Origin of the sequence: Gordonia asplenii (assembly GCF_012933505.1) — a bacterium.
Taxonomy (GTDB): Bacteria; Actinomycetota; Actinomycetes; order Mycobacteriales; family Mycobacteriaceae; genus Gordonia; species Gordonia asplenii.
Map to the genome: position 1 here is coordinate 57672 of NZ_JABBNB010000024.1, position 50671 is coordinate 108342.

Sequence of the window (50671 nt, forward strand, 5' to 3'; positions counted from 1 at the left end):
ACGACGGGGAGATCATTCCGCACAGCGACGCATTCTCTTCCGGTGGATTCTTCTTCCTCGATCCCGACGGCGTGCGCCTGGAGGTCTGCGCCCCCGACGGCGTGCCGACCGAGGCCGCCGTCGCCGGTGCCACCCCGTCCTGCGGCTTCTTCGATTGAGATGGGCCCGTTCCACGACGGCGAATGCCTCGTCCAGCAGCGGGCGGGAGTCGTCGACGACGCCGCGCGGTACGCGGGCATGCTCCGGCGGGACGCCTTCACGTCCGCGATGGCCGGGTTCGTCGCGGACCGACGCACGGTGTTCATCACCGCCCGCGATTCGACAGGCACCCTGTGGACGTCGCCGATCTCGGGTGCGCCCGGCTTCTGCGACGCGGCCGGCTCCGCGCTGCGGATCCGGGAAGTCGGCCGGGTAGGTGATCCGTTGCATGGCGTCGCCCGCGGACAGCGGGCCGGTTTCCTGTTGATCGATTTCGCGAAGCGCCGACGACTGCGGGTGAACGGCATGCTCGTCGGAGCGGACGACGGTGGGCTCGAGGTCGCGGTCGAGCAGGTCTACGGCAACTGTCCGAAATACATCAATCCCCACGTCCACGAAGCACCGGTCGGACCCGCGGGACTGACGTCCGCATCGTCGAGTCTCGGCGCCGCGGCGCGGGAGGTGGTGGCACGTGCCAACACTTTCATCCTGGGTACGACGCACCCGACGTGCGGCCCGGACACCTCGCATCGCGGCGGTTCGCCAGGATTCGTGGGTATCGACGGAAATGAACTGTGGTGGCCGGACTATGCGGGCAACAACCTCTTCAACAGCCTGGGCAATCTCGTGGTGGATCCAGAGGCGTCGATGCTGATCGTCGACGACGCCGCGACCGTGCAGATCTCGGGGACCGCGAGGATCGAGTGGAGTTGCCCCCAACTGCGCGACGACGAGCCCGGCACCGGCAAATGCGTGCGACTCGACGTGGCCTCGGTGGTGGAGACCACCGCGATCAGTTGAGCAGAACCCGACCGGTATCGGAGCCCTACTTCCTCCCCAAGCGCAACACCGAGATCAGCTCCGCGTACGGCCCGATCACATAGGCCACATCCCCGGAATGAAACCGACTGTGCCGCCGCGGATTCCGTTCCAACTGCCCGGTCTCCGCGTGGGCGATCGCAACCACTCGCGTCGCCGGCGAGAGATCTCGCATCGCGATCCCATCCAGTCCGCCGCCCGGCTCGATGGTCACCGCCCCGACCATGAACGATTCCTCCCACACGCTGAACGTACCGAGCACCCGCAGCCCCAGCGCTGCCGAGATGAACCACGGGGCAGCCAGTTCGACGGTCGAGCGCACGTTGCGAAAACCGAAGCGCGCAGCCACAACTCGGCCGAGGGGCAGGTCGAAGACGCGCAATACCACCGGCACCGACGGGTGGTGCAGGCCGTCGTCCCAGCGTTCCCCGAGCAACTCCTTGACCACCAACCCGACCTCGATGTTGGCCATCTCGTTCGACGTCAGGATCGCCACCGCCGACGCCCGGGTCAGTCCCGCCGCGAGCAGCGTTTCGCGTTGTGTCCCGTCGCCGAAAACGACTGCGACGCCGAGCTTCTCCGCGGCGGGCAGATTGCGGTGCTGGCGGTCGAGTTCGATGGCGACCACTGAATGTCCTTGTGCGATAAGGTCCGCGGCCACCCGGATACCTACCTCACCGAGTCCGACGAGCAGTACGTGCCCGCTCATCATCCGCGCACTGCGCCGCCCGGCCGACTGCGTCAGTCGACGACTCACCAGCATCTCCGATACGAACGCCACCAGGATCGCGGTGTTCGTCACGCCGCACACCATCAGGAAGATCGCATAGAACCGCAGCATCGGCGGCTGTCCCAGAAAACTGAAGTCGCCGTACCCGACCGTCGCGATCGTCTCCGCCGAAAAATACAGGGCGTCAAGGAAACTCATTCCAGGCCGACTGTAGGTGTAGCGCAGGAGGAACATCGATGTCACCACCAGCACCGTCATCACACCGAGGGCGCGGAAGAAGTTGGGGTCGATGTCTTCGCGTAGATCCGACGCCGCGAGGCGCAGCCGCACGAGCGGATTACGACGTCGGGCCCGACGTTCCTCTGGAGCCGTGGTACCGCCCAATCCGTGGGCCGCGAGCTCCGACGACGTTCCGATCAGCGCCGCCCAGTCACCCGCGGCCACCGGGGTGTCTCGCGGCGGGCACGGCGTCGGCGCGGCGGCATAGGGATTGTCGACGCCGCGTACGACGGCGATCGGTCCGAGGTCGCCGTAGAGCGATCGAAGCGTTCCGTCGTGGTCGATCGCATCGATCGCGACGGTCAGGTCGACGCCGGCGACGTCGAGATGATGCGTCGTTCGTTGCAGACAGTCTTCGACGACGGACGGAGCAGCCAGATCGGCGACGGCGAGTACCGCGCCGGGACCGTTGTCGGCGACCATCGCGTCACGCACCACGACGTTGGCGATCCGCACCACCACCCGGACGTCGGCGCGCAATCTCCGTGCCAGAAGCGCGGTTTCGAGGTTGACCACGTCGGCCGGGTCGGTGCATACGACGGCGTCGGCGGATTCGATGCCCGCTTCTCGCAGCGCCTGGGCGCCACTCGCTCCGCGTACGAGGTAGGGGATGTCCCAGCCTTCGAGCACCGCTTCGACTCGCGGTTCGTGCGCGTAGAGCACGACGGCGACCGGTTCGTCGAAAGCGTGCAGCTGCTCGACGATCCTGATCCCGAGTAGCTCCAGCCCGCACACAATCGTGTGTCCTTGCAGGGGAATTGCCGAGGCCATGTGCACATCGTCGCACCCGGGGCGGCATGTCGCCGTGTCTACACTCGAACCTATGGGTGTGTTGTCACGCGAGGGGCCGTTCTGGGACGCCATGGCGGGGCGCACGCCGCAGCCGCCCGCCGCGCGGACGCTGGGTTTGCAATTCGTCGACGCCGACCCCGGCGCGGGCACCATCGACCTCGCTTTCACAGCTCGCGAGGAGTGGACCAACCCGTTCGGCAACGTGCTCGGGGCATTCATCGCCGCCATGCTTTACGACACCGTGGGACCGGCGCTGCTGGCGACGCTGGAACCCGACCAGTTCCAGTCGACCGAGGACATCGCCGTCGAATTCATCAGGCCGTTGCGGCCCGGTCGGGTCACCGCGCGTGGACGCGTCGTCGAACGAGTCGATGACACGGCGAAACTCGAAGCAACCCTGTTCGACGCCGACGGGCCGATTGCGACGTGCACGGCGTCGGCGCGAGTGGTCGGGATCGCGGCGGCGCAGCGCTCGGTTTAGTGGCGTGTCGCGGCTAATGGTATTGATGTCGTGCGCGCACCCTGCTTCGCCGCATCCTGCTGGTGAGCGAGGCGAAGCCGAGTCGAAACCACTGTGACGCTGCGGGTTTCGTGATTATCCGGCCGGTGGGGGTTTCGACTCGCTCCGCTCGCTCAACCGGCAGCGGAACGCAACGGTCATACAACTCTTCAAACGCGACACTCCCACCAATTCTCACTCGTGCACGTGCAGACCCTTCCCAGCGAGCGCCAGCATCGCTTCGCCGAGTGCTTCGTTCTGGGTCGGGTGCGCATGAACGAACGGTGCGACGTCCGACGGCAAGGCCTCCCACGCGACAGTCAGCTGTGCTTCGCCGATCAGTTCGCCCACCCGGTCCCCGACCATGTGCACGCCGAGAACCGGCCCGCCCACCGCGCGCACGACCTTGACCCCGCCGCTCGTCCCGAGAATCCTGCTGCGTCCATTTCCGGCGAGATCGTAGACGATCGATTCGACGTCGCCGAAACGTTCCCGAGCCGATTCTTCGGAATATCCCACCGAAGCGACCTCCGGATGCGAATAGGTGATTCGGGGAATCAGATGATCAGCGACAGGTATCGGTGATAATCCGGCAATATGCTCGGCGATGAAGATGCCGTGCGCGAAACCCCGATGCGCCAATTGCGGACCTGCCACAATATCGCCGGCCGCATATACATCGGAAAGATTCGTGCGCAAATGATCGTCCGTCACCACGAACCCGCGGTCCAGCACGATTCCGTTCTCGGCGTAGCCGGATTCGTCGGTCCGCGGCTCCCGGCCGACGGCGACCAGAAGCACATCGGCGGAGAGGAACGACCCGTCGGACAACGTGATCCGGACACCGTCATCGGTCTCCGCCGCCGCCGACACCGGCGTCGATGTCCGTACCGAGATTCCCCGACGCCGCAGGGCGCGTTCGAGCTGCGTCGACGCCCAGTTGTCTTCGCCGGCGACCAACCGGGGCAACGCTTCGACGATAGTCACCTGGGCGTCGAAAGATCGCCAGGCGCTGGCGAATTCGACGCCGATCACGCCGCCGCCCAACACAATCACGGAGTCTGGGATGTGGTTCAGAGTCAGCGCCTCGGCACTGGTCAGAATGCGCGGCCCGGCGTCGAATCCCGGCAGCGTACGTGACCGCGACCCGCTGGCGAGTACCACCGAATCACCGGTGTATCGCCGCCCGTCGACGACAATGGTCCGGTCGCCGACGAATGTCCCGAAACCCTCGACCGTCCGCACCCCGCGCTGCGCCAGCAGTCCGCGCAATCCGGTGTACAGCTTGTCGATGGTGCCGTCTCGGTACTCGTGCAGCGACTCGATATCGACGCCGTCGAATACCGATCGAACCCCGAATCGGGTCCCGGCACGCGTCATGTCGGCGATCTCCGCCGCGTGGAGAATGGCTTTGGTCGGAATGCAGCCGTTGTGCAGACACGTCCCGCCGACTTTCCGTGCTTCGATCAGCGTCACCGACTTGTCGAGCTGAGCCGCGCGCAGCGCGCACGCATAGCCGGCGGATCCGCCACCCAGAATCAGCACATCACTCTGGTCGGTCTCCACCTAAAGCCTCCCCAGCGCGATCACCGGATTCTCCAGGTAATCTGCGACCGCGCGCAGGAAACCGCCTGCGATGCCGCCGTCGCACACCCGATGGTCGAAGGTGAGCGATATCTGCGTGACCTTCCGGACGGTGAGTTGCCCGTCGACCACCCACGGGCGGTCGATGATCCGCCCCACTCCGAGAATCGCCGCCTCGGGATGATTGATGATCGGTGTCGAGCCGTCGACGCCGAACACCCCGTAGTTGTTGAGCGTGAATGTGCCGCCGGAAAGCTCTGTGGGAGAGAGTTTTCCGTCCCGCGCCGACGCGGTGACCGCCGCCAGCCGCGCCGACAGTTCGACGGCGGAGAGGTCCTCGGCCCGGTCGATGACCGGTACCACCAGCCCGCGCGGTGTCTGCGCGGCGATGCCCAGATGTAGATGCCCATGTTGGGTGATTTCGCCGCGCGCTGTGTCGACTGTGGCGTTGAGCTCGGGAAAGCGGCTCAGCGCCGCGACTGTCAGCCGTGCGATCAGCGCCAGCAGCGACACACGCTCCGACTCGGGCAGCGCGGCATTGATCGTCCGGCGGGCATCCACCAGCGCCGTCGCGTCGACGTCGACCCACGTGGTGGCGTCGGGGATTTCCCGGCGGCTCGTCGACAACTTGTCGGCGATCGTCTTCCGGAGGCCCCGCAGGGGGATCACCTGATCAACGTGGTCAACCGATGAAACCGAAACCGGCACAACCGATCCCGGAGTAGCACTTTCCATACCGACAGAACCGGCGGCCCGCTCGACGTCGGCGCGCCGGATCACCCCACCCGCTCCGGTCGGCGTCACCTGATGCAGGTCAACGCCGGAGCGCCGAGCCAGGTCACGGACGATCGGGGAGATCACTCGGGGACTGGCAGTGGAGGCAACCGCGGCGAGTGGCGCAACCGACGCGACCCGACGACGGCGTCGCCGCGTGTCCTCGCTGGTGCCGTAGCCGATGAGCACATTGCCCGAACCGGCCCGTTCCTCCTCCCGATACCGTTGCGCCGCAGGGGAATCAGATGTCTCGACGGTTCTGACCGTGATCAGCGGCGCCTCGACCGCGAGCACCTCGCCCGGTGCGCCGTGCAGTTCGGCGACCACGCCGGCGAATGGGATGGGTACTTCCACGGCGGCTTTGGCCGTCTCCACCTCGACGACGAGCTGATCGATCGTCACCGTGTCTCCGACGGCCACCTTCCACTCCAGGATGGTCGCCTCGGTCAACCCCTCGCCCAGATCGGGGAGGCGGAATACGTTGTCGCTCATGCTGACACGTCCCAACGGGTATCCGGGGTGTCATTCCACTGCAGGCGCTCGACGGTATCGAGGATACGGTCGACGCCGGGCAGGTACGTGCGCTCGAGTTTCGGCGCGGGATAGGGGATGTCGAAGCCGCTGACTCGCAGTACCGGCGCCTGCAGGTGGTGAAAGCAACGTTCCTGTACCCGTGCGGCGATCTCGGCACCGACGCCCGCGAAGCCCTGTGCTTCTTGAATCACGATGCAGCGACCGGTCTTTCGCACCGACGCGGTGACCGTCTCGTCGTCGAACGGCACGATGGTGCGCAGATCGATCACCTCGATGTCGTGACCATCAGCCGAAGCGGCATCGGCGGCGGTCAGCGCCACCGAAACCGACGGCCCATAGGCGACCAGTGTGGCGTCGCGGCCCGGCCGTGCGACGGCGGCGCGTCCGGCGGGTTCGCCGATCGTCAACTCGGTGTCCGAGCGCGCGAAGTACATTCGCTTGGGCTCCAGGAATATCACCGGATCGGGGTCGGCGATCGCTTGGCGCAGAAGGGAATAGGCGTCGGCGACGGTCGCCGGGGCAAACACCTTGAGCCCGGGGGTGTGCGCGTAATAGGCCTCGCTGGAATCGCAGTGATGTTCGACGCCGCCGATGCCGCCCGCGAAGGGAACGCGTATCACCATCGGCACCGACAACGCACCTTTCGTACGATTGCGGATCTTCGCCACGTGCGACACGATCTGCTCGAACGCTGGGTAGGCGAAGGCGTCGAACTGCATCTCGACGACGGGTCGAAAACCGGTGAGCGCCATACCGATCGCGAAGCCGACGATGCCGGACTCGGCCAGCGGGGTGTCGAAGCACCGGTCGGCGCCGAAATCACGGGTGAGTCCGTCGGTCACTCGAAACACGCCGCCGAGCGGGCCGACGTCTTCGCCGAAGACGACCACGTCGGGGTCGTCGGTCATCGCGTCCCGCAGCGCGGTATTCAGTGCCTGAGCCATGGTGATTGCCATGTCAGTTCTCCTCGGCGTCGGCGCGCAGCTCGGCCTCGACCAGAGCTTGCTGTTCCCGCAGTTGTGTTGTGGGATTTGCGAATACATACCGGAACAGGTCCAGCGGATCGCTCGGCCGATCGACGTTCATGCCGGCCCGCAAGTCGGCGGCGCGCTGCTCGCCTTCCTCGTGCAGGGCATCGAGGAACGCATCGTCGACGGCTCCGACCTCGCGCAGGTACTTCTCCAGCCGATCGAGTGGATCTTTGGCGGTCCATTCCTGGACTTCGGCGTCGTCGCGGTATCGCGTGGCGTCGTCGGCGTTGGTGTGGGCTTCGAGCCGGTAGGTGTGCGCTTCGACGATGACCGGGCCGTTACCCTCCCGGACGAATTCGGCGGCCGCGTCCATGACGGCGAGCATGGCCACCGGATCGTTGCCGTCGACCTGCTCGGATCCGATGCCGTATCCGACGCCCTTGTGCGCGAGGCTCGGTGCGACGCTCTGCCGCGAGAACGGAACGCTGATCGCGAATCCGTTGTTCTGCACCAGGAAAACCACGGGTGCTCGGAAGACCGCGGCGAAATTGAGGGCTTCGTGGAAGTCGCCCTCGCTGGTGGCGCCGTCGCCGCAGAACGCGAGGGCGATGGCGTCCGAACCGCGCCGGTGTTCGCCGTATGCGGCGCCGGTGGCGTGCAGCAACTGCGTGGCCAGCGGCGTGCTCTGGGGAGCCGTGCGATGAGCCGTCGGGTCGTATCCGCAATGCCAGTCACCGGCGAGCATGGCGAGAATCTCCACCGGCTCGATGCCGCGGGCAGCCAGCGCCATCGAGTCCCGGTAGGTCGGGAACATCCAGTCCCGGGGGCGCAGGCTCATCGCCGCCGAGATCTGGCACGCCTCTTGACCGTGCGATGACGGGTACACCGCGAGGCGGCCCTGCTTGGTCAGCGCGGTGGCCTGCAGATCGAAACGCCGGCCGAGGTACATCCCGCGAAACATCTCGACGAGCCGGTCGTCGCTGGGGTGGGCGTAGCGTGCTTCGCTCGCCGTGGGAACGCCGTCCGGGGTCAGGTACTGCACAGGTGAGTCGGCTGGCAGAAACTTCCGGTACGACGCCGTGTCGGGTGCTGTCACAGTGGACACCGTCGCCTCCTGAGTAGTGAAAGTATGGTATTCCCAGTGTGTGACCGGGGCGACAAAGAGAAAACAGCGAGCGATGATGTCAAGACAAAATGATCTCAACCCAAGGAACGTGCGGTGATATGTCCACTGTCGATCCGGCTGGCGAGGGCTGGGCAGACAGATGGCAGCTGACGGAACGGCGGAGTCGCGCTACGTCCTCGACGACGTCGATCGGCGGATACTCGACGAGCTGACCAGAGACGCGCGAATATCGGTGCGGGCACTGGCCGAACGGACCCACATCTCCCGCGCGCACGCCTATGTGCGCATCGATCGGCTCCTCGCCGAGGGAATCATCCGGGGTTTCACCGCGCGCATCGACCATGAGAAGGCGGGGCTGACGACGTCGGCGTTGGTTGCGATGTCGATCAGGCAGGACTCGTGGCGTGGCATCGCCGAGGCTCTGCGCGAACTCCCGTTCGTCGATCACTTCGCGCTGCTCGGTGGGGCGTTCGACGTCCTGGTGACGGTGCGCGTGCCGGACAACCGAACGCTCCGACATCTTGTTCTCGAACGGCTGCAGGGCATCGACGGTGTGCGCTCGACGACGACCTGGATGGTGTTCGAAGAGGAGCACGGCCAAGGGGCGCAATGGGTCTGACCGGTGTGCCGACGAACGTCGACGCCGACGTGGCAGCGCGGCTGCGCGCAATGTATACGTTGACCGATGGACTCGCGTAACAGTCGAACCGCCGGCCGCCCGGGTATACAGAACAACGCCGAGGTGGCCTATCGGCGTCTGCGCGAGAAGCTCGTCGCCGGCGACTATGAGGCGGGGCAACGCCTCACCGAGCTGGGTTTGTGCGACGACCTCGGAATGAGCCGAACCCCGGTGCGCGAGGCGCTGCGCAGGTTGCAGAGCGACGGTCTGGTCGCGGCGACCGGGCGGGGGGTGGTGGTCAACTCACTCTCGGCCGACGACATTCGCTACGCACTGGAGCTGCACGGAGCGTTGGACATGCTCGCCGCGCGGTTGAGCGCACAGGCTCAGCACGACGGTCGTCTCGCCCCCGCACAACTGGCGGAACTTCAGACGGCCGCCGAGCAGGTCGCGGTCAGCGCCGAGCGCGGGGACCCGGCTGCGGTCTGGGCGGCCAACCTGGAATTCCACCGCTGCCTCACCCGGCTCTCGGGAAATCCGCTGCTTGAAGAGGCGAGTGACCGGATCTGGGACCGGTTCGCGATCGTCAGCAAATCCAACATCTCCCATCGTGGTGACCTGACGCCCCGGGCGCATTCCGGAATCGTCGAAGCGATCGTCGCCGGCGACGTCGTCGCCGCGGAGCGTGCGGCAGCGGAGCACGTCCGTGAGGCAGCCGCTCGGTACGCGACGGAGTAGTCCGGACACCGAGATCTATTGCCTCTTGCCAACTCGTCGTCCGCAACGCATACTTTGTATACATTGCATGCGAGTGACGCGGCACACATAGTGGTCGGCACTCACGTCGTCGCTCAGATCCCGCACTCGAAGTCACCAGGAGCACCATGGAGCACACCGAATTGTTGGTCGTCGGCGGTGGGCCGGTCGGGCTCAGCGCGGCGCTGTGGGCGGCGAAGTACGGACTGAAGTGCGTGCTCGTCGAGCGACACGAGAACCCCTACCACCATCCCAAGGCCCGCGGGGTACGGACCCGTGCGATGGAACTGTTCGGTCTGCTCGGCGTCGGTGAGGAGCTGCGCGCGCTGGCCCCGGCCGACCCGGAATACGGATTCGTCTACTGCGAGACTCTGGCCGGCGCAGAATACGGGCGCACTCCCGCGGGCGGCGCGAGCTTCGATCAGAGCCCGACGAGTGACACGCGGATCGCCCAAGATCAGCTCGAAACCGTTCTGCGCCGGACCGTCGCCGAACGCGGCGGCGTCGTTACGCGATATGGCACAGCGGTCGAGGACATCGAGCAGGACGACTCGGGTGTGAGCGTCACCGTCGTCGACACGTCGACCGGCGCGCGGAACGTGATCACGGCCGATTACGTCATCGCTGCCGACGGCGCGAACAGCGCCACCCGAAAGGCGCTGGGCATCGACTGCGACGGTGTCGACATCGGCTTCTGGCAGAGCGTCTACTGGCATGGCGATCTCGCCGGCGCGATCGACGGACGTGCGGCGATTCAATACCTCACCGCCGATCCGGAGGGCGGATTCGTGACGGTGGCACCCGTCGACGGTCATTCCCGCTGGGTCACCTTCCGGATGCGTGGCCGCGATGGACACCATCCCGGGCAGTTGACGCCCGAGGAGTCCCGAGCGCTCATCGCCCGGGCGGTCGGTCGTGATGTGAACCCTGAAATCATCAGTACCGCAACATATCTCGTGTCGGCGACGGTCGCTCGGCAGTATCGCAGCGGCCGCGTCTTCCTCGCCGGCGACGCGGCCCACACGTTCCCGCCGACCGGGGGATTCGGCCTGAACACCGGCGTCGGGGATGTCCACAACCTCCTGTGGAAGATCGCTCTGACAGCGTCGGGCGCGGCGAGTGATGCGCTGCTCGACACCTACGAGGCCGAACGTCGCCCCATTGCCCAATCGAACGCGTCGTGGAGTGCGGACAACGCCGCGCGGTTCGACGCGGTGTGGGAGAACATCGCCTCCGGCGAATCGCCCGGCGATCCGATCACCCGGCAGAAGGCCCACCTGCTGGCAATCCAACGCGACCTCGGATTCCGCTACGGTGTCGCCGACGATTACCGCGAGTTGGATCTGACCGCGAAGGTCGGGCGGCGGGCGCCGTACCTGCGGGTCACGAGCTATGGCGAACCGACGTCGAGCCTGCACCTCTTCGACGGACGAATCACCTTGTTGCACAGACGCGACGGCGGCGCCTGGACCGACGCCGCGCGACTGCTCAACGAACGCCTCAAATTCCCGATAGAGGTAGTCGAGGTCGGGGCCCGCGAATTCGAGGTCGATGAGCAGGCCTTTGCCGATTCGTACTCGCTGGCGAATGAGTCGGCGCTCCTCATCCGACCCGACGGTCACATCGCATGGCGCAGCGACGACCAGGCAGGCGTCGAACTCAACGACGCGGTCGCGGCACTCCTCGTGCTGTAGCGAGCAATCGAAGGAAATCATGTCTCAAGAAGGAATCGTCCGCAGCGGTGGTGAACTGTTCGCCGACCGCGGCCCGGACGGCCTCATCACCCGCGGATTTCTGCGCGGCGCCGGGAGATCATCCGCCGCCGTCGGCGCCGCACCGGTCATCGGCATCGCCAACACCTGGAGCGAACTCAACCCGTGCAACGGTGGACTGCGCGAACTCGCCGAACAGGTTAAGCGCGGCGTCATCGCCGCGGGCGGGCTGCCGCTGGAGTTCCCGACCATATCGCTCGCCGAGGCCTTTGTGCGGCCGTCGAGCATGTATCTGCGCAACCTGCTGGCCATGGACACCGAGGAGATGATCGTCGGCAGTCCGATCGACGGCGTGGTCTTGCTCGGCGGATGCGACAAGACCATCCCCGCACAGCTCATGGGCGCGCTGAGCGCGGGCAAACCCGCACTCGCATTGGCGGCCGGGCCGCGTCCGCTGTCCCGCTGGCGTGGCGAGGAGATGGCCGTGGAACAACTGTGGCCGCTCATCGACGAGCGCCGCGCCGGACGGCTCTCCGACGACGACTGGTCGGCCCTGGAAGCATGCCTCAGCTGCGGCGTCGGAACCTGCAATGTGATGGGCACCGCGACGACGATGGCCGTCGTCGCAGAAGTCCTCGGCATGGCGCTGCCGGGCACCGCGCTGCTGCCGGCCTCGTCGGCGGCCCGCGCCGCAGCCGCGGAGGAGACCGGTAGGGCAATCGTCGAGCGCGCCCGCGCCGGTCTCGTCCCCGCCGACGTCGTGACCGAGAGCGCGCTCCACAACGCGTTCCGGGCGATCTGTGCGGTCGGCGGCTCCACGAACGCCGTGCTCCACCTCACCGCGATGGCCGGTCGGCTCGGACTCTCGCTTCCCGCCGAGCGGCTGCAAAACCTCAGTGACACAACGCCATTGGTCGCCGACGTGAAACCGTCCGGCACCAGATTCCTGCACGATTTCCAGTCCGACGGCGCCGTCCCCGCACTTATGGGCGCACTGGCCGGCCTCGCCGACCTCGATCAGCTCAGCGGCGCGGACCGGCCGTGGCGAGATGACGTCGTCGCCCGACCCGACACCGCTCGATGCCTGCGCTCACCCGACGACCCCGCCGGCCCGGCGTCGTCGCTGACGATGCTGCGCGGCTCTCTGGCCCCGTCCGGGGCGCTCCTCAAACGCTCCGCCGCGTCGAAACATCTTCTGGCGCACCGCGGCCCGGCCGTCGTGTTCGACGGTGTCGAGGACCTGCATCGCCGGATCGACGACCCGACGCTGGGAATCGGCGAGAGCTCGGTCCTGGTGCTGCGGGGCGTCGGTCCCGTCGGCGGACCGGGGATGCCGGAGGTGGGGCATCTGCCGATTCCGACTGCGTTGCTCAACCGTGGAGTCACCGACATGGTCCGGGTCTCGGATGCGCGGATGAGCGGAACGGCAACCGGCACAGTCGTTCTGCATGTCGCCCCGGAGTCGGCGGTCGGCGGGCCGCTCGGCGTGGTCCGCGACGGCGATCTGATCGAGCTCGACGTTGCCGCCAACCGGATCGACCTGTTGGTTGATGCTCGCGAGCTGCATTCTCGTACAACAACTTTCACCGCGAAGGCAGCGGCGCGCGGATACGAGCGGCTGTATCTGGCGCACGTCGGGCAGGCCGATACCGGCTGCGACTTCGACTTCTTGAGAGGAGTACCGCAATGACCGCAACCGTGGGCTTCGTCGGTACCGGAGCGATGGGGACGGCGATGGTCGAGCGCCTCATCGATCAGGGCTACGACGTCGTCGTGCACAACCGAACTCGCGATCACGCTCAACGGGTCCTCGACGCCGGCGCGCACTGGTCCGCGACGCCTGCCGGTGTCGCCGAAGCGGAAATCGTATTGACTTGTCTCCGTGACACTTCCGCGGTTCGGACGACCTACCTCGGGCCGGTCGGTCTGCTCCGGAGCGGTCGTCCCGGCCAGATCTTCGTCGAACACGGGACCTTCGCGCCTGCGGCAGCAGCGGAGATCGCCGCGCAGGCGCAGCGCGGCGGAGCGCATTTCCTTGCGGCGCCGGTCAGCGGCGGCGTCGAGGGCGCCCGATCGGGATCCCTCGCGATCATGGTGGGCGGCAGCCGGGAGGGTTACAACACCGCGCGAAACATATTGGCGGCGTTGTCGAGTGAACCGACACTAGTCGGCGGGCCGACGGCCGGATTGGGACTCAAGTTGGTGAACCAGCTACTCACGAGCGCACACATGGCGGTCGCCGCCGAGGCCGCCGCACTGGTCGAAGACCTCGACATCGAGCTCGACCTAGCGAGCGGAATCCTTCGCCGCAGCTGGGGATCCAGCGCGATGATGGAGCGAACCTTCGGGCTGCTCGACGCCGGACGGACCGAAGACACCGGCGCCACCGTTCGGGGCATGCGTGAAGTCCTCGACCTCGTCGCGGACCTGGTGCGGGACAAGGGAATCGATGCCGCCGTCTTCGACGCCGGCCGATCCAGGTTCGCCGCCGCCGACGCCGACGGGCTCGGCGCGGCCGATCCGGCCGCGCTCGTCCGACTCGCCCGGGCAGTTCGGTGAGCCCGACCATCGGCGGCGTGCGGGTCGGCAACGCCGCCGCCAATCTCTCCATCCTCTACCCGGACCGTCCGATCGGCGAGCGGATATCTGCTGCTGCCGCAGCCGGATTCGAGTTCGTCGAAATGTGGTGGCCGTTCGACAATCCCGTCGCGACGACGCGACAGATCAATGACCTCGTCGGGCATCTCCGCAGGGCGGGAGTCACGCTGACCGCTATCAACCTCGACGCGGGCGACGTCGCCGCCGGTGATCGCGGACTGCTCTCCATCCCCGCTCGTCAAGACCGAGTTCGCCGCAATCTCAACTCGGTCATCGAGATCGTCGACCGCACCGGGTGCGCGGTCGTCAACGCCCTCTACGGCAATCGGATCACCGGACTCGACGCAACGATTCAGGACGAGACCGCCCGCCGCAACCTGATTCTCGTCGCGGACTCGCTCGCCGACGTCGGGGCGAGCGTCGTGGTCGAGACTCTCAACAATGTTGACAGCCCCGACTTCCCATTCGTCGATATCGCGCGCACGGCGGAATTCGTGACTGAGGCAGCGTCGCTCACCCGACACGGGAACATACGTCTGCTGATCGATGTCTATCACCTCGCGGTGATGGGAATAGGCCCGATCGCCGCGATCAATTCCTATTCCGACTTACTCGGACATGTTCAATTCGCCGACCATCCGGGCCGCGGAATGCCCGGTACCGGGCAGATCGATTTCTCCGCGATCATCGCAACTCTCGACGCTGTCGGCTACCGCGGTCACATCGGCTTCGAATACCACCCCGACTATCGAAAAGAGTCACTATGAAAATCGTCAGCTTCGGACCGAAACGGTCCGAACGGCCCGGCGTCTACGTTCCGGGCAAGGGCGTCGCGCCGCTGGACACCCTGCTCCGATCCGCGGGTCTCGTCGCCCTGGACACCAACGCCGTCCTCGCCCTACTCGACCAACTCGTTCCAATCATCGAGGCAGGCCTGCAAGCTCCCGACGTCGACTGGATCAACCCGGCGACCACACGGCTCGGACCACCGGTTCCCTTCCCGGAGAAGATCATTGTGGCGGGCGGCAACTATCAGTCGCACGTCGATGAGGCCGCGGGTATGAAGAACGCGCCGTCGCCGTCGGAGCCGATCATCATCTTCAAACCATCGAATACCGTGATCGGCCCGACCGATGATCTCGTCGTACCGCGCCAGACCGAGCAGTTCGACTACGAGACCGAGATCGGTGTGGTCATCGGCCGGGGCGGTCGCTACATATCGGTCGACGACGCCTACGATCACGTCGCCGGATATGTCATCGCCAATGATGTGACCGCCCGCGATCTCGCATTCAAAGACGTCCATCTCAATGCGATGTTCGCCCAGATGACCCGCGCAAAGGGAATTCCGACCGGTGCGCCACTCGGACCGTGGTTGGTGACCAAAGACGAGATCCCCGATCCGCATGATCTGACTCTGCGATGCTGGGTCAACGGTGAACTCCGACAGGAGGGAAACAGCGACGAAATGATCGTCGACATTCCGCATCTGATCGAAGATTTCAGCAAAGTCATCGAACTATCGCCCGGCGACGTCATCATGACGGGAACCACGACCGGCTGCGGTGCCTTCCAGAGTCCGCCCGTCTACCTGCGTGGCGGAGACGTCGTTCGAATGGAGATCAGCGGACTCGGCGTCATGGAGACGCCGGTGGTGGAGGAACTCCGATGACCATGAGTGACTCCACGCGAGCATCGGTCGACGACCTCGTCGGAGCCGTCGCGGGGGCGGACATCCGGTGGACCCCCGACGACGATGGCCGGATCGCCAACACCGAAGTCGTCGACGCCGCGGCGGGCACGGTGACCTGCGCCGACACGAGCAACTGGCCGCGGATCGTCGGCGGCCTGTACGAACGCGGGGTTCGGTTGGCAGTACGTGGCGGCGGTTGGTCGCCGGGTGGCCGGTCAACACGGGCAGGCGCCGTCGTGCTGTCGACGTCGGCGAACCGCGACACGACCATCACGGATACCGGCGATCTGCGGGTAGAGGCGGGAACGCTGACCGGCGCCGCCAGCGCTCGCTTGGACGCCGCATCGCGGGCGATGACGCTGCCGGTGCCCAGCGAGCCCGGACTGATCGGAGCGAGCCTCGCCGGAGGCGTCGGATTCACCTTCCGCCGAGACGGATTCATCTGCGACGCACTGCAATCGATCACCATGGTGACCGCTGCCGGCGATGTGATCGACGCCGACGACACCACCCACCCCGAACTCATGCGGGCGGTGCGCGGCGCTGGGTACGCGCCCGGTCTCATCACCTCGGCCGTCTTCACCACCCGGCCGTTGTCCGCGATCCGTGTGCAGCAGCAGATCATCGACATCGACCACGCCGTGGACGCACTGATGTTCTACGACGCCTGGACGCGCGACCTGAGCGCCGACGTCACCTCGGTCGTGATGATCCGGCATGCTCCGCCGGTGCCGGGGATCGACACCGCCGCGGTCGGCCGTCCGGCGCTAGTACTGACGACGGTCCACTCCGGCGACCTGAGTGCCGCCGACGCCGACCTCGTGCCGCTCGACTCGTTGGCCGGAGTGCTGTTCGCCCGACGTTTCGACACCACGCTGCACCAACTGCGCGCCGTCACCGACGCCGGCTTCACGCGGCAGCGGTTCGGTATTCGCACCGCGTCGGGATGGTCGGCGGGACTCTCCGCCGCCGACGTCGAAGCCGTTGTCGCGTTGAGTGATTCGATCCCGACGTCGGACACGGTGATCGAGGTGGCCGCGCTCGGCGGCGCGATTGCCGGCCCCGCGCGGCCCAGTTGCGCGGCCGGTCGCGACCAGCGCCACCTGCTCAACGTGATGACGATCTGGAACGAGAACACCGACCGCGAGCGTGCGCTGGAGTTCCTCGCCACCTCTCGTGAGGTCATTCGACGGATCCGGGTCGGCACCGACGTCGCCGCCAGTTTCGCCGACGTCGAGGACCTGTCGACGATGAAGCCCGATGAGCAGACCTTCGACATTTTCCGCCAGTTCGACCCCGATCACCTCTTCACCTCAGCCCTGACAGTCAAGGAGAACGTCCATGTCCGTTGAATCGACCCACGAAGTAGTCATCGTCGGAGCGGGACCGGTGGGCTTGAGTGCCGCTCTGCTGCTTGCCAGGCAGGGAGTCGACGTCGAAGTGCTCGAGCGCCGCACCACGCCGTCGGATCAACCGCGTGCCCACGTCATCAACGCCCGGACGATGGAACTCTTCGACCAGTGGGGCATTGCGGATCGCATCCGCGAGGCGGCCCTGCCCGCCGAGTTGGCCACCGCGTTCGTGTGGGCCGACGCGATCAACGGGACCGAGTACGCGACGCTCGACTACCTCGATGAGCAAAGCGCGGAACAGAATTCACCGCAGAGACTGTGTTCCTGCGCGCAAGACTTGATCGAACGGGAACTTCTCGCGGCGGTCGGCGCCGAGGCGACGGCGACTGTCACCTTCGGATCTGAGGTCACCGGCTACACGGCGAGCGAAGACGGCGCGGTGCTGACCGTCGTCCGCGGCGGGGCGAGCCGCGAGATCGCCGCGAGATACGTCATCGGGGCCGACGGTGCTCGCAGCACGATGCGGGAGCTCGGTGCGATCGACGTCGAACGCTCCCTGCCACTCGGGCGTCGGGCCAATATCTACTTCCACGCCGACCTGCGGGAGCAGACCAGGCAGCGGCCGTACATTCTGTGGACCATCATGTCGTCGTCGACGCAGGGGATCTTCATCGCACTCGACGGTGGAACCCGCTGGGTGTACAGCGTCGAACTGGCCCCCGACGAGACTGTCGACGACTATTCGTCGGAACGCATCCTGACGCACCTGCGCGACGCCACCGGGGTAGCGGATCTGGATCCCGATGTTCGGTCGGTTCTGCAGTGGAATATCGACATGGCCATCGCGGACCGGTTCGCGGCGGCGCCGCTGTTCCTGGTCGGCGATGCTGCTCACCAGTTTCCGCCGATGGGTGGCTTCGGCATGAACAGCGGTATCCAGGACGCGCACAATCTCGCGTGGAAACTTGCCGCGGTGTTGCGCGGGCAGGCGGGTGCGCGGCTGCTCGACACCTACGAAAGCGAGCGTCGCCCGGTCGCGGTTTACAACGCGGATCAGTGCATGGCGAACGCCGCGGCGCAGCAGGAAGCCGCCAAGCTGATGTCGGATCCGCAGGTCCTCGCGATGATGGCCGCCGAGTCGGGCGGCGAGATGCGTGCCCAGTTCGCGGCGGGAGTGGACTTACAGAAGCCCGAATTCCATTCGCAGGGACAGCAATTCGGATACGTCTACCGAAGCGAGGCCATTGTGCCCGACGGTGCCGAGGTACCGGAGTCGACGATCGCGATCTACCGCCCCACTGCGGCGCCCGGCGCGCGGCTGCCACATCTGCGGCTGCGTCGCCTCGACGGATCCACTCCGTCGACGGTCGAACTCGCCGGCGGCACATGGTCACTGCTCGTGGCGAGTCAAGGCGGCAAATGGGTCGACGCGGCGGGTCTACTCGGTGAGTCGGGCCCGACGATCGCGACGCACGTCGTCGGGTCCGTCGAACTCGCGGAGGCGGTTGCGGGCTCGTTCACCGACGTCTACGGGCTGACCGACACCGGCGCGGTGCTCGTTCGTCCGGACGGGCATGTCGCCGCACGGTGGCCCGCCTTCGTCGACGATCCCGAGCGGGCGCTGAGTGACGCCGCGGCGGCGATATTGCAGCGGTAGCCGTACCGACGGATGAATGACACCCCTTGGCCTACTCGGGCGAGGGGTGGCACGCTCGACACATGCCGTCGCCAATCCTGTTTCGCCGCACGCTGATCGTAGCGGCTTTGCTCGCCTCAGCCGCGCTGCCGACCGCGGCTACCGCGTCGGCCCAGCCGGGCGACTCCTACTTCTTCACGACACCGTCGGGCCAATGGCATTGCGGGATAGTCGTTTCCGACGGTCCGGCGTGGGCCGGCTGTCGGGGACCGGTCCCGGCGTCGGCTCCGAATGTCCAAGGTGGTGGTGTTGCGTCCATACACCCCAACGGCGTAGCCGTGACGTCAGGACAGCACGCGGTACTTCGGTTCTACAGCGACGTCAGCGTCGATCCGCCCGGCGCGCACGTCCTGCCCTACGGCCGCACGGTGTCCGCGGCCGGAATCGACTGTCGAGTAGACCCGACGTCGGGTGTGACCTGCAGAGTTGGTGACCACGGCTTCACGATCTCGGCAGCGTCGTACCAGCTGCGGTAGCCCACAGGGCTCCCCGAGTGCCGAAGCGAGGAACGAGCTTCGCAACCTCCCGCTCCCCGAGTGCCGAAGCGAGGAACGAGCTTCGGTGTAACGAGGGGCTGGTGAGACGACGTACCCAGGCCGTTACGGAACATCGTGGGGGAGCGAGCTTTTCGGTTCCGTCCCTGACGTCGGCTTACGACATCTCGTTACACCGACGCTCGCTGCGCTCGCGTCGGCACTCGATGAGCGGAGGGGCCGGGCTTCGACCGTAGCTTCGGTCATCCACGCCCAGCCCCCCGAACGTCGCAACCCCTCCGGTCCCCGAGTGCCGAAGCGAGGAACGAGCTTCGGTGTAACGAGGGGTTTGGTGAGATGACGTACCCAGGCCATTGCGGAACATCGTGCGAGAGCGAGCTTTTCGGTTCTGTCTCTGACGTCGGCTTGCGGCATCTCGTTACACCGCGGCTCGCTGCGCTCGCGTCGGCACTCGATGAGCGGGGGTCGGGCTTCGGCTGTAGCTTCGGTCATCCACGCCCAGCCCCCCGAGTGGCGCAACCCCTCCGCTCCCCCGAGTGCCGAAGCGAGGAACGAGCTTCGGTGTAACGAGGGGTTTGGTGAGACGACGTACCCAGGCCGCTATGGAACATCTTGCGAGAGCGAGCTTTTCGGTTCTGTCTCTCACGTCGGCTCGCCGCATCTCGATACACCGACGCTCGCTGCGCTCGCGTCGGCACTCGATGAGCGGGAGGTGGCGTCGTTTTGGTATCCGCTGCGCTCGCGTCGGCACTCGACGAGCGGGGCGCCGACTTACTAGCAGCCCTGATCGTTCGAACGTCTCCCCTCATACCAACGCGGCGGCCCGCAACTCCCGCTTGAGGATCTTGCCTGCCCCCGACATCGGCAGTGCCGCAACGAATTCGAAGGTTCGCGGCACCTTGTACGGAGCGATCATCGCCCGACAATGCGCGTCGAGTAGTTCGGTGAAGTCAGCCGGAACGTCGCCAGCGGCGACAACCACCGCGTGCACGCGCTCACCCCATGTCTCGTCGGGCAGCCCGACGACGGCCACCGACGCGACGCCGGGGTGGGCGGCCAGCGCATTCTCCACCTCGACGGAGTACACGTTCTCCCCACCGGTGATGATCATGTCCTTGAGCCGATCGACGACGTACACGTAGCCGTCGGAGTCCATCGACCCGAGATCGCCGGTGTGCATCCACCCGCGCCGCACAGCGTCGGCCGTCGCGTCTGAGCGATTCCAGTAGCCCGCCATCACATGGTCGCCGCGGGCCACGATCTCGCCGACGTCACCGCGCGGCACCTCGTCTCCGTCGGCGTCGACGATCCGTACCTCGGCGTGCGGCGCCGCCCGGCCGGCGGACCGACTGCGGATCGGATCATCGTGGTCGGCCGGCGTGAGGATGGTTGTGATCGGGGAGAGCTCGGTCATCCCGTACAGCTGCGCGAACTGAGCCGACGGAAACAGTGAACGTGCTTGGGCCAGAAGGGTTGACGAGATTGGCGACGCGCCATATTGCGAAGTGCGCCATCGACGACAGATCGGCGTCGACGCCAGACGCGTACTCGACGAGCATCGCGATCATCGTCGGGACGAGCAACGCGTCGGTGACACTGTGCGAGACTATCGCGTCGACGACGCCGGCCGGCGTGAACGACGGAATCATCACATGCATTGCGCCGGTGAGGTTTGCGGTAGCCCACATCGCGATGTCGGCCATGTGGAACATCGGTGCGGCGTGCAACAGAATCCCGCCGTGCGACGCCACCGCGCCGCTGGCCAGTGCGCCGGTCCCCGACGTGACCAGGTTGGTATGGGTGATCATCACGCCCTTCGGGCGTCCCGTGGTGCCGCCGGTATAGAAGAGCCCGAATAGGGAAGAACCGCCAGTTCGACTGTCCGGCACAGCATTCGACGCAGTAAGCATCTCCTCGTAGTCGATGACGCCCGGCGGTGCCTCGACGTCGCCGCTGTAGACCACCGCGCGCAGGTCGGGGCAGTCCGCGAGCAAATGGGGCACCATCGACACGAAAGCGTCGTCGACGAACAGTACGACGCTGCCAGAGTCGTTGAGCGAGAACGTGATTTCGTTGACGCTCCACCGCGTGTTGACCGGATTGACGACCGCCCCGATCCACGCGCAACCGAACAGATACTCGTGATACCGGTCGGAATTGAGACCCAGATAGGCGATCCGGTCGCCGGCCCGGATTCCGGCGTCGATCAGCGCGCCGCCGAGCCGTGCGATGCGGTCGACGGACTCGGCGTAGGTGCGGACGCGATCACCGCAGATCGTCGCGATGCGGTCGGGGTGCGCCTGGACGGCACGATGCAGAGACTGAGTGAGGTACATGAGGATTCTCCAAAGGTGTTGACGGTCAGGCGATTCCGCACCAGTCGGCGGCGAGGAGAGCAAACGACTTCGCGGCGGTGACGACCTCGTCGATGGCGCAGAACTCGTCGTCTGCGTGCGCGACCCGAAGATCGCCAGGCCCATAGCTGATAGCCGGGATGCCGCTGTTGGTGAAGAACGAGCAGTCTTCGACGGCGCAGAATCCGGCGACTGTCGGCGGACCCGCGTACGGAGTCTGTCCCGCGGCGGCGGTGTGCGCCTTCGACATCGCCGCGGTGATCGGATCGGCGGCCAGCCCGGGATCGTTGGCCGGCCACGCCAGCTTCCACTCGACGACGGGGCGGTGCTCGCGCAGCCAGCTGTCGGCGTCGGCGATCAACCCGATGTGCCTCTCGATCTCGGCCTGCACATCCTCCGGCCGTTCCTGCGGCGGATACCAGACGCAGTACTCGATGGTCGTGTACTCCGACAGCATGAACGGCACCAAGACGCCGTGCGGTCCGCCGGTAATCACCCCGGGATGGATGCTGAAGTGGCCGGGCGCGAACAGCGGGTGACGCTTGGAGAACGCCCACTCCTCTTCGAGACGTCGCAGTCCCTCATAGACGAGCATGCCCTTGTCGATGGCGTTCACCCCGACCGTGGCGCCCCCGCCGCCGGCGCGAATGGTCTGGCCGCGCATCGACGAATGTGTCGTCTTACCGGTCACGGTCACCGAGAACCAAAGCAGGCCGGGCGACACCGGAATCACGCCCAGCGTCGTCGGACCGCTCGGTTCGGCGACGACAGCGGCGTCGGCACGGTAGCCGCGGTCGATCGCCGACGTCACGCCGCACTCGTGGTCCATCACCTCCTCGCCGACGACGGCCTGGATGATCAGATCGCCGCCGAGCCGAATTCCCGCGCGCTGCAACGCCTTCACGGCGAACGCCTGGGCTACCAGTCCCGCCTTCATGTCGCTGGCGCCGCGTCCCCAGACGCGGTCGTCGTCGATTCGCCCGGAGAACGCCCCGCCGGTCAGCCAGCGCGCCTCGTTGCCCGGCGGTACCACGTCGACGTGTCCGTTGAAGATCAGCGACCGGCCGCCACCCGAACCGGCGATTGTCCCGACCGCGTTGGTGCGCTTGCTTTCGACCGCCCAACGATCGAGTTCCGCGCCGGCGTCGACATAGATCTCACCGAGGATGTCGCTGACTCGACCTTCGTGCCCGACGACGGCGTCGTAGGTCTGCCCCGGATACTTCGGGTTCACGCTGGGTACCGAGATCAGCTCCGACAAGGTCTGGATCATGTCGGTCTGCAGTGCATCGACGGCGCCGATGATGACGGCTGCGTCGACATCGGACACGGCTGGCGGATTGGGGGCGGACTGAATCGTCATGGCGGCTCCTCACAGTCGACGACTCTGCTCAGCGTCGTCGGACATGATCGCGAGCACATCCGTCAAAGAGCGGAGATGTTGACGGATTCGCCACTACGCCATTTTCGTGTGCGTGTCGGCTTACTGAAACCAGCGGAAGGGACCGCTCGCTCACTGAAACCAGCGGAAAGGACCGCTCGCTTACTGAAACCAGCGGAAGGGACAGCTCGCTTACTGAAACCAGCGGAAGGGACCGCTCGCTCAACCGAGGTACCTACGCCTGCCCGGCGTTCAAAGATCCGTATGTGTACCGATGCGGTGTACCTCGGGAGTCTGCGAGATTTCAATGACCAACCCATACCGAGTCCAGGAGGCCCGAGATGCAGCAACTTCACCGGCCGTTCGATCAACGATCACTGCGATCGTTCTACGGTCAGATGCCCAGCAGCGTGCTTGCGCTGGGAGCGCTCGTCGACGGTGCGCCGGTCGGCATGGCGGTCAGCTCGTTCACCAACGTGTCACTGGAACCGCCACTGGTCGTCGTATCCATCCGCCGCGACTCGGCCACCTGGCCGCAGCTGGCGTCGGCCGACGTCATCGGCGCCTCGATGCTCGCCGAACCGCAGCGCGACCACGGCAAGGCGCTGTCCGCGGGCGACGCCGACCGTCGCTTCGACGACGTCTCGCACACGGTCACCGAGTCCGGAGCCGTCGTCGTCGACGGCGCGGCCGCCTGGTTCGAGGCGATCCCCGGCGAGCCGATCGATGCGGGCGACCACTATCTGATCCTGCTCGAACTACGCAGTATCAGCGACCACGCCGACGTCGCGCCGCTGGTGTTCCACCGGAGCCGGTTCGCCGGGGTGCGTCATGACTGAGCTGTTCCCGGCGGTGACCGTCACCCTTGCCGACTACGACGCAACCTTCGTCCCGACCTTCCCGCGCACATCGGTCCGCCCGGTAGCTCTCGACGCCGACAATCTCTCCGACGCCCAGCGGCACAGCCTGCGGCTGCGGGTCGACGCCGATCACGGCCGTCCCCTCCCGCTGCTGCGCATCGACGTCGCGCCGGATGCCGATTTCGGCACCGACGCCATCCCGTTCGCTCAGCCCGCGCGTCGGGTCGCCGGACTGATCGCCGACGCCGCGCGCATCGGAATCGCTTTCGGCGCAGTGATTGTCGGGGCCGAGGCGGGCTTCGACGCCGACGTCGCCGAGCACCTGCGGGAATCGGGCTTTCGCGTCCAGCACGACGTTCCCGGCTGGTCTCTCGACGCTTGCCTTTTGGCCGCGACCAGTTGATGTGCCGCAACGGCTCTCGCGTCGTGACACGATGGTTTGCGCGGGCCGTCTGACACGGTCGGCCGAGTGGGTCAGCGGAAGGAGACCGCGATAGCCGCGCAGCCACGACACAATCTCACCGCCGAGGTCACCAGCCTCGTCGGCCGCATCGACGATCAAGCACAGGTGCGCGCCCGACTCGGCCAGGCGCGGCTGGTCACGCTGCTCGGTCCGGGCGGCGTCGGTAAGAGCCGGCTCGCGCGGGCCGTCGGCATGCGACTGGCGCGGGCATTCGACGACGGCGTGTGGCTCGTCGATCTGGCCTCGGTGCCCGCTCCCGAATTCGTCGCCCGCGCGATCGCCGACGCCGTGCCCGAGCCCGGCGGCGCGCTGTCGTTGGTCGAACAACTCGCCGGCCGTCGTGCGCTGCTCATCCTCGACAACTGTGATCACCTGCATGAGGCCGTCGGCGACGTCGCCGCGGACCTGCTTGCCGGTTGTCCGTCGATCGTGCTGCTCGCGACCTCGCGCGTACCGCTCGACATCAGCGCCGAACACATCTACAGCGTCGAGCCGCTACCCGTCGTCGCTGACGTCGACGCCGTGCCCGACGCCGTTGTATTGTTCCGTAATCGGGCCCTGGCGGCCAGCGGATGGGACTGCTCCGACGTCCCGGTCGCCGAAATCGCCGCTCTCTGTGCGCATCTGGACGGTCTGCCACTCGCCATCGAACTCGCGGCGCTGCACACGAGGACACTGACGATCGCGGAAATCGAAGCGCGCCTTGACCATCCGTTCGATCTGCTGCGCGACGGGCCGCGTGATCTTCACCCGCGTCATCGCAGTCTGTGGACGCTGCTGGAATGGACCTGGCTGGCCTGCTCGCCCGACGAACGGTCGTTGTGGACGCAACTGTCGGTGTTCGCGGGCCCGGCGACGGCCGCCACGATCCGTTCGGTATGCGCACTCGGCTCCTCGCGCAGCGTGGACGACGCGCTCAATGGCCTTGTCGCACAGTCAGTTCTGAGTCGACGCCGCGCCGGATCGGCGCCGCGCTTCGCGATGCTGGTCAGTTTCCGCGAGTTCGGTCGGGTCAAGCTCGACGCCGAGGGAGCGTCGCTGCCCGGCGGACCCACCTACGAGGCCGTGCGCGCGGCTCACCTCGACCACTATCTGCGGCTCGCCGTCGACTCCGAAGCTCGCTGGTTCGGGCCGACGCAGGTACCGGCGAGTCAGGCCGTCGCGGCCGAGATCGCTGATCTGCGTGCGGCTTTCGAATACGCGCTCGACGCCGACGTGACCGTCGGGTCGGCCGAGCGGATGTTCGCGACGCTGTGGTTTCGCTGGCTCGGCTGCGGGCGCCTGAGCGAGGGACTGCAATGGGCGGCGCTGCTCACGCGGCGGTCCGTCGTAGACGATCCCGCCGCGCTCTGGACCCTCGGCTGGCTTAATTTGATCACCGGCGACCTCGACCGAGCTGAACTGTACCTGCGCGCGTGCGTGGAACGCGCCGAGATCGTCGACGCCGGGCGGGCCGGCGGGTTCGGTCAGGCGCTGCTGGGTGCGGTCGCGATCTTCCGGGGCGAGTTCGACGCCGGGCAGGAACAGTATCGTGACGCGATCGCCGGCGCGCGCGTGCGCGGCGACGACCTCTCTGAAGCGATGTTCCTCTACCAGCTCGCAGAGGCACATTGTCTGAGTCGCGACCTCGACATCACGCTTGAGCTGTGCGCTCAAGGGCTTGTGCTGTGTGAACGCAACGGAGACCGTTGGTGCGCTTCATATCTGCAGTGGGTACAGGGGTTGGCCGCGTATCAGGCGGGCGATGATGATCATGCGCGAGAATTGATCGCCGTCGCGGTCGGCCCGATGCGTGAGCTCGGCGATCATCTCGGGCTGGCACTGGTCAACGAACTCGGCGCATGGATCGCGGCGCGAACGGGGATGCCGCGGGAGGCGATGACCGTCCTGGGTGCGACGGCCAAGTACTGGACGATCAGCGGCAGCATGATGATGGGCGTCGGCGAACTGCGCGGCCTGCGCGCCGGTGCGGAGCGGGAGATCGCGCGACAGTTGTCGGCGTCGGACATCAGCGCGGCGAGCGGGGCCGGCGGCCAGCTGAGCCTGGAACGCGTCTCGGAGCGAGTGCCGCTGCAGCCGGGGGAGCCGACATCGTCTCCCGCGGCGAAGGGTATCCCGGGCATCGACTTGACGCGGCGCGAAGAAGAGATAGCGGCACTGGTGGCAGAGGGCCTGACGAACCGCGAGATAGCCGAGCGCCTGGTCATAGGGAAGCGAACCGTAGACACCCATGTGGCGCACATTCTGGCGAAGTGGGGCCTGCGTCGGCGATCGGAAATCGTTGCGTTGATCGCAGGGCGAGCGGAGAAGTAGTCTGCGGCAGCAGTTTTCGGCTCGTACCCATCCGCTCGCCGAGTGCCCGACCGCACTGTCGTGACGCACCCCACCGCTCCCCGAGTGCCGACGCCAGCTTGGTGCGAGTTAATCCCGCTCCCCGAGTGCGGCAACCCCGCAGTCTTCGCGACGCACCCCACCCGCTCCCCGAGTGAGGCAACCCCGCCGTTGCAGCGACGCACCCCACCCGCTCCCCGAGTGTGGCAACCCCGCAGTCTTGGTGACGCACGCCACCCGCTCCCCGAGTGAGGCAACCCCGCCGTTGCAGCGACGCACCCCACCGTTCCCCGAGTGTGGCAACCCCTGCAGTTGCAGCGACGCACCCCACCCGCTCCCCGAGTGCCGAAGCGAGGAACGAGCTTCGGTGTAACGAGGGGTTTGGTGAGTCGAAGTACCCAGGCCGGTGCGAAAGGTGTCGGGAGTGTTCGTCGTTGGCTGTGGTCGTCTTGCGAGTTCGGCTTGCGGCATCTCTACTTCGTTACAACCGCTCGTTCCTCGCGGTCACTCAGCACGGCGGCTACACCGACGGCTCGCTGCGCTCGCTTCAGCACTCGATGAGCGGAGGGTCGCGTCCTACGCCTACCGGTTTTCCCAATAAGAGCAGCACACAAAGAACCGGCGCGATCGTCGTTGCGCCGGGTCTTCGACCACGCCTACCGACTCATACTCCAGCGGTCTCCCGCACGCTCACGTGTAGAGCGGGCCGGCGTTCCGACCACGGGTGCGCCTGCTCCCACTGCGCCGCGAGCGCCAGCAGCACATCTTCGCCGAACTGGTCCGCGCCGAACTGCAGTCCGATCGGCAGCCCGTCCGACGACAGACCGACCGGCACGCTCATCGCCGGTGCACCGGTCACGTTGTACAGCGCGCAGGTCGGGTGGGGCGCGATCACCTTGTGCACCCACTCCGACGCCGACAGTGACTCGTCGTCGGAGTTGAAATGCCCCAGGCCGACCGGGGGATGCAGTGACGTCGGCGTCACCAAGACGTCGTAGTCGGCCATGAACGCCGCGACCGTCCTCGACACCTTGTTGTTGATGGCGACGGCCTGTGCGAGGTCCATCGGCGTCATCGACGCCCCGGCCAGCGCGACCGCGACGGTCGTCGCTTCGAAATGCTCGCGATCGACCTCGATGCCCAATGCCGCGGCCAGCGGCAGCACATCGGCCGCGGTGCCCGCGCAGAAGGTCGTGGTCATCGCAACCATGAACTCTTCCCAGTCGTACATCGGTGCGACGATTTCGATGTGATGTCCCAACCCCGACAACGCGTCGGCGGTGAACCGCAACGCTGCGGCGACATCGGCGTGCAGTCCCTGCCCGGACCAGTCGTCGAGGCAGACCGCGATGCGCAGTGGCCGGTCGGGGCCGGCCAGTGCGTCGACGTACGGCCGCGCCGGCGTCGGAGCCGCATACCGTTCGCCGGGCATCGGACCGTGCACGGCGTCGAGTAGCGCAGCGGCGTCGCGCACCGAGCGGGTGATCGCGAACTCGACGACGTTGCCGTAGAAGGCTTCTGCGAAGTCGGGGCCGAACGGCACCCGACCGCGGCTCGGCTTGAGACCGAATGTTCCGGTGTGGCAGGCGGGAATCCGGATGGATCCGGCGCCGTCGTTTGCGTGGGCGATCGGTACGGCGCCCGCGGCGACCAGTGCGGCCGAGCCGCCGCTCGACCCGCCCGGGCTCTTCGTCGGATCCCATGGGTTGAGCGTCGGCCCGCCCAGCAGCGGCTCGGTGGTCGCGTTGAGCGCGAATTCCGGGATCTTCACCGATCCGTAGGTCGCCAACCCCGCACGTCGGAACCGAGCCATCAACTCGGAGTCGTGATCCTTGGTGATGCCCGCGGCGAGCGCGCGGCTGCCCAGATACTGCGGGACGCCTGCGGCGTTGCAGGCGAGATCCTTGAGGACGAACGGCACACCGGCGAACGGTCCGTCGGGCGCGGCGTCGAGCGGTTCGTCGAACGGTCCGGCCGCGAACGGGTCGAGCCGCTGCGCCGCGATGCCGAGGGCCGTGCGGGCGGCGTCGTCGACCTCGGCCCGACTTACCTGCCCGGACCGGATCAGCTCGGCGAGCCCGGTCGCGTCTTGAGCGGCGTATTCCTCGACGTTCACGACGCCTTCTCTTCCTTGGCGTCGTCCTTGAGGTAGCTGGGGCGCTGACGGGGATCGCCGGGGAGCATGCCGACCGGTCCGCTGCGCACCACGCCGGCCGGGTTGGTGAAATACGGGAAGACGTAGCGGCCGAGGTTCTCGATGGTCTCCATCCGCTCGTTGTGCGTGCCGCCCTCGATACGCAGCACCATTTCGTCGGCGCCGATGTCCTGGGTGCGCTGGATCTGCTCGATGCAGTAGTCGGGATCGCCGACGAGGATGGTCGGGCCGCAGTTGCGCAGCCACTCGGCGTCGTCGACGTGCTTGCGGAGTTGCCCGATTCGGGAGAATTCGCCGTACTGTTCCGGCGACCGCTCGGCGAGCTGCACGTAGACGTCGTTGATGATCATTCCGGCGAAACGCAGCAGGTCTTCCTGGGCGAGTTCGAGGGCCTTGTCATTGGTCGACGCGCAACGCACCGACATCACGCTGCTAGCCGCGGACTTCACCGCGTACCGGCCGACGGGCCGCACTTCGGATTCGTCGACGTCGAGGTAGGCGGCGATGTTGGCTTCGAGGACCTCCCAGCCCAGGTAGGCGTCGGAGGTGATCATGCCCAGGCCGTTGCGTCGGGCGTCGGCCGACGATTCGGCGCTCTGCACGATCTTGTACAGCGGCGGGTGCGGTGCCTGCAACGACTTGGGGCTGAGCCGGCGCTCGGGGATCTGGCCCCACCATTTGCCGTCGTGGCTGAAGGTGTCGTCGGAGAGGGCACGGACGATCAAGTCGAGTGCTTCTTCAGACCGTTCACGGGTGTCTTCGAGCGAGACGCCGAACGCGTCGAGCTGCAGCAGAGTGTTTCCGCGCGCGGTGGTCAGTTCGACGCGGCCGTCCGACAGCAGGTCGACGGTGGCGAGTTGCTCGGCGACCAGGATCGGGTGGATGACCGAGGTCAGTCGGCTCATGTGGCGCAGCCGAAGATTGTTGGTACGCATCGCGACCGCGGTGAAGAGGCATTCCGGCGAGGGCGTGACGCAGAGATCGTTGAAGAAGTGGTGCTCGGAGGTGCCCCATCCGTAGAAGCCCATCTCCTCGGCGAAGACGGCCTCTTCGATCATGTCCTTGTACCGGCGGTGCTGGGTGGTGCCGGGGTTGGTGGCTGCCTCGCTCATCAGGATGAATCGCATTGTGGGTCCTTCGCTTGAGGTGTGATCGGGCTGCATCACACTCTGCTGCGACGCCGCCGCCGGGAAATCCGTCGTTGTACGGAGGACGAATGCGGATCTTTGCCGGGTCGGTATGGTCCTCAGCGCACACTCAGATGGCCGGGGGCACGATGGGGCGATGGGGTTCACACGCGTCACCGTCGCGCCGCAGTCGAAGTTGTGGTCCGCGTTCGGAGTCGCTTTCGGACTGGCGGTGGCATCGTTGGGGCTGGTGGCCGTCGGATTCGGCGCGCCGAAGACGGTGGCGTGGTTGTTCATCGGGGTGGCCGGCGTCGGCATCATCTCGGCGCTGCCGGGCCGTCCGCGGTTCGACGACGTCCCCGGCGGCGTCCGCCTTCGTCGAATCTGGCGCCGAACGCTGATCCCGCTCGCGATGCTGGCCGGATTCGCCGTATCGACCGCATGGGACGCCATCACCTACGACAAGTCATGGCTGTTCGTCGTGTCCGGTGCTGTGGTTCTGTTCACCGGCTGGGCAGGCATACGGATGATGCGCAACGAGTTGTCGGTGACGTTCTCACCCGAATCGCTTCGTCTGGCCAATGCCCGTTTCGACTGCGAGCTCCCGTGGGCTCACCTCTCCGACGTCGCCGCCACGCGCAGCGGACGTGTCCGCCAGATCACCTTCACCTGCCCGCCCGACGGCGCCGTGATGCATCGCGGTGCCCCGCACGCACCGCGGTGGGTCCTTGTCCCGCAGACGTGGAATCTCAATTCCGATGCACTGGCCGCGACGATGTCGTATCTCAGCGCCGCAGAACGGACTTCGGTTGTGCCGCAGGAGTTTCCCGCGATGCTGACGGTCGAGACAGGACCCGAGGAACTGAGCCCGACAACTTCGATCGCCGGGTGGATCGCGCGCGGCGTCGGTGCTCTGGCACTGCTCGGGTTCAGCGCCGACGTCGCCGTCGACCGGCTCGTCGCGACGCTGGCCGCATCGGGTCTGATCGGCCTACCCGCGCGCTTCGTCGTCACCGGATGCGACGTCGTAGGCCGTGGTCGCAGTCAACACATCAGCTGCGCCGGAACGATCGTGCCCGTCGAAAATCCTGCTGCCGCACATCAGATTTCGATCGACGACGCCGTGTGGCATCGACCCTTCACGACGCTTCCGGCCCGGCTCTGGGATGGATCGGCGGTGCTGACCGGCGTTGCACATGTGGCGTCGGGCATCGCGTTTCTGGGCTTCGCGGCAGTAGTCGCGGCCGGTGGGTTCGGCGTCCTGGTGGCAGGTCTGCGGGCTGGGCGGATCAGGAGGATTGCGCGAAATATCTTGTTACTTCTCGCAATTGCGGGTCTGTCCGTTTTCGCCATCGGAGTAGCGGTCGCCGCGCTGTGGAACCGTGCGGGCTGACACGATGGATGTCATGACCTCTTCCACGATCGATGTCTCCACCGCTGACGGCACCGCCGATTGCTACCTGACCAGGCCCGACGACGCCGCGCCGCACCCCGGCGTGCTGCTGTTCATGGACGCGATCGGGATGCGCCCGCAGATCCACCGGATGGCCGACCGGATCGCTGAGCAGGGGTACGTCGTGCTCGCGCCGAACGTCTTCTACCGGGCCGGGCGCGCGCCGATATGGCCGACCCCGGCGCTTCACGACCCGGCCGCCCGCGCCGAATTCTTCGCGACGATCGCGCCGCTGATGGGCGAGATCTCCGCAGACGGATGCCGACTCGCTGTCCGCGACGCGGATGCCTACCTTGCCGAACTGGGCAAACACACCGACGGGCTGATCGGTATCAGCGGCTACTGTCTGGGTGGCCGACTCGGCTGGGCGAGTGCCGCGGCATACCCCACTCGTGTTGCGGCACTGGGAGGTTTCCACACCGGTCGGATGGTGACCGACGCCCCCGACTCGCCGCACCTGCTTGCGCCGCAAGTCGCGGCGGAGATCTACTGGGGCCACGCAGGCGTCGACGACAGCATGACGCCGAACAACGTCGCCGACCTGAATGCCGCAATGGACGCTGCCGGTCTCACCTACACCACCGAGGTGTATCAAGGCGCGCATCACGGCTACACGATGGCCGACATGGGTGCCTACAACGAGCAGGCCGCCGAGCGACACTATGCGGCATTGTTCGAGCTATTGGCGCGGACGCTTTCCTAGCGGGGCCGAAGCGAGGAACGTGTGGCCTCTGCTCGCCGAGCCTGGATCCACCGATGGTGGACTCATTTCGCTGGTTGAGCCGTGAGGAGCGTTAGCGACGAGCGTGTCGAAACCACGGTGAGACAACGAATTTCGGTGAGTCGATGCAAACTAGGACAGCCCAACCGTCGAATGCACCTGTTGGGTGCACGACTGGAGATGATCACCACGGTCGGAACGCGAGATGAGCCGTCGCGCGTAATCTGTTGTGTCACCGTGGTTTCGACACGGACCTCGGCTAGCGCCTCGGACCGGCTCAACCAGCGGAGGGGGTGTCTTCGGTGGATCCAGGCCGAGTGCCGAAGCGAGGAACGAGCTTCGGTGTAACGAGGGGGCTGGTGAGACGAAGAATCCAACTGTCCGAAACACGTTGGTGGCGTTCTGGCTTCGCGATCTGGGCGAGGCCCGCTGGTTGAGCGGTGACCAGCGTGTCGAACCCGTCCCCGCGGAGCTTTCGAGACACGCAAACCCCACCCGACACCGCAGCCGAAATCATTGCGGCACAGTCGGGTACAGATGCGTTGAGCCCGACGCACCCGAGAGCCGAGCCATCGATGCCGGCGCTCGATCAGCCGGTCGTCGCAGCCGCCAATGGCACCGCCGTAAACATCTCCGGCTCGTCCTGGGGATCCACGGCGGTGACGCTGTAGAGCCAGTCGACGAACGAATAGTCGTAGACGTCGCGTACCCGCAGCAGCGCGTTGCGCTGCTCCCGCGGCTCGCCGCCGAGGTGCCACAATTCACCCCAAGCACGAGACGTCGTCAACACTCGTCGGCAGTGCGCCGGCCGGACGGCGTTGTAGCCGGCGAGCGCACCGTCCCAGTCGACGCCGCCGTCGCCCCGACGTCGGGCGACATGCTCGCCGAGCACCCATCCGTCTTCGATCGCCATGATCGCGCCCTGTGCGATGTACTGCAGCGGCGGGTGCGCGGCGTCGCCGAGCAGAGCGATCCGACCATGGATCCAATTGTCGAGCGGCTCACGGTCGAACATGCGCCACCATTTGTCGCGCCACATGTGGGGGAGTCCGTCGCGGACGAACTCGGTGGTGCCGGCGAATGCCGCATCGAGCTCGTCGGGTGTGCCCCAATCATCCTCACCCGCAAGCGCTTTCGGTGATTCGAAGACGTATACCTGGTTGAGCATCTCGCCGCCGCGTAGTCCATAGTGCACAAAATGGCAGCCCGGGCCCACATGAACGGTCACCTCCGACAGGTCGACGTCGCACGCCCGCGGATGATCGGCGGGCACGGTACCGCGATACGCGACATACGCCGAGCTCACCGGATTGTCATCGACAAGCAGCTTGCGCGCCACCGAATGCAGACCATCGGCCGCGATCACGACCCCCGCGTCTTCGGTCCGCCCATCGGAAAGTTCCACGCGCGCAGCAGTTTCCGTCGTCGAATATCCGACGACGTGCTGTTCGGTGAGAAGTTCGACGCCGACGCGCCGACAGGCGCGCAGGAACATCGCGTGCAGGTCGGAGCGATGAATCACCAGGTACGGGTAACCGTAGCGGCGTCGCATGTCGAGTAGATCGAGCGAGCTCAACTCGGCGCCGTCGGTGGCGTCGCGCATCACCATGCGAGTCGGTTCGACGCCGAGCGAGCGTGCTTCGTCGAGCAGGCCGTAGTCGTCGAGGATGCGAGTGCAGTTGGGCGCCAACTGAATTCCGGCACCCACCTCGCCGAACTCCGACGCCCGCTCCAGGACGCGCACCCGCAGGCCCTGCCGGGCGAGTGAGTAGGCGGTGGACAATCCGCCGATGCCGCCGCCGACGATCAGCGCATCCGGGCGAATCTCGTTGGAAGTCATGTCTTTCCCTTCGTTCGTATGTACTGATCGTCCGGTCGGATGCACAATAAAGAAAAGCTCATTCTGTACAGCAGAACTCGATGAACGGAACCCCGCTATGGCGCCGACGTACAAGGCTCCGCCGGCCTATGCCATCACCAGCGTCGACAACGCACTGCGGATCGCGGCGATGCTGCAGCTCGAAGGTGCGCTGACGGTGTCGGAGGTCAGTTCTCGCTTGGGTGTCGCGACGTCGACCGCGCACCGGCTGCTGCAGATGCTGGTGTATCGCGACTTCGCCGTGCAGGACCCGGACCGCTCGTATCGAGCCGGACCGGTGCTGGAACTGGCCGCGCACTCGCAATCGGCGGCGGCGAAACTGCGTGCGGCCGCGCTGCCCTACCTGCACAGGCTGGTCGGCATTCTGCAGGAGTCGGCCAATCTCACCGTCCGCACCGGTTCGACGGTGCGATTCGTCGCCAGCGTCGAATCGGCGCAGGCGCTGCGCGTCGGCAACCGGGAAGGGATGGTCTTTCCGGCGCACCGGACGTCGGGCGGGCTGGTGCTACTGGCCGATCTGAGCCCCGACGACTTCACCGCGCTCTACGCCCCGAATCGGTTCGCCGAGCATCCCGACGATCGCCCCGACGTCGACGCACTCGTTGCAGCGCTTGCTCGTGCCCGACGCGCCGGTTTCGCGGTGAACAACGGGCAGTCGGAGAAGGGGGTCATCGCCGTCGGAGTTCCGGTGCGCGACGGCGGCGGGACCGCGGTCGCGGCGTTGTCGGTGTCGATGCCGAGCGTGCGCTACGAGAAGGAATCATTGCCGAGCTATGTCGGGCACCTGCGCGCGGTGGCGGCGGAATTGGAGCGGGAGTTGCGGTGAGACGGGCGAGGTGTCAGTGTGCCATCGCCTCGCCCAGGGCTCCGATCGCCGTGCTCGCGTGAGTCATCAACTCACTGATCGGGCGCGACGAATCCGCTTGCACCGCAACGAATGATCCGTCGAAGCAAGCGATCGCGAAGTATTCCAGCGCGTCGGCGATCTCCCGCGCCCGCGATGCGCCGGCGCTCGGTGTGAATGCGATCGTGATCATCTCGTTCATGTAGGCGCGGCCGTCGTCGCGGACCGTCTTGATCTGTGCGTCCACCTCGGCGTCGTGCGCCTCCGAACTCATCAGCAACAGCAGGTGCAAGCGCAGGAATTCGGGGTTGGCGGTGAACACTTCGCCGGTGCGCTGCAGGAACCAGTCGATCCGTTGTGCGGGTGTGCCCGACGGCGGTCCCTCGCGGTGCGCGTGTTTCATCGCCGCGAAGAAGCGGTACGCGCCGCGCGCCATGACCTCCGACAGCAGGCCGCCTTTGGAGTGGAAATGATAGGTCACCGCGCTCTTCGGAAATCCGGCTTCGCGCCCGACAACTGCCAAAGAGGTTGCTGCATAACCACGTTCGGCCATCACGCGGGACGCGACGTCGAGCAGCTCCTCTCGGGATTGGAGCCCGCGCCGATTGCTGGTCCGTCCTGCTGACGTCATCTGCCGAATCTTAGGCGGTCTTCTGCACAGCAGAAAACGGTGGACCACACGCCGGTCGGGTGTGATCGTCGTTACATCAAAGAATTTGAACGATCGGCCTAATAGTTGCCGGAAAGTGAGGGATGGCGATGGCGAACACCGCGCAAACCCAAGCCGACGTCGTGATCGTGGGATACGGCCCCACCGGCGTCACCGCCGCACTGACGCTCGCTCGACGTGGGGCGCGGGTGGTCGTGCTCGAACGCGACCGCGACCTCTACCAGCGCGCCCGCGCCGTCACCGTCAACGACTGGACGATGCGCATCTTCCAGGACCTCGGCCTCGACGATCGCGTCACCCGCGTCGTCGAAGCGCAACGCGCGTTGCGCTGGGTCACCTACTCCGGTGAAGAGCTCATGCGAGTTGAACATCCGGAGTCGACGCTGGGCGTGCGTCCCCGCTTCTTCAACATTTACCAGCCGACGATGGAAGCCGAAATCCGTTCGTACGCAGCTGAATTCCCTGACATCGATGTTCGCTTCGGTGTCGAGTTCGACGGCCTCACCCAAGACGACGCCGGGGTCACCGTAGCGGCGCGGGACGTCGAGACCGGTGCGGCGTCGACCATCTGGGCCCACTACGTCATCGGCGCCGACGGTGGAAGCAGCCCCACCCGGCACGCCATCGGCACCGCACTGCTCGGCGACACCCTCGATGTCGAGTGGATCGTCATCGATTGTCGCGTGAAGCGCTGGTGGCCCGACCGCGACTTCCTCACCTTCTGGTCCGATCGTCGGCGTCCCGTCGTCGACATCGCGCTCTCTGCCGGAAACCATCGCTGGGAACTGCCGCTCAACCCAGGTGAGACCCCCGCCGACTTCGACACTCCGGAGAAGGTCTGGCCGCTGCTCAACGCACTCGGCGTCACCGACGACGATGTCGATATCCATCAGTGGGCCTTCTACCGTCACCACACGCGGATGGCACAGACGTGGCGAGCGGGTCGCGTCTTCCTCGCCGGCGATGCCGCGCACCTCATGCCGCCGTGGGCCGGTGCCGGGATGCAGACCGGCATCCGCGACGCCCACAACCTGGGATGGAAGCTCGCCCGCGTGCTCGACGGCAGCGTCGACGACGCGTGGCTCGACTCCTACGAGGCCGAACGTCGGCCCAACGCGGAGTTCTACACGCAGCTCGCAATCGGGCTGGGGCGAGTCATCAAACAGGAGGCGACGCCGGAGGAGATCGAAGCGATGAACCGCGTTCCGGAGGGGTTGGTCACGCCGTTCGAACCGCCGCTGATCGCGCCGCCCTCGATCACCGCCGGCTGGTTGCGTGGCCCGGTGGGGGACGCGAGCATCGTCGGGCGGATGATTCCGCAGCCCGTCGTCGGCGACGCCCGCGGAGCGATGGCCCGCCTCGACGACCTGCTCGGCCACGGCTTCGTTCTGCTCGGCGCCGATGTCGATCCGGCGTCGTTGCTCAGCGTCGACGAGAAGGCGCAGTGGGACCGACTCGGCGCACGTTACGTCGCGGTCCGGCCGCAGAGCGCGTACACCCAGGGGCCGGACGAACTGGTCGATCTCGACCGAGCGCTACTCCCGTGGTTCGCACGCTACGGCGTCAAAGCTGTCGCCGTCCGACCCGATCGCTTCATCGCCGCCGCCGACGTATCCGGATTGGAAGTACCAGCATGACCACCGCAGTCACCCAGGAGAACATCATGATCACCAAGGACAGCGCAGCGCGCTCCGTCACCACCGACAAGTGGACTCTTCGCTATTACGAAGCAGGGCAAGGGAATCCGCTGGTCTTGCTACACGGCAGCGGGCCCGGCGCGACCGGCTGGAGCAACTTCTCGACCAACATCGGACACCTCGCACAGCATTTCCGGGTCCTCGCCGTCGACATGCCCGGGTGGGGTGAGTCCGACGCCGCGACCGTCGATCAGCTCGACCACGTCGACGCCGCGATCGGCTTCCTCGACGCGCTGGGCATCGCGAAGGCGGCATTCGTCGGAAACTCGATGGGCGGCCAGACCGCGATTCGCCTGGCGATCACCCATCCCGACCGGATCACGCACCTCGTCACGATGGGCTCGCCGATCGGCCCGCATCCGATGCTCTTCGCGCCCGCCGACGGGCCGTCGGAGGGACTCAAGGTCCTCATCGAGGCCTACCGGGATCCGAGCGCGGAGAACATGCGACGGCTTGTCGAGATCATGTGCTTCGACAAGAAACGTTGGGCCACAACCGAACTCGCGCAGGCGCGGTCCGACGCCGCGCTGGGCAGGCCGGAGCATCTGCGCAACTACGTCGACGGCCTGCCGCAGGGCGCGCCGTTGCCGATCTGGGCGGACACGTCGAAGCTGCGCGACATCGCGGTCCCGACGATGGCGATCCACGGCCGCGACGACCGCGTCGTTCCCTTCGAGACCTCGCTGGCGATGTTCGCCCAGATTCCCGACAGTCGTTTGGTCCTGCTCAACCACTGCGGCCACTGGGCCATGATCGAGCATCCTGACGAATTCAACAGGCTCGTAACGGATTTCGTCGCCAACGCGTGACGATCACAGCTATCGGAGAACAATCATGACACACGTAACCGAACTCGCCTATGTCGTATACGAGGTCTCCGACCTCGACGACTGGACCCACTTCGGCGTCGACCTGCTCGGCATGATGAAGGTCGAAGCCACGGCCGACGGGTTCAATCTGCGCACCGACGAGCGGTCGTTCCGCTGGCAGATCGAGCAGGGGGCGGCCGACGATCTCGTCGCGTCAGGCTTCCTCGTGGAATCTCTTGAGGCGCTGGCCGAACTCTCCGCGGGGCTGGCCGAGGCCGGCTTCGCGGTAACCGACGGCGACGCCGAGATCTGCGCGAAACGGCAGGTCGAGACGATGCGGATCGTGCACGATCCGATCGGCAACCGTGTCGAGCTGGTGACCGGTCACTGCGACGCGCAAACGCCTTGGGCCAGTGCATCATTGCACGGGCACTTCGTCACCGGCCAGGGCGGTGCGGGCCACGAGGTGCTGATCGCCAAGGGGGAGTCGCGCGACGAGTACCTCGCGTTCTACCTCGACCTGCTGGGCTTCAAGGTGTCTGATCAGATCGTCGAAGAGTTGGCGCCGGGCATCGTCGCCGACCTCATCTTCCTGCATTGCAACCCGCGCCACCACTCTGTCGCGCTCGGCGACATACCGCATCCAAAACGCATACACCACTTCATGATCGAGGTCTCCGACATCCGTGACGTCGGGCTGGCGTGGGATCGATGCCTCGCCGCGGCGCAGCCGGTCGAGATGACGATCGGTATGCACCCGAACGATCACATGCTGTCCTTCTATGTGTTCACACCGTCGGGCTTCTCCATCGAATACGGTTGGGGCGGCTTGCTCATCGACGACGCGACGTGGGAGCCGAAGACCCTAGAGCATCTGCACTGGTGGGGCCACCAGCCTGCCGGCGCGGTAGCCGGCCAACTCGCGGAATCCGCTGCGCGAGTGCCGGTTCCGACGTGACCGGCTCGCTCCCCGAGTGTCGAAGCGAGGTAGGGTTTTGCGACGTCATCGGCTCGCTCCTCGAATGCCGAAGCGAGGTAGGGTTTCGCGACGTTATCCGCTCGCTCCCCGAGTGCCGAAGCGAGGTAGGGTTTCGCGACGTCGTCCGCTCGCTCCCCGAGTGCCGAAGCGAGGTAGGGTTTCGCGACGTCATCCGTCCGCTCCCCGAGTGTCGAAGCGAGGAACGAGCTTCGGTGTAACGAGGGGTCGGTGACCCGAGAGACCTGGCCGCGTCGAAACCTGCGCAGCCATGCAAACCCGACAACGATGTCGCAACCCGAACGGAAATTCCGTTCGGGTTGACATCCTTCGTTCGGGTTTAGCCGACTTCGGGTACCTTACCCAGAACCCACCCCACGTCCGCTCGCGCATTGATCGCCCGTACGACCTCTGCCGTAATCGAATGTCCGTCCAGCACGCGAGCCACAGCCCCGACGTCCACCTGCATCCCGTAGTAGTCGCCGAGGCTCTCCGCCACCTCGCCGGCGGTGAACTCCACGACGTCACGGAACAGATATTCGACGCCCTCGATGTCCTCGTCCTCGTTCTCCGGTGGCTGGTAGTCGGCACATTGCCAGCTCGAATCCGACGGTAACCGCCACGCACACAACGTAATCGCCGCGACGGTGTCCGCCGCGCCGTCGGCATGTCGAAACGTTTCGTCGACGTCGGGATCAGTCACGTATCCGGAAAACTCACGCGGCAACCCGTCCAACAGTCCATCCCACACCTTATTGCGTTGCCAGTGAAGGGAATTCATAGGTGAGTCGTGATAGAACCCGCGCAGGTAACAACCGTCGGCGGAGAATACCGCCGACCATTCGTGTCCCTCACCGTCCGCCCATTTCGCCAGGTCGACGCCGGGCCGCCATGATTCGGCGAAGGTCAGGTGCATGTACTGTGAGCTCGCCTCGTCTCCGGCGCAGATCAGCTCCACGACAGCGCGCTGTCGGCACCGACGTCGAAACTCCGCAGGGGCGCTCAAGTCCAGATACGGGTGCGTACGCATAGCGAGTTCATTTCTCCTGTCGCTCAACCAGATTCACGGACGGACGTCAATCCACTCGACGTACCCGCTTCCGTCCACCGCCGCGCCCCGGAACTCCCCGACGTACGAGTACGCCCCGACGTACCCGCGTCCATGCCCATACCGCCACGGCGCGTCGACAGTGGCGTCGAGCATGAGCAGCACCGCCCCACGATCGCGCACGGTCCACCGAAACCTCAACGGCATCGACATTCGACGTCCCCGCACATCGACCGACTCCGCCCCGGATTCGAGGACCTCGAACCGCACATCGTCGAATACCTGCGCCGCGCCGCCGACGGTGCGCAGGTGCGCGAGTCGGCACGCCACCCGTCCTCTGGCCTGCACGTCGGTCAGCAGAACCTGAGTGCGGTCGTCGAGGTCGATGATCTGGTAGGTGAAGAAGTCGGCCGGAAGCTTCAACGCCGAAGGAATCGTTCGCGACGCCAACGACTGATGCGTCGTCATCCGTGCATACTCGAACGTCCCCAGACCCTCGACCTCGATACCGTCGACGACGCCCCGGTACGGCGCCATGAGACTGAAATGGTCGTAGATGGGCGTCTTCACGAAATACGACGCCTGGTCGGTCACTTCCAACTGCAGATCGACGTCGAAGCCGGGATAACGCCCGACGACGCTGACGCGCGGCAGCGCGACGTCGATCTGAAGGTCGTCTCCCCATTTCAAGACTGAACCATCCAGAGCGAAAGAACAGTCGTTCGACGAGTCGTACGCACGGTAGAAATGCTGATCGGCGTGCGCCGTCGACGACAACACCGTCGCAGTGTCACGCGCGTCCTCGACGGCGAGGTAGTCGTTGTCGAAGATCTCCGCACCCGAGGCTCCGATCAGCGTCATCGTGTTCACGTAGCGATGAGGGGCCGGGAGGTCGGGGACGAAGATGCCGTAGTGCACCGCCGACCAACGCCGCGACCGCGTGTTCGGCCGCAACACATCGGCCTGTGCGAACGGGGCACTCGACGCCGGGATGCGCGAGTCGACGATCGGCAGTGCGGCGTCGACGATCAGTCGCGACAACGCAGTCGAGATGACATGGCTCATGGGTGCGAAGGCTACTACATCTCTTTACAGGTATATACCTGAAGAGGTATATATAGAGTGTGTCCCCAACTACCTGGACGGCCCTCGGTGACCCCACCCGGCGGGCCATCCTCGACCGGATTCGACGGCGCCCCTGTGCGGTCGGCGAGTTGTCGGCGCACCTGGGACTCGGGCAGCCGCAGACGTCGAAACACCTCAAGGTGCTGCGCGAGGCGCACCTGGTCACCGTCCGCGTCGACGCGCAGCGGCGGGTCTACTCGCTCGATCCGCGTGGCTTTGCCGACGTCGACGACTGGCTGACGCCCTACCGCAGTCTGTGGAACGACAGCCTCGACGCATTGGAGCGGCATCTGGATGCAGCACAACATGATTCACGAACGGAGACCTGACATGGATCGCGGCACCTACCTCACCGTCGACGACGGCCGGCCGGCGGTGCGATTCCGCCGACGCTACGCGCACTCGCCGCAACGAGTCTGGACCGCCGTCACCGATCCGGCGCAACTCTCCGTCTGGTTTCCAGCGACGGTGACCTTCGAACCGCGCGTCGGTGGCACGATCACCTTCACCGGCGACGACTATGCCGAGGACATGACCGGCACCGTCTTGACCTTCGAACCGCCCACACGCTTCGCCTTCACCTGGGGCGCCGACGAGGTACACCTCCACGTCACCCCCGACGCCGACGGGGCGATCCTCACTTTGCTCAACGTGCTCGAGCGGCGCGACGCCGCGGCCCGCAATGCCGCCGGCTGGGATGTCTGCCTACGTGAGCTCGACAACGTCGTCGACGGCATCGAAACCGCTGGTCCACACAGTGATTCGGCTCAGCCGTGGCAGCCGCTGTACGACGAGTACGTCGCCGCGGGATTGCCCGCGGGTGCGCCCGTGCCGGGCGTCGGCGACTGACCTATTTCGCGATCCGCTCCGCGTACCCGGCCCGCGCCTGGGCGTCGAAGTCGAGGAACGCGTTGTACGCGCCCAGCCGGCGACTCACTTCGTCGCGCACGGTGCGGCCCATCAGGGGCTGCGTCCGCAGAATGACGCCGATCGCCTTCGGTACGAATACGTCCGCGCGGGGGCGATCGATCGCAGCCGCGATGGCATCGGCCACATCCGACGGCTCGACGACGGGCACCAGCTTCGTCGCGGTCGTGCCTGCGATCAACTCGGTGTTGGTGAAATGCGGCATGACGCAAGTGAATTCGACACCGGAGTCGGCGAACTCGACGCGGGCCGTCTCGGTCATCGCGACCACTGCCGACTTCGAGGCGCAGTAGGCGAGGCCACCCGGAACAGGAGTCTTGCCCGCCGTCGACGCCACGTTGATGATGTGCCCGCTGCCCGCCGCGATCATATCCGGCAGCGCGATATGCATGCCGTTCATCGCGCCGAGAACATTCACGTTGATCGCCTTCAGGTAGGTATCGGGCCGTTGGTCGAGGAAGCTACCGATCGGCATGATCCCGGCGTTGTTGATCAATACATCGATCGGCCCCGACTCGGTTGCCGTTGAGTAGAAGGCGGCAAACGATTCTCGATCGGCGACGTCGACGGTAAAACCTGTTGCCGCTGAACCGATTCGCACGACCGCGGCATCGATGGCCTGCTGATCCAGATCGCCGATGACCACGGTCGCGCCGTGCTGCGCGACGGCGGTTGCGGTGGCCAGTCCGATACCGCGAGCACCGCCGGTGATGATGATGCGCTTGCCGTGAAGGGTCGTGGATTTCATGGTCTCTCCTGGGATTCGACTGTCGGTGGCGCGGCCACCTCAGATATAACCTAATTTATGTTTGGATCGCGATCAACCCCTTGACCTCAGGGAATCCATATGTAACATAACTTATAGTTGAACACCGACGGAGGTACGATGTCATCCACCACGCAAGCCCCAGCCACTGCCGACAGTGAACTCCTGCTGCGCGATCTTCGAGCAACCCACGACACGGGCGTCACCCGATCGCTGGACTGGCGCCGTGAGCAGCTCCTCGGCATCGAGCGTCTTTGCGATGAGCGTGAGGAGGAGATCGCCGGTGCACTCGCTGCCGACCTGGGCCGTCCCGCTGCCGACGCATGGCTCGGCGACATCGCATCGACCAAGGGGGAGGCGGCATACGCGCGCAAGCATCTGCGTACGTGGATGCGGCGTAAGCGGGTGTCCCTGCCCCTCGCGCAGCAGCCGGCGCGCGGTTGGGTTCAATACGATCCGCTCGGTGTGGTCCTGATCATCGGTCCGTGGAACTACCCGGTGTACCTCAGCCTCGGACCACTCGTCGCCGCCGTCGCCGCGGGCAACTGCGCGGTTCTCAAGCCGTCCGAGCTCGCGCCGGCGACATCGGCGTTGCTCGCCGACCTTGTTCCGCGTTATCTCGATCCGAGGGCGGTTCGCGTAGTCGAGGGCGACGCGGTGGTCACCCAGGAACTTCTGGCCGCGGGCTTCGACCATGCACTGTTCACCGGAGGTACCGAGGTCGGCCGCAAGATCATGGCCGCGGCAGCACCCACGCTCACCCCGGTGACTCTCGAACTAGGCGGCAAGAGTCCGGTCATCGTCACCGCCGATGCCGACCTCGACGTGACCGCCCGACGCATCGCGTGGGTCAAACTCCTCAACTCGGGGCAGACCTGCATCGCCCCCGACTATGTCCTCGCCGACGAGTCCATCGCCGACGAACTGATCACCAAGATCATCGCGAACGTCGCCGAATTCCGTTCCGGTGAAACCGATCCCGCCGTGCCGATCGTCAACCGCCGGCAGTACGACCGACTGGCCGAACTTATTCGGTCGACCGGTGGAGCCATCGCCGCCGGCGGGCGTCTCGACGATGCGCAGCTGCGCATCGAGCCCACCGTCGTCGTCGACCCGGCATGGTCGGACCCGGTGATGCGCGAGGAGATCTTCGGTCCCGTCCTTCCCATCCTGCGGATCCAATCCATGGACGCTGCAGTCGAGTTCGTGAACTCAGCACCAAAGCCGTTGGCGCTCTACGTATTCGGAAGTCAGCGTGCCGCGCAGCGGATCATCGACCGTGTTCCGTCCGGCGGCGCGGTGATCAATCACGTCGCAATGCACTGTCTCGTACCGCAACTGCCGTTCGGCGGCGTCGGCGCCAGCGGTACCGGCGCCTACCACGGACGGTGGGGTTTCGAGACGATGAGTCACCGGCGCGCGGTCCTGGCGAAGTCCACCCGACCCGACCCGCGCATGTTCTATCCGCCCTATTCCGCCCGTGCCCTCAAACTCATGCGAAAGGTCTTCTGATGCGTGCCCTGTCCAGCCTCGACGCGCAGTTTCTTCTTGCCGAACGCGGCAACTTCGGCGCCCAGTATTGCGGGTTGATGTTCTTCCGCACCGACACCGGCCGGCCGATCACCGCGGCGTCGATGACCGAGCGAATCTCTCAGCGGCTCCACCAGACCCCGCCGCTGAACTGGAAAGTCGTCAACGTCCCGCTGCGGCTCGGCTATCCGGTCTTCATCGACGCCGAGGTCGACCTCTCGCAGCACGTCGTCGAATCTACCTTGGCGACACCGGATCTCGAGGCTCTGCGCGCTGAAGTCGCGAAGATCCAAGGCGCTCGGCTCTCCCGGGACATCCCGATGTGGCGCATCCACATCTTCCATGGGCTGCCGGATACGACGGCGTTGGTCATGACGCTTCACCATTCGGTCGCCGACGGGATCGCCGCGACGGAGATCCTCGCCGCGATCGTCGACACGCCGGTCGAATTCGTGATCGCACCACCGGTGCCCGCTGAGCCCGAACCCAGTCGCGCGGCGCTGGTGACCGCAGCGATGTCGGCGCAGTGGGAGCGGATGCGCAGGGGAGTGGGCGCATTGCCCGTGACGCTGGCCAACCTCGACCAGGTCCCCGCGCTGCGTGGACTGCCGGGCGTCGAACGGCTGGCGCGCGCGATTCGCGGTGACCGTGACGCGCCACTGCTGCCTGCGCCTCGGACCCGCTTCAACGCGCGGTTGTCCCCGAACCGCAGCGTCGCTTACGGCAGTGTCCCGCTCGACGACGTGAAAGCGATCAAAGACGAATTCGGCATCACCGTCAACGATGTCGTGATCGCGCTCTGTGCCGGAGCTCTGCGGCGACGACTCGCCGCCACCGGCGGACCGCCCGCCGCCCCACTCGTCGCATATCTTCCGGTGTCGACCCGAATCCCTTATGCCGCTGATCGTTTCGGCAACGCGATCACCTCGATCATCGCGCCGATTCCCACGCACCTCGACGACGCCGCGGCCCGACTCGACTTCGCCCACCACACCCTCGCAGCAGCGAAGAACCGTACTCAGGCCGCACCGCCCTCGTTGCTCAGCGATGTCAACGATCCGATTCCCGCGCCGATCTTCGGCCTGGCGGCGCGGGGGCTGGTCAGTGCGATGTCGTCGAAGCACACCCGGCCGCCGGTCAATCTCATCATCTCCAATGTCGCCGGTCCGCGAACCGGGCTGAGCTGCCACGGCGCGCCGCTGCTCGTCAACTATCCGCTCAGCGTCATCTTCGACGGGTTCGCGCTGAACATCACCGTGGTCAGCTATCGGGACTCGCTCGACATCGGGATCGTCGGCGACGCCGTCGCAGTCCCCGACACCGCCGAACTCATCGACGACATGAAAGCCGAACTCGCCGAACTCAACGCCCAATTGCGAAGGAGCGCAACGCTATGACCACCACACTCGCCGCACAGAAGGCACCGGAGGTCGGAGAGTGCGCAGCAGAACTCAGCATCGTCGGGCGCTCTGTCGCCGCCGACGGCGTCGTAACGCTCACCCTCGCCGACCCGAATGGTTCGTCGTTGCCGCGCTGGCAACCGGCGCGCATATCGACCTGATGCTCGACAACGGTCTCGTCCGGCAGTACTCACTGTGCGGCGACCCGACCGACCTCAAGACGTGGACCGTTGGAATCCTGCGGGATCCGAACAGCCGTGGCGGCTCCGAATTCGTTCACGACAACCTCGACGCCGGACGAGCCGTCCGGGTTCGCGGACCGCGAAATCACTTCGCGCTCATCGATTCTCCGCGCTATCTCTTCGTCGCGGGCGGTATCGGCATCACTCCGATCAAAGCGATGGCACAAGCGGCCCAACGGTCCGGCGCGCAGTGGACGCTGATCTACCTCGGCCGGTCGCGCTCGACGATGGCGTTCGCCGACGAACTCGTCGAACGGTACGGCGCCCGGGTCATACTGTGGCCCGACGCCGAATCGGGCGGCACCTACGATCTCGCGGCGACCCTCGGCACACCGCTCGACGACACGCTCGTCTACTGTTGCGGACCGGAGGGATTGCTGACCGCAGTCGAAAACCTCTGCGCCGCATGGCCGGTGGGTTCGGTCAACGTCGAACGCTTCGCCGCGCGAACGTCGACGCCGAGCGCCCGCGAAGAGGGCGGTGAGACGCTCGACACCTTCGAGGTGATCTGCATGCGATCGGGCGTCACCGTCGAGGTCGACGCGGACACTCCGATGCTCGACGCGCTCGAAGACGCCGACATCCCGATCATGTCCTCCTGCGGTGAGGGAGTCTGCGGCACGTGCCGTGCGACCGTCCTCGAAGGTATTCCCGATCACCGCGACTCCCTGCTCACTGAGGCCGAACGTGCCTCTGGCACAACGATTCTGCCGTGTGTGTCACGCTCGAAGACGGCGAAGCTGGTGTTGGACCTATGATCCCGCGCTGCCCGGCGAATCCAGGCCGAGCATCGAAGCGGGGTACGAGCGTCGGTGTGGTTCCCCGTTCCCCGAGTGCCGCCGGTGTAGTTCCCCGCTCCCCGAGTGCCGAATCGAGGTACGAGCGTCGGCGTAAGTCTCCGCTCCCCGAGTGCCGAAGCGAGGCAGGAGCGTCGGCGTAAGTCTCCGCTCCCCGAGTGCCGAAGCGAGGCAGGAGCGTCGGCGTAAGTCTCCGCTCCCCGAGTGCCGCCGGTGTAGTTCCCCGCTCCCCGAGTGCCGAAGCGAGGTACGAGCTTCGGTGTAACGAGGGGCCGGCGAGACACAAAACCCAAGCCGACCCGAAGCACCCCGCCTGAGTGCACCTCCCACCGTCAGGCAGAGATGCCCGCCGACACGAGCCCTCATCTACAGCCCCCAATCCCGCACCATCGAAGGAGAATCCGATGACCACCACCAACCCGTCCTCGACGGTCGATCTGTCCACCGTCGACCTCACCGACCTGTCGTACTTCGACGACGGCCCGCCGCACGAACTGTTCGCCCGGATGCGCCGGGAGGCGAGCCCGCACTGGAACGCACTCACCGACAGCGATGAGCCGGGATTCTGGTCGTTCACGAAATTCGCTGATATCCAAGCGATTTCGGCCAACCCCGCAGTCTTCTCGTCGGCGCGCGGCGGCGTCTTCACAACCACCCGCGGCGCTGCGCCGGTGGAGGTGCTGCGCGAGGTGATCCTGGGCATGGATCCGCCTCGCCATACTCAGCAGCGCAACATCGTGCAGGCCGTCTTCACGCCGCGCATGATCCGCCAGAAACAAGCCGACATCCGCGCGACCGTCAACACCTTGATCAACGAGGTCATCGAACGCGGCGAGTGCGACTTCGTCACCGACATCGCCGTCGAACTGCCGCTACGGGTGATCGCCGACATGCTCGGTGTGCCGCGCGAGGAGCGGGGGCAGTTGTTCGAGTGGACCAACCGACTCTCCCTCGCCGCCGCGACGTCGGACCCCGACATGGGGCTAGGCGCGTTGATGGAGATCGCCGGCTACCTCACCGAACTCACCGCGGCCCGCAAGGCGAATCCGCAGGATGATCTGATCTCGCGGCTGGTGCAGGCCGAGGTGGATGGCGAGAGTCTCACCGAAATGGAGGTGACCTTCTTCTTCGGCATCCTCATGTTCGCGGGCAACGACACCACCCGCAACACGTCGTCGGGCGCCATGCGCGCGCTGATCGAGAACCCGGACCAGCGCAAGATCCTCGTCGCCGACACCAGTCTCGTCGGCAACGCGGTCGAGGAGTTCCTCCGCTGGGTCACGCCCGTCCAGTACTTCACCCGGGTGGCCCAGGAGGACACCGTCGTCGGCGGGCACGCCATCGCCGAGGGGGAGCGCGTCGCCATGTGGTACTCGGCCGGTTCGCGCGACCCGGAGGTGATTGACGACCCGGAGACGTTCGACATCACTCGCGACAAGCCCCCGCACCAGGCGTTCGGTGGTGGCGGACCGCACTTCTGCCTCGGCAACCAGCTGGCCCGCCTGCAGCTGCGGATCCTGTTCGAAGAGCTGATGCGCCGCATGCCCGACATGGAATTCGCCGGCCCGGTCACCCGTCTGACGTCGAACTTCTCCAATGAGCTGACGTCGATGCCGGTCACCTTCACACCGGGCGCGGTCGAGAGCGTCGAGGAGGCGTGATGTATCCCGGAACTCACGCGGCGTCGACGCCGAACAAACCTGCGGTCATTGTCGCCGATACGGGAAAGTCGTTGTCGTACAAGGAACTCGACGATGCATCGCGCCAGCTGGCGGTCGCTCTGCATGATTTGGGCCTGCGTCGCGGCGACGTCGTCGCGATGCTCAGCGACAATGCGCTGGAATGCTTCGTGCTGTACTGGGCGGCGCTGCGATCGGGGTTGTACCTGACCGCGATCAACTTCCATCTCACCGCCGACGAGGCCGCCTACATCGTCGCCGACAGCGACGCCAAGGTGCTCATCAGCGCCGCCGACGTCGGCGAACTCGCGGCCGACGTCCGTGAGCTCAATCCGCAAGTGGCGCACGCCTTCAGCTTCGGCGGCCACGTTCAGGGGCATGGTTCGTTCGACGACCTGCTCGCGTCGGCAGGGGACCGCCGCCTCGATGCCCAACCGCGCGGCTCGGACATGCTGTATTCGTCGGGTACCACCGGCCGGCCGAAGGGCATCAAGCCGCCGCTGCCGACGATCGACGTCGATCAACCCGGTGACCCGCTCACCGGCATGGCCGGAAAACTGTTCGGTATCAACGACTCTGACATATATCTGTCGCCCGCGCCGATCTATCACGCGGCGCCTCTGCGGTGGTGCGGAGTGGTGCACGCGTACGGCGGCACCGTGGTGCTCCTCAATCGCTTCAAAGCTGAAGCGGCACTTGCGGCGATCGAGAAGTACCGGATCACCATCGTCCAGATGGTCCCGACGATGTTCGTCCGCATGCTGCAGCTCGACGCCGGGGTGCGAGAGTCGTTCGACGTGTCCAGCGTGCGGTTGGCCATTCACGCGGCCGCACCATGCCCGCCCGACGTCAAGCAGGCGATGATCGACTGGTGGGGCCCAATTCTCGTCGAGTACTACTCGTCGACGGAGAGCAACGGTATCACCGTCATCAGTACGCAGGAGTGGCTGACCAAACGCGGATCGGTGGGCCGTAGCATGTTGGGACCGGTGCACATCTGCGACGACGATGGCACTGAATTGCCGCCCAGTGCAACGGGTTTGGTGTACTTCGAGCGCGAGCAGCTTCCGTTCACCTATCACAAGGCGCCGGAGAAGACCCGGGAGTCGCAGCACCCGGCACACCCGACGTGGACTACGGTCGGCGACATCGGCTATGTCGACGACGACGGCTATCTGTTCCTGACCGATCGGCAGTCGTTCATGATCATTTCCGGTGGCGTGAACATCTACCCGCGAGAGGTCGAGGACGCACTGACGCTGCATCCGGCGGTCTTCGACGTCGCGGTGATCGGCGTACCCGACCCGGCCCTCGGCCAGGAGGTCAAGGCCGTCGTGAAGGTGCGAGACGGCGTCGACGAGACCGACGATCTGGCGCAGGAACTCATCGCGCATGCGCTGACGAAGGTTGCGAAGTTCAAGGCGCCGAAGTCGGTCGACTTCGTCTCCGAGCTGCCCCGGACGCCGACCGGGAAGCTGGTCAAGCGGCTGTTAACCGAGCAGTACGGATAGTGAGCACGGTTCTGACGCGGGAGGATCTGGACGTGCCCTTTCCCTTCTCGCCGCCGGTCGGGGCACTCCATCTGCTGGTTGAGCCTGGCCCTGCGCTGGTTGAGCCTGGTTTCACCGGTCGGGGCCGCTCCATCTGCTGGTTGAGCCGCGAGGAGCGCTAGCGACGAGCATGTCGAAACCCCTGTACCACAATGCATTTGATGGTGGCGCACTTGTCGAACTGTGATGGTATCGAACATCGAGGCGTGGGCACCCGGAGGGCGCACACGCGACACTTGTCGGGTGTCATCGCCGATATTGGCGCACATCATCGAAAGGCGTTGTGGCTCAAAGGTTTCGACACGTTGCGCTCGCTCAATCCAGGGGTTTTGACACGGACTTCGGCTAGTAGCGTGTCGCACTCAAGAGTTTGTACGACGTTGCGTCCCTCTGCCGGTTGAGTCTGGATCCACCGATGGTGGACTCATTTCGCTGGTTGAGCCGTGAGGAGCGTTAGCGACGAGCGTGTCGAAACCACGGTGAGACAACGAATTTCGTTGAGTCGATGCAAACCAGGACAGCCCAACCGTCGAATGCGCCTGTTGGGTGCACGACTGGAGATGATCACCACGGTCGGAACGCGAGATGAACCGTCGCGCGTAATCTGTTGTGTCACCGTGGTTTCGACACGGGCCTACGCTTGCGCTCCGGCCCGGCTCAG

General features: G+C 66.0%; 43 protein-coding genes and 1 pseudogene (1 of these 44 running past the window's edge). 30 read left to right on the forward strand and 14 right to left on the reverse strand.

Features of this window, described 5'->3' with window-relative positions; translation table 11 throughout:
- On the forward strand, positions 1 to 158 hold the final stretch of the coding sequence (locus HH308_RS20220; protein WP_170196052.1) for a VOC family protein. Its footprint begins 316 nt before the window's first position; 158 of the gene's 474 nt are visible here — the last part of the coding sequence; the start codon falls outside the window, past its left edge; the stop codon is at positions 156 to 158.
- A gap of 1 nt (position 159) precedes the next feature.
- Positions 160 to 999: a pyridoxamine 5'-phosphate oxidase family protein gene (locus HH308_RS20225; RefSeq protein WP_170196053.1), complete on the forward strand. Its 840-nt coding sequence runs from the start codon at positions 160 to 162 to the stop codon at positions 997 to 999.
- Between the two features lie 25 nt (positions 1000 to 1024).
- Here the strand turns inward: HH308_RS20225 and HH308_RS20230 are convergent, their stop codons facing one another.
- On the reverse strand, positions 1025 to 2797 hold the full coding sequence (locus tag HH308_RS20230; RefSeq protein WP_246284735.1) for an NAD-binding protein: 1773 nt from the start codon (positions 2795 to 2797) through the stop codon (positions 1025 to 1027).
- Between the two features lie 52 nt (positions 2798 to 2849).
- On the opposite strand from HH308_RS20230, the gene HH308_RS20235 reads away from it, so the two are divergent.
- A complete protein-coding gene (locus tag HH308_RS20235) occupies positions 2850 to 3299 on the forward strand; it encodes a PaaI family thioesterase (protein ID WP_170196054.1) in 450 nt (149 codons plus the stop codon).
- Between the two features lie 213 nt (positions 3300 to 3512).
- On the opposite strand, the gene lpdA is transcribed toward HH308_RS20235, so the two are convergent.
- Genes lpdA through HH308_RS20255 form a run of 4 tightly spaced genes read right to left on the reverse strand, consistent with a single transcriptional unit; the run spans position 3513 to position 8285 of the window.
- Complete coding sequence (gene lpdA / locus HH308_RS20240) at positions 3513 to 4883, reverse strand: dihydrolipoyl dehydrogenase (RefSeq protein ID WP_170196055.1); 1371 nt, start codon at positions 4881 to 4883, stop codon at positions 3513 to 3515.
- Positions 4884 to 6167: a dihydrolipoamide acetyltransferase family protein gene (locus HH308_RS20245; RefSeq protein WP_170196056.1), complete on the reverse strand. Its 1284-nt coding sequence runs from the start codon at positions 6165 to 6167 to the stop codon at positions 4884 to 4886. It abuts the gene before it with no gap.
- Positions 6164 to 7165 (reverse strand): alpha-ketoacid dehydrogenase subunit beta, encoded by a 1002-nt coding sequence (locus HH308_RS20250; protein WP_170196057.1) that lies wholly within the window; start codon positions 7163 to 7165, stop codon positions 6164 to 6166. Before HH308_RS20250 ends, HH308_RS20245 begins: the two co-directional genes overlap by 4 nt.
- A 1-nt stretch (position 7166) precedes the next feature.
- Positions 7167 to 8285 carry a thiamine pyrophosphate-dependent dehydrogenase E1 component subunit alpha gene (locus HH308_RS20255; RefSeq protein WP_170196058.1) on the reverse strand — a complete coding sequence of 373 codons (1119 nt, stop codon included), beginning with the start codon at positions 8283 to 8285 and terminating at the stop codon, positions 7167 to 7169.
- Between the two features lie 160 nt (positions 8286 to 8445).
- On the opposite strand from HH308_RS20255, the gene HH308_RS20260 reads away from it, so the two are divergent.
- The 10 genes from HH308_RS20260 to HH308_RS20305 all read left to right on the forward strand — a co-directional run bounded on the left by HH308_RS20260 (position 8446) and on the right by HH308_RS20305 (position 19208).
- Positions 8446 to 8925 carry an Lrp/AsnC family transcriptional regulator gene (locus HH308_RS20260; protein ID WP_170196059.1) on the forward strand — a complete coding sequence of 160 codons (480 nt, stop codon included), beginning with the start codon at positions 8446 to 8448 and terminating at the stop codon, positions 8923 to 8925.
- Positions 8926 to 8991: 66 nt separating this feature from the next.
- Positions 8992 to 9663, forward strand: coding sequence for a GntR family transcriptional regulator (locus tag HH308_RS20265; protein WP_170196060.1), 672 nt, complete (start codon positions 8992 to 8994; stop codon positions 9661 to 9663).
- Between the two features lie 146 nt (positions 9664 to 9809).
- Positions 9810 to 11375 (forward strand): FAD-dependent monooxygenase, encoded by a 1566-nt coding sequence (locus HH308_RS20270; protein WP_170196061.1) that lies wholly within the window; start codon positions 9810 to 9812, stop codon positions 11373 to 11375.
- A 19-nt stretch (positions 11376 to 11394) separates the two neighbouring features.
- Positions 11395 to 13083: a dihydroxy-acid dehydratase gene (locus HH308_RS20275; protein ID WP_170196062.1), complete on the forward strand. Its 1689-nt coding sequence runs from the start codon at positions 11395 to 11397 to the stop codon at positions 13081 to 13083.
- Positions 13080 to 13952, forward strand: a complete 873-nt coding sequence (locus HH308_RS20280; protein ID WP_170196063.1) for an NAD(P)-dependent oxidoreductase — start codon at positions 13080 to 13082, stop codon at positions 13950 to 13952. Before HH308_RS20275 ends, HH308_RS20280 begins: the two co-directional genes overlap by 4 nt.
- Positions 13949 to 14758 (forward strand): hydroxypyruvate isomerase family protein, encoded by an 810-nt coding sequence (locus tag HH308_RS20285; RefSeq protein WP_170196064.1) that lies wholly within the window; start codon positions 13949 to 13951, stop codon positions 14756 to 14758. The genes HH308_RS20280 and HH308_RS20285 overlap by 4 nt, the downstream gene beginning before the upstream one ends.
- The gene (locus HH308_RS20290; RefSeq protein WP_170196065.1) at positions 14755 to 15663 is read left to right on the forward strand and encodes a fumarylacetoacetate hydrolase family protein; all 909 of its coding nucleotides are present in this window, start codon (positions 14755 to 14757) and stop codon (positions 15661 to 15663) included. Before HH308_RS20285 ends, HH308_RS20290 begins: the two co-directional genes overlap by 4 nt.
- Positions 15660 to 17036 carry an FAD-binding oxidoreductase gene (locus tag HH308_RS20295; protein ID WP_170196066.1) on the forward strand — a complete coding sequence of 459 codons (1377 nt, stop codon included), beginning with the start codon at positions 15660 to 15662 and terminating at the stop codon, positions 17034 to 17036. Before HH308_RS20290 ends, HH308_RS20295 begins: the two co-directional genes overlap by 4 nt.
- A complete protein-coding gene (locus tag HH308_RS20300) occupies positions 17026 to 18693 on the forward strand; it encodes an FAD-dependent oxidoreductase (RefSeq protein WP_170196067.1) in 1668 nt (555 codons plus the stop codon). The genes HH308_RS20295 and HH308_RS20300 overlap by 11 nt, the downstream gene beginning before the upstream one ends.
- A 62-nt stretch (positions 18694 to 18755) precedes the next feature.
- Entirely contained in the window at positions 18756 to 19208 is a 453-nt protein-coding gene (locus tag HH308_RS20305; RefSeq protein WP_170196068.1) for a hypothetical protein, read from the forward strand.
- Positions 19209 to 20031: 823 nt separating this feature from the next.
- Here HH308_RS20305 and HH308_RS20310 read toward each other — a convergent pair.
- Positions 20032 to 21562, reverse strand: a pseudogene (locus tag HH308_RS20310) (long-chain-fatty-acid--CoA ligase).
- A 25-nt stretch (positions 21563 to 21587) separates the two neighbouring features.
- Entirely contained in the window at positions 21588 to 22943 is a 1356-nt protein-coding gene (locus HH308_RS20315; RefSeq protein WP_170196069.1) for an ArgE/DapE family deacylase, read from the reverse strand.
- Between the two features lie 359 nt (positions 22944 to 23302).
- Here HH308_RS20315 and HH308_RS20320 point away from each other — a divergent pair, with 359 nt between their 5' ends.
- The 3 genes from HH308_RS20320 (at position 23303) to HH308_RS30505 (ending at position 26597) form a co-directional block, all read left to right on the forward strand.
- Positions 23303 to 23800, forward strand: a complete 498-nt coding sequence (locus tag HH308_RS20320) for a flavin reductase family protein (protein ID WP_170196070.1) — start codon at positions 23303 to 23305, stop codon at positions 23798 to 23800.
- Positions 23793 to 24224 carry a hypothetical protein gene (locus HH308_RS20325; protein ID WP_170196071.1) on the forward strand — a complete coding sequence of 144 codons (432 nt, stop codon included), beginning with the start codon at positions 23793 to 23795 and terminating at the stop codon, positions 24222 to 24224. Before HH308_RS20320 ends, HH308_RS20325 begins: the two co-directional genes overlap by 8 nt.
- A gap of 66 nt (positions 24225 to 24290) precedes the next feature.
- The gene (locus tag HH308_RS30505) at positions 24291 to 26597 is read left to right on the forward strand and encodes an ATP-binding protein (RefSeq protein WP_170196072.1); all 2307 of its coding nucleotides are present in this window, start codon (positions 24291 to 24293) and stop codon (positions 26595 to 26597) included.
- Between the two features lie 682 nt (positions 26598 to 27279).
- On the opposite strand, the gene HH308_RS20335 is transcribed toward HH308_RS30505, so the two are convergent.
- Positions 27280 to 28731 carry an amidase gene (locus HH308_RS20335; protein ID WP_170196073.1) on the reverse strand — a complete coding sequence of 484 codons (1452 nt, stop codon included), beginning with the start codon at positions 28729 to 28731 and terminating at the stop codon, positions 27280 to 27282.
- Positions 28728 to 29897 carry an LLM class flavin-dependent oxidoreductase gene (locus HH308_RS20340; protein ID WP_170196074.1) on the reverse strand — a complete coding sequence of 390 codons (1170 nt, stop codon included), beginning with the start codon at positions 29895 to 29897 and terminating at the stop codon, positions 28728 to 28730. The genes HH308_RS20335 and HH308_RS20340 overlap by 4 nt, the downstream gene beginning before the upstream one ends.
- 157 nt (positions 29898 to 30054) lie before the next feature.
- On the opposite strand from HH308_RS20340, the gene HH308_RS20345 reads away from it, so the two are divergent.
- A complete protein-coding gene (locus HH308_RS20345; protein WP_170196075.1) occupies positions 30055 to 31290 on the forward strand; it encodes a hypothetical protein in 1236 nt (411 codons plus the stop codon).
- Between the two features lie 13 nt (positions 31291 to 31303).
- Positions 31304 to 32053: a dienelactone hydrolase family protein gene (locus HH308_RS20350; protein ID WP_211188669.1), complete on the forward strand. Its 750-nt coding sequence runs from the start codon at positions 31304 to 31306 to the stop codon at positions 32051 to 32053.
- Positions 32054 to 32660: 607 nt separating this feature from the next.
- Here the strand turns inward: HH308_RS20350 and HH308_RS20355 are convergent.
- Positions 32661 to 33911: an FAD-dependent oxidoreductase gene (locus HH308_RS20355; protein WP_170196077.1), complete on the reverse strand. Its 1251-nt coding sequence runs from the start codon at positions 33909 to 33911 to the stop codon at positions 32661 to 32663.
- Positions 33912 to 34008: 97 nt separating this feature from the next.
- On the opposite strand from HH308_RS20355, the gene HH308_RS20360 reads away from it, so the two are divergent.
- Positions 34009 to 34776, forward strand: a complete 768-nt coding sequence (locus HH308_RS20360; protein ID WP_170196078.1) for an IclR family transcriptional regulator — start codon at positions 34009 to 34011, stop codon at positions 34774 to 34776.
- Between the two features lie 13 nt (positions 34777 to 34789).
- Here the strand turns inward: HH308_RS20360 and HH308_RS20365 are convergent, their stop codons facing one another.
- Positions 34790 to 35425 (reverse strand): TetR/AcrR family transcriptional regulator, encoded by a 636-nt coding sequence (locus HH308_RS20365; RefSeq protein ID WP_170196079.1) that lies wholly within the window; start codon positions 35423 to 35425, stop codon positions 34790 to 34792.
- Positions 35426 to 35553: 128 nt separating this feature from the next.
- Here HH308_RS20365 and HH308_RS20370 point away from each other — a divergent pair, with 128 nt between their 5' ends.
- Genes HH308_RS20370 through HH308_RS20380 form a run of 3 tightly spaced genes read left to right on the forward strand, consistent with a single transcriptional unit; the run spans position 35554 to position 38928 of the window.
- A complete protein-coding gene (locus tag HH308_RS20370; RefSeq protein WP_170196080.1) occupies positions 35554 to 37101 on the forward strand; it encodes a bifunctional 3-(3-hydroxy-phenyl)propionate/3-hydroxycinnamic acid hydroxylase in 1548 nt (515 codons plus the stop codon).
- Entirely contained in the window at positions 37098 to 37970 is an 873-nt protein-coding gene (locus tag HH308_RS20375) for an alpha/beta fold hydrolase (protein ID WP_246284736.1), read from the forward strand. Before HH308_RS20370 ends, HH308_RS20375 begins: the two co-directional genes overlap by 4 nt.
- A 25-nt stretch (positions 37971 to 37995) precedes the next feature.
- Complete coding sequence (locus HH308_RS20380) at positions 37996 to 38928, forward strand: VOC family protein (RefSeq protein ID WP_170196081.1); 933 nt, start codon at positions 37996 to 37998, stop codon at positions 38926 to 38928.
- Positions 38929 to 39286: 358 nt separating this feature from the next.
- On the opposite strand, the gene HH308_RS20385 is transcribed toward HH308_RS20380, so the two are convergent.
- Both HH308_RS20385 and HH308_RS20390 read right to left on the reverse strand, forming a co-directional pair.
- Positions 39287 to 39976 (reverse strand): hypothetical protein, encoded by a 690-nt coding sequence (locus tag HH308_RS20385; RefSeq protein WP_170196082.1) that lies wholly within the window; start codon positions 39974 to 39976, stop codon positions 39287 to 39289.
- 33 nt (positions 39977 to 40009) lie between these two features.
- Positions 40010 to 41059 (reverse strand): DUF6670 family protein, encoded by a 1050-nt coding sequence (locus HH308_RS20390; RefSeq protein ID WP_170196083.1) that lies wholly within the window; start codon positions 41057 to 41059, stop codon positions 40010 to 40012.
- 59 nt (positions 41060 to 41118) lie between these two features.
- Here HH308_RS20390 and HH308_RS20395 point away from each other — a divergent pair, with 59 nt between their 5' ends.
- Both HH308_RS20395 and HH308_RS20400 read left to right on the forward strand, forming a co-directional pair.
- Positions 41119 to 41448 (forward strand): ArsR/SmtB family transcription factor, encoded by a 330-nt coding sequence (locus tag HH308_RS20395; RefSeq protein ID WP_170196084.1) that lies wholly within the window; start codon positions 41119 to 41121, stop codon positions 41446 to 41448.
- Position 41449: 1 nt separating this feature from the next.
- On the forward strand, positions 41450 to 41968 hold the full coding sequence (locus HH308_RS20400) for an SRPBCC family protein (protein WP_170196085.1): 519 nt from the start codon (positions 41450 to 41452) through the stop codon (positions 41966 to 41968).
- A gap of 1 nt (position 41969) precedes the next feature.
- Here HH308_RS20400 and HH308_RS20405 read toward each other — a convergent pair whose 3' ends face one another.
- The gene (locus HH308_RS20405) at positions 41970 to 42794 is read right to left on the reverse strand and encodes an SDR family oxidoreductase (RefSeq protein ID WP_170196086.1); all 825 of its coding nucleotides are present in this window, start codon (positions 42792 to 42794) and stop codon (positions 41970 to 41972) included.
- Between the two features lie 138 nt (positions 42795 to 42932).
- On the opposite strand from HH308_RS20405, the gene HH308_RS20410 reads away from it, so the two are divergent.
- The 6 genes from HH308_RS20410 (at position 42933) to HH308_RS20430 (ending at position 49971) form a co-directional block, all read left to right on the forward strand.
- Positions 42933 to 44324 carry an aldehyde dehydrogenase family protein gene (locus tag HH308_RS20410; protein WP_170196087.1) on the forward strand — a complete coding sequence of 464 codons (1392 nt, stop codon included), beginning with the start codon at positions 42933 to 42935 and terminating at the stop codon, positions 44322 to 44324.
- Positions 44324 to 45739, forward strand: coding sequence for a wax ester/triacylglycerol synthase family O-acyltransferase (locus HH308_RS20415; RefSeq protein WP_170196088.1), 1416 nt, complete (start codon positions 44324 to 44326; stop codon positions 45737 to 45739). The genes HH308_RS20410 and HH308_RS20415 overlap by 1 nt, the downstream gene beginning before the upstream one ends.
- Positions 45736 to 45903, forward strand: coding sequence for a hypothetical protein (locus tag HH308_RS30510; RefSeq protein WP_312870747.1), 168 nt, complete (start codon positions 45736 to 45738; stop codon positions 45901 to 45903). Before HH308_RS20415 ends, HH308_RS30510 begins: the two co-directional genes overlap by 4 nt.
- A complete protein-coding gene (locus HH308_RS20420; RefSeq protein WP_312870748.1) occupies positions 45903 to 46742 on the forward strand; it encodes a PDR/VanB family oxidoreductase in 840 nt (279 codons plus the stop codon). Before HH308_RS30510 ends, HH308_RS20420 begins: the two co-directional genes overlap by 1 nt.
- A gap of 443 nt (positions 46743 to 47185) precedes the next feature.
- Complete coding sequence (locus HH308_RS20425) at positions 47186 to 48442, forward strand: cytochrome P450 (protein ID WP_170196089.1); 1257 nt, start codon at positions 47186 to 47188, stop codon at positions 48440 to 48442.
- Positions 48442 to 49971, forward strand: a complete 1530-nt coding sequence (locus HH308_RS20430) for an acyl-CoA synthetase (protein WP_170196090.1) — start codon at positions 48442 to 48444, stop codon at positions 49969 to 49971. The genes HH308_RS20425 and HH308_RS20430 overlap by 1 nt, the downstream gene beginning before the upstream one ends.
- The last annotated feature ends 700 nt before the right edge of the window (positions 49972 to 50671 follow it).

Excerpts from the sequence above, each read along its gene's own strand:
- HH308_RS20295 (WP_170196066.1), top strand. The coding sequence starts at position 15,660 with ATGACCATGAGTGACTCCACGCGAGCATCGGTCGACGACCTCGTCGGA.
- HH308_RS20385 (WP_170196082.1), bottom strand. The coding sequence starts at position 39,976 with ATGCGTACGCACCCGTATCTGGACTTGAGCGCCCCTGCGGAGTTTCGA.
- HH308_RS20235 (WP_170196054.1), top strand. The coding sequence starts at position 2,850 with ATGGGTGTGTTGTCACGCGAGGGGCCGTTCTGGGACGCCATGGCGGGG.
- HH308_RS20350 (WP_211188669.1), top strand. The coding sequence starts at position 31,304 with ATGACCTCTTCCACGATCGATGTCTCCACCGCTGACGGCACCGCCGAT.
- HH308_RS20275 (WP_170196062.1), top strand. The coding sequence starts at position 11,395 with ATGTCTCAAGAAGGAATCGTCCGCAGCGGTGGTGAACTGTTCGCCGAC.
- HH308_RS20250 (WP_170196057.1), bottom strand. The coding sequence starts at position 7,165 with ATGGCAATCACCATGGCTCAGGCACTGAATACCGCGCTGCGGGACGCG.
- HH308_RS20320 (WP_170196070.1), top strand. The coding sequence starts at position 23,303 with ATGCAGCAACTTCACCGGCCGTTCGATCAACGATCACTGCGATCGTTC.
- HH308_RS20360 (WP_170196078.1), top strand. The coding sequence starts at position 34,009 with ATGGCGCCGACGTACAAGGCTCCGCCGGCCTATGCCATCACCAGCGTC.
- HH308_RS20425 (WP_170196089.1), top strand. The coding sequence starts at position 47,186 with ATGACCACCACCAACCCGTCCTCGACGGTCGATCTGTCCACCGTCGAC.
- HH308_RS20430 (WP_170196090.1), top strand. The coding sequence starts at position 48,442 with ATGTATCCCGGAACTCACGCGGCGTCGACGCCGAACAAACCTGCGGTC.
- HH308_RS20265 (WP_170196060.1), top strand. The coding sequence starts at position 8,992 with ATGGACTCGCGTAACAGTCGAACCGCCGGCCGCCCGGGTATACAGAAC.
- HH308_RS20415 (WP_170196088.1), top strand. The coding sequence starts at position 44,324 with ATGCGTGCCCTGTCCAGCCTCGACGCGCAGTTTCTTCTTGCCGAACGC.
- HH308_RS20280 (WP_170196063.1), top strand. The coding sequence starts at position 13,080 with ATGACCGCAACCGTGGGCTTCGTCGGTACCGGAGCGATGGGGACGGCG.
- HH308_RS20260 (WP_170196059.1), top strand. The coding sequence starts at position 8,446 with ATGGCAGCTGACGGAACGGCGGAGTCGCGCTACGTCCTCGACGACGTC.
- HH308_RS20325 (WP_170196071.1), top strand. The coding sequence starts at position 23,793 with ATGACTGAGCTGTTCCCGGCGGTGACCGTCACCCTTGCCGACTACGAC.
- HH308_RS20420 (WP_312870748.1), top strand. The coding sequence starts at position 45,903 with ATGCTCGACAACGGTCTCGTCCGGCAGTACTCACTGTGCGGCGACCCG.
- HH308_RS20230 (WP_246284735.1), bottom strand. The coding sequence starts at position 2,797 with ATGGCCTCGGCAATTCCCCTGCAAGGACACACGATTGTGTGCGGGCTG.
- HH308_RS20300 (WP_170196067.1), top strand. The coding sequence starts at position 17,026 with ATGTCCGTTGAATCGACCCACGAAGTAGTCATCGTCGGAGCGGGACCG.
- HH308_RS20410 (WP_170196087.1), top strand. The coding sequence starts at position 42,933 with ATGTCATCCACCACGCAAGCCCCAGCCACTGCCGACAGTGAACTCCTG.
- HH308_RS20345 (WP_170196075.1), top strand. The coding sequence starts at position 30,055 with ATGGGGTTCACACGCGTCACCGTCGCGCCGCAGTCGAAGTTGTGGTCC.
- HH308_RS20365 (WP_170196079.1), bottom strand. The coding sequence starts at position 35,425 with ATGACGTCAGCAGGACGGACCAGCAATCGGCGCGGGCTCCAATCCCGA.
- HH308_RS20270 (WP_170196061.1), top strand. The coding sequence starts at position 9,810 with ATGGAGCACACCGAATTGTTGGTCGTCGGCGGTGGGCCGGTCGGGCTC.
- HH308_RS20370 (WP_170196080.1), top strand. The coding sequence starts at position 35,554 with ATGGCGAACACCGCGCAAACCCAAGCCGACGTCGTGATCGTGGGATAC.
- HH308_RS20245 (WP_170196056.1), bottom strand. The coding sequence starts at position 6,167 with ATGAGCGACAACGTATTCCGCCTCCCCGATCTGGGCGAGGGGTTGACC.
- HH308_RS20380 (WP_170196081.1), top strand. The coding sequence starts at position 37,996 with ATGACACACGTAACCGAACTCGCCTATGTCGTATACGAGGTCTCCGAC.
- HH308_RS20355 (WP_170196077.1), bottom strand. The coding sequence starts at position 33,911 with ATGACTTCCAACGAGATTCGCCCGGATGCGCTGATCGTCGGCGGCGGC.
- HH308_RS20315 (WP_170196069.1), bottom strand. The coding sequence starts at position 22,943 with ATGACGATTCAGTCCGCCCCCAATCCGCCAGCCGTGTCCGATGTCGAC.
- HH308_RS20290 (WP_170196065.1), top strand. The coding sequence starts at position 14,755 with ATGAAAATCGTCAGCTTCGGACCGAAACGGTCCGAACGGCCCGGCGTC.
- HH308_RS20375 (WP_246284736.1), top strand. The coding sequence starts at position 37,098 with ATGACCACCGCAGTCACCCAGGAGAACATCATGATCACCAAGGACAGC.
- HH308_RS30510 (WP_312870747.1), top strand. The coding sequence starts at position 45,736 with ATGACCACCACACTCGCCGCACAGAAGGCACCGGAGGTCGGAGAGTGC.
- HH308_RS20305 (WP_170196068.1), top strand. The coding sequence starts at position 18,756 with ATGCCGTCGCCAATCCTGTTTCGCCGCACGCTGATCGTAGCGGCTTTG.
- HH308_RS20390 (WP_170196083.1), bottom strand. The coding sequence starts at position 41,059 with ATGAGCCATGTCATCTCGACTGCGTTGTCGCGACTGATCGTCGACGCC.
- HH308_RS20340 (WP_170196074.1), bottom strand. The coding sequence starts at position 29,897 with ATGCGATTCATCCTGATGAGCGAGGCAGCCACCAACCCCGGCACCACC.
- HH308_RS20225 (WP_170196053.1), top strand. The coding sequence starts at position 160 with ATGGGCCCGTTCCACGACGGCGAATGCCTCGTCCAGCAGCGGGCGGGA.
- HH308_RS20405 (WP_170196086.1), bottom strand. The coding sequence starts at position 42,794 with ATGAAATCCACGACCCTTCACGGCAAGCGCATCATCATCACCGGCGGT.
- HH308_RS20400 (WP_170196085.1), top strand. The coding sequence starts at position 41,450 with ATGGATCGCGGCACCTACCTCACCGTCGACGACGGCCGGCCGGCGGTG.